General features: G+C 66.1%; 64 protein-coding genes (2 of these 64 cut by a window edge). 25 read left to right on the top strand and 39 right to left on the bottom strand.

Annotated elements, in window-relative coordinates:
- A protein-coding gene (locus GGC64_RS03080; RefSeq protein WP_192720973.1) for an APC family permease crosses the window boundary here: on the bottom strand, positions 1–1,200 show its 5' portion. 237 nt of this gene lie to the left of the window's left edge; the window shows 1,200 of its 1,437 coding nt (coding positions 1–1,200); the start codon lies at positions 1,198–1,200; its stop codon lies beyond the left edge, outside the window.
- A 29-nt stretch (positions 1,201–1,229) separates the two neighbouring features.
- Positions 1,230–2,141, bottom strand: coding sequence for a proline iminopeptidase-family hydrolase (locus tag GGC64_RS03075; RefSeq protein WP_225951147.1), 912 nt, complete (start codon positions 2,139–2,141; stop codon positions 1,230–1,232).
- A 65-nt stretch (positions 2,142–2,206) separates the two neighbouring features.
- Between GGC64_RS03075 and GGC64_RS03070 the strand changes: the two genes are divergently transcribed.
- From GGC64_RS03070 to GGC64_RS03055, 4 genes are read left to right on the top strand one after another with little or no spacing between them, the layout of a single operon-like run.
- Complete coding sequence (locus GGC64_RS03070) at positions 2,207–2,986, top strand: FadR/GntR family transcriptional regulator (RefSeq protein ID WP_192720971.1); 780 nt, start codon at positions 2,207–2,209, stop codon at positions 2,984–2,986.
- Positions 2,987–3,021: 35 nt separating this feature from the next.
- The gene (gene thyX / locus GGC64_RS03065) at positions 3,022–3,774 is read left to right on the top strand and encodes an FAD-dependent thymidylate synthase (protein WP_192720970.1); all 753 of its coding nucleotides are present in this window, start codon (positions 3,022–3,024) and stop codon (positions 3,772–3,774) included.
- A 57-nt stretch (positions 3,775–3,831) separates the two neighbouring features.
- The gene (dapA, locus tag GGC64_RS03060; protein WP_192720969.1) at positions 3,832–4,734 is read left to right on the top strand and encodes a 4-hydroxy-tetrahydrodipicolinate synthase; all 903 of its coding nucleotides are present in this window, start codon (positions 3,832–3,834) and stop codon (positions 4,732–4,734) included.
- Complete coding sequence (locus GGC64_RS03055; protein WP_192720968.1) at positions 4,734–6,410, top strand: ribonuclease J; 1,677 nt, start codon at positions 4,734–4,736, stop codon at positions 6,408–6,410. Before dapA ends, GGC64_RS03055 begins: the two co-directional genes overlap by 1 nt.
- Before the next feature lie 19 nt (positions 6,411–6,429).
- Here the strand turns inward: GGC64_RS03055 and GGC64_RS03050 are convergent, their stop codons facing one another.
- Positions 6,430–6,651: a hypothetical protein gene (locus GGC64_RS03050; protein WP_192720967.1), complete on the bottom strand. Its 222-nt coding sequence runs from the start codon at positions 6,649–6,651 to the stop codon at positions 6,430–6,432.
- 195 nt (positions 6,652–6,846) lie between these two features.
- Here GGC64_RS03050 and GGC64_RS03045 point away from each other — a divergent pair, with 195 nt between their 5' ends.
- A complete protein-coding gene (locus GGC64_RS03045) occupies positions 6,847–7,233 on the top strand; it encodes a hypothetical protein (protein WP_192720966.1) in 387 nt (128 codons plus the stop codon).
- Positions 7,234–7,241: 8 nt separating this feature from the next.
- Here GGC64_RS03045 and GGC64_RS03040 read toward each other — a convergent pair whose 3' ends face one another.
- The 4 genes from GGC64_RS03040 to GGC64_RS03025 form a co-directional block, all read right to left on the bottom strand.
- Positions 7,242–8,114: an SAM-dependent methyltransferase gene (locus tag GGC64_RS03040; protein ID WP_192720965.1), complete on the bottom strand. Its 873-nt coding sequence runs from the start codon at positions 8,112–8,114 to the stop codon at positions 7,242–7,244.
- A gap of 2 nt (positions 8,115–8,116) precedes the next feature.
- Positions 8,117–8,935, bottom strand: coding sequence for a mycofactocin-coupled SDR family oxidoreductase (locus tag GGC64_RS03035; protein WP_192720964.1), 819 nt, complete (start codon positions 8,933–8,935; stop codon positions 8,117–8,119).
- Positions 8,935–9,249: a putative quinol monooxygenase gene (locus GGC64_RS03030; RefSeq protein WP_192720963.1), complete on the bottom strand. Its 315-nt coding sequence runs from the start codon at positions 9,247–9,249 to the stop codon at positions 8,935–8,937. Before GGC64_RS03030 ends, GGC64_RS03035 begins: the two co-directional genes overlap by 1 nt.
- 69 nt (positions 9,250–9,318) lie before the next feature.
- Positions 9,319–9,771, bottom strand: coding sequence for a DUF2834 domain-containing protein (locus GGC64_RS03025; RefSeq protein ID WP_192720962.1), 453 nt, complete (start codon positions 9,769–9,771; stop codon positions 9,319–9,321).
- A 98-nt stretch (positions 9,772–9,869) separates the two neighbouring features.
- Here GGC64_RS03025 and GGC64_RS03020 point away from each other — a divergent pair, with 98 nt between their 5' ends.
- Complete coding sequence (locus GGC64_RS03020) at positions 9,870–12,344, top strand: DNA translocase FtsK (RefSeq protein WP_192720961.1); 2,475 nt, start codon at positions 9,870–9,872, stop codon at positions 12,342–12,344.
- Here the strand turns inward: GGC64_RS03020 and GGC64_RS03015 are convergent.
- Positions 12,341–12,589: a hypothetical protein gene (locus GGC64_RS03015; RefSeq protein WP_192720960.1), complete on the bottom strand. Its 249-nt coding sequence runs from the start codon at positions 12,587–12,589 to the stop codon at positions 12,341–12,343. The genes GGC64_RS03020 and GGC64_RS03015 overlap by 4 nt on opposite strands.
- Before the next feature lie 17 nt (positions 12,590–12,606).
- Positions 12,607–13,116 (bottom strand): amino-acid N-acetyltransferase, encoded by a 510-nt coding sequence (locus tag GGC64_RS03010; RefSeq protein ID WP_192720959.1) that lies wholly within the window; start codon positions 13,114–13,116, stop codon positions 12,607–12,609.
- Between the two features lie 42 nt (positions 13,117–13,158).
- On the opposite strand from GGC64_RS03010, the gene pgsA reads away from it, so the two are divergent.
- The 5 genes from pgsA (at position 13,159) to GGC64_RS02985 (ending at position 16,345) form a co-directional block, all read left to right on the top strand.
- Positions 13,159–13,755, top strand: a complete 597-nt coding sequence (pgsA, locus tag GGC64_RS03005; protein ID WP_192720958.1) for a CDP-diacylglycerol--glycerol-3-phosphate 3-phosphatidyltransferase — start codon at positions 13,159–13,161, stop codon at positions 13,753–13,755.
- Complete coding sequence (locus GGC64_RS03000) at positions 13,733–14,221, top strand: nicotinamide-nucleotide amidohydrolase family protein (RefSeq protein WP_192720957.1); 489 nt, start codon at positions 13,733–13,735, stop codon at positions 14,219–14,221. The genes pgsA and GGC64_RS03000 overlap by 23 nt, the downstream gene beginning before the upstream one ends.
- 75 nt (positions 14,222–14,296) lie before the next feature.
- Positions 14,297–14,623, top strand: a complete 327-nt coding sequence (gene clgR, locus GGC64_RS02995) for a transcriptional regulator ClgR (RefSeq protein ID WP_192720956.1) — start codon at positions 14,297–14,299, stop codon at positions 14,621–14,623.
- A 93-nt stretch (positions 14,624–14,716) separates the two neighbouring features.
- Positions 14,717–15,529, top strand: coding sequence for a phage shock protein PspA (pspA, locus tag GGC64_RS02990; protein ID WP_192720955.1), 813 nt, complete (start codon positions 14,717–14,719; stop codon positions 15,527–15,529).
- An 18-nt stretch (positions 15,530–15,547) separates the two neighbouring features.
- Positions 15,548–16,345 carry a hypothetical protein gene (locus GGC64_RS02985; protein ID WP_192720954.1) on the top strand — a complete coding sequence of 266 codons (798 nt, stop codon included), beginning with the start codon at positions 15,548–15,550 and terminating at the stop codon, positions 16,343–16,345.
- Here the strand turns inward: GGC64_RS02985 and GGC64_RS02980 are convergent.
- Entirely contained in the window at positions 16,342–16,758 is a 417-nt protein-coding gene (locus tag GGC64_RS02980; protein WP_192720953.1) for a DUF5313 domain-containing protein, read from the bottom strand. The two genes, GGC64_RS02985 and GGC64_RS02980, sit on opposite strands and share 4 nt — an antisense overlap.
- Positions 16,758–17,201 (bottom strand): limonene-1,2-epoxide hydrolase family protein, encoded by a 444-nt coding sequence (locus tag GGC64_RS02975; protein ID WP_192720952.1) that lies wholly within the window; start codon positions 17,199–17,201, stop codon positions 16,758–16,760. Before GGC64_RS02975 ends, GGC64_RS02980 begins: the two co-directional genes overlap by 1 nt.
- A gap of 42 nt (positions 17,202–17,243) precedes the next feature.
- Between GGC64_RS02975 and GGC64_RS02970 the strand changes: the two genes are divergently transcribed.
- Both GGC64_RS02970 and GGC64_RS02965 read left to right on the top strand, forming a co-directional pair.
- Entirely contained in the window at positions 17,244–18,416 is a 1,173-nt protein-coding gene (locus tag GGC64_RS02970) for a nucleotide disphospho-sugar-binding domain-containing protein (RefSeq protein WP_192720951.1), read from the top strand.
- A 9-nt stretch (positions 18,417–18,425) separates the two neighbouring features.
- Positions 18,426–18,620, top strand: a complete 195-nt coding sequence (locus GGC64_RS02965; RefSeq protein WP_192720950.1) for a DUF3046 domain-containing protein — start codon at positions 18,426–18,428, stop codon at positions 18,618–18,620.
- A gap of 48 nt (positions 18,621–18,668) precedes the next feature.
- On the opposite strand, the gene GGC64_RS02960 is transcribed toward GGC64_RS02965, so the two are convergent.
- Together GGC64_RS02960 and map are read right to left on the bottom strand one after the other, a co-directional pair.
- Positions 18,669–19,106, bottom strand: a complete 438-nt coding sequence (locus tag GGC64_RS02960) for a hypothetical protein (protein WP_192720949.1) — start codon at positions 19,104–19,106, stop codon at positions 18,669–18,671.
- A gap of 39 nt (positions 19,107–19,145) precedes the next feature.
- Positions 19,146–19,958 (bottom strand): type I methionyl aminopeptidase, encoded by an 813-nt coding sequence (gene map, locus GGC64_RS02955; protein ID WP_192720948.1) that lies wholly within the window; start codon positions 19,956–19,958, stop codon positions 19,146–19,148.
- Positions 19,959–20,038: 80 nt separating this feature from the next.
- On the opposite strand from map, the gene GGC64_RS02950 reads away from it, so the two are divergent.
- On the top strand, positions 20,039–20,305 hold the full coding sequence (locus GGC64_RS02950) for a helix-turn-helix transcriptional regulator (protein WP_192720947.1): 267 nt from the start codon (positions 20,039–20,041) through the stop codon (positions 20,303–20,305).
- 9 nt (positions 20,306–20,314) lie between these two features.
- Here the strand turns inward: GGC64_RS02950 and hypD are convergent, their stop codons facing one another.
- The 18 genes from hypD to GGC64_RS02860 all read right to left on the bottom strand — a co-directional run bounded on the left by hypD (position 20,315) and on the right by GGC64_RS02860 (position 36,669).
- Positions 20,315–21,439: a hydrogenase formation protein HypD gene (gene hypD, locus GGC64_RS02945; protein WP_192720946.1), complete on the bottom strand. Its 1,125-nt coding sequence runs from the start codon at positions 21,437–21,439 to the stop codon at positions 20,315–20,317.
- A gap of 12 nt (positions 21,440–21,451) precedes the next feature.
- Positions 21,452–21,724, bottom strand: coding sequence for a HypC/HybG/HupF family hydrogenase formation chaperone (locus GGC64_RS02940; protein ID WP_192720945.1), 273 nt, complete (start codon positions 21,722–21,724; stop codon positions 21,452–21,454).
- 13 nt (positions 21,725–21,737) lie between these two features.
- Positions 21,738–22,823, bottom strand: coding sequence for a hydrogenase expression/formation protein HypE (gene hypE, locus GGC64_RS02935; RefSeq protein ID WP_192720944.1), 1,086 nt, complete (start codon positions 22,821–22,823; stop codon positions 21,738–21,740).
- The gene (locus tag GGC64_RS02930) at positions 22,820–23,500 is read right to left on the bottom strand and encodes an SIS domain-containing protein (protein WP_192720943.1); all 681 of its coding nucleotides are present in this window, start codon (positions 23,498–23,500) and stop codon (positions 22,820–22,822) included. Before GGC64_RS02930 ends, hypE begins: the two co-directional genes overlap by 4 nt.
- Positions 23,497–24,225 (bottom strand): hydrogenase assembly protein HupF, encoded by a 729-nt coding sequence (locus GGC64_RS02925; protein WP_192720942.1) that lies wholly within the window; start codon positions 24,223–24,225, stop codon positions 23,497–23,499. The genes GGC64_RS02930 and GGC64_RS02925 overlap by 4 nt, the downstream gene beginning before the upstream one ends.
- Positions 24,222–24,917, bottom strand: coding sequence for a DUF6390 family protein (locus GGC64_RS02920; protein ID WP_192720941.1), 696 nt, complete (start codon positions 24,915–24,917; stop codon positions 24,222–24,224). The genes GGC64_RS02925 and GGC64_RS02920 overlap by 4 nt, the downstream gene beginning before the upstream one ends.
- Positions 24,914–27,187, bottom strand: coding sequence for a carbamoyltransferase HypF (gene hypF / locus GGC64_RS02915; RefSeq protein WP_192720940.1), 2,274 nt, complete (start codon positions 27,185–27,187; stop codon positions 24,914–24,916). Before hypF ends, GGC64_RS02920 begins: the two co-directional genes overlap by 4 nt.
- Before the next feature lie 5 nt (positions 27,188–27,192).
- Positions 27,193–27,447 (bottom strand): HypC/HybG/HupF family hydrogenase formation chaperone, encoded by a 255-nt coding sequence (locus GGC64_RS02910; protein ID WP_192720939.1) that lies wholly within the window; start codon positions 27,445–27,447, stop codon positions 27,193–27,195.
- A 2-nt stretch (positions 27,448–27,449) separates the two neighbouring features.
- A complete protein-coding gene (locus tag GGC64_RS02905) occupies positions 27,450–27,932 on the bottom strand; it encodes a hydrogenase maturation protease (protein WP_192722376.1) in 483 nt (160 codons plus the stop codon).
- Between the two features lie 131 nt (positions 27,933–28,063).
- Positions 28,064–29,386, bottom strand: coding sequence for a hypothetical protein (locus GGC64_RS02900; protein ID WP_192720938.1), 1,323 nt, complete (start codon positions 29,384–29,386; stop codon positions 28,064–28,066).
- Positions 29,383–30,030 (bottom strand): DUF6084 family protein, encoded by a 648-nt coding sequence (locus GGC64_RS02895; protein WP_192720937.1) that lies wholly within the window; start codon positions 30,028–30,030, stop codon positions 29,383–29,385. The genes GGC64_RS02900 and GGC64_RS02895 overlap by 4 nt, the downstream gene beginning before the upstream one ends.
- Positions 30,027–30,662: a DUF5947 family protein gene (locus GGC64_RS02890; RefSeq protein WP_192720936.1), complete on the bottom strand. Its 636-nt coding sequence runs from the start codon at positions 30,660–30,662 to the stop codon at positions 30,027–30,029. Before GGC64_RS02890 ends, GGC64_RS02895 begins: the two co-directional genes overlap by 4 nt.
- Positions 30,662–31,552: a NifU family protein gene (locus GGC64_RS02885; RefSeq protein ID WP_192720935.1), complete on the bottom strand. Its 891-nt coding sequence runs from the start codon at positions 31,550–31,552 to the stop codon at positions 30,662–30,664. Before GGC64_RS02885 ends, GGC64_RS02890 begins: the two co-directional genes overlap by 1 nt.
- Before the next feature lie 3 nt (positions 31,553–31,555).
- On the bottom strand, positions 31,556–33,352 hold the full coding sequence (locus GGC64_RS02880; protein ID WP_192720934.1) for a nickel-dependent hydrogenase large subunit: 1,797 nt from the start codon (positions 33,350–33,352) through the stop codon (positions 31,556–31,558).
- Positions 33,353–33,441: 89 nt separating this feature from the next.
- Entirely contained in the window at positions 33,442–34,497 is a 1,056-nt protein-coding gene (locus GGC64_RS02875) for a hydrogenase expression protein HypE (protein ID WP_192720933.1), read from the bottom strand.
- A 124-nt stretch (positions 34,498–34,621) separates the two neighbouring features.
- Positions 34,622–35,356, bottom strand: a complete 735-nt coding sequence (gene hypB, locus GGC64_RS02870) for a hydrogenase nickel incorporation protein HypB (protein WP_192720932.1) — start codon at positions 35,354–35,356, stop codon at positions 34,622–34,624.
- Between the two features lie 2 nt (positions 35,357–35,358).
- Positions 35,359–35,688, bottom strand: a complete 330-nt coding sequence (locus GGC64_RS02865; protein ID WP_192722375.1) for a hydrogenase maturation nickel metallochaperone HypA — start codon at positions 35,686–35,688, stop codon at positions 35,359–35,361.
- Positions 35,689–35,787: 99 nt separating this feature from the next.
- Positions 35,788–36,669, bottom strand: a complete 882-nt coding sequence (locus tag GGC64_RS02860) for a L,D-transpeptidase family protein (RefSeq protein ID WP_192720931.1) — start codon at positions 36,667–36,669, stop codon at positions 35,788–35,790.
- Positions 36,670–36,876: 207 nt separating this feature from the next.
- Here GGC64_RS02860 and recA point away from each other — a divergent pair, with 207 nt between their 5' ends.
- A complete protein-coding gene (gene recA, locus GGC64_RS02855) occupies positions 36,877–37,929 on the top strand; it encodes a recombinase RecA (RefSeq protein ID WP_192720930.1) in 1,053 nt (350 codons plus the stop codon).
- The gene (gene recX, locus GGC64_RS02850) at positions 37,895–38,437 is read left to right on the top strand and encodes a recombination regulator RecX (protein ID WP_192720929.1); all 543 of its coding nucleotides are present in this window, start codon (positions 37,895–37,897) and stop codon (positions 38,435–38,437) included. The genes recA and recX overlap by 35 nt, the downstream gene beginning before the upstream one ends.
- Before the next feature lie 31 nt (positions 38,438–38,468).
- Here recX and GGC64_RS02845 read toward each other — a convergent pair whose 3' ends face one another.
- From GGC64_RS02845 to GGC64_RS02830, 4 genes are read right to left on the bottom strand one after another with little or no spacing between them, the layout of a single operon-like run.
- Positions 38,469–39,353: an amino acid ABC transporter permease gene (locus GGC64_RS02845; protein ID WP_192720928.1), complete on the bottom strand. Its 885-nt coding sequence runs from the start codon at positions 39,351–39,353 to the stop codon at positions 38,469–38,471.
- On the bottom strand, positions 39,353–40,033 hold the full coding sequence (locus GGC64_RS02840; RefSeq protein ID WP_192720927.1) for an amino acid ABC transporter permease: 681 nt from the start codon (positions 40,031–40,033) through the stop codon (positions 39,353–39,355). The genes GGC64_RS02845 and GGC64_RS02840 overlap by 1 nt, the downstream gene beginning before the upstream one ends.
- Positions 40,034–40,048: 15 nt before the next feature.
- Complete coding sequence (locus GGC64_RS02835) at positions 40,049–40,861, bottom strand: glutamate ABC transporter substrate-binding protein (protein ID WP_192720926.1); 813 nt, start codon at positions 40,859–40,861, stop codon at positions 40,049–40,051.
- 24 nt (positions 40,862–40,885) lie between these two features.
- A complete protein-coding gene (locus GGC64_RS02830) occupies positions 40,886–41,614 on the bottom strand; it encodes an amino acid ABC transporter ATP-binding protein (RefSeq protein WP_192722374.1) in 729 nt (242 codons plus the stop codon).
- A gap of 124 nt (positions 41,615–41,738) precedes the next feature.
- Here GGC64_RS02830 and miaB point away from each other — a divergent pair, with 124 nt between their 5' ends.
- On the top strand, positions 41,739–43,259 hold the full coding sequence (gene miaB / locus GGC64_RS02825) for a tRNA (N6-isopentenyl adenosine(37)-C2)-methylthiotransferase MiaB (protein WP_192722373.1): 1,521 nt from the start codon (positions 41,739–41,741) through the stop codon (positions 43,257–43,259).
- Complete coding sequence (locus GGC64_RS02820; RefSeq protein WP_370581953.1) at positions 43,256–43,864, top strand: hypothetical protein; 609 nt, start codon at positions 43,256–43,258, stop codon at positions 43,862–43,864. The genes miaB and GGC64_RS02820 overlap by 4 nt, the downstream gene beginning before the upstream one ends.
- A gap of 111 nt (positions 43,865–43,975) precedes the next feature.
- On the opposite strand, the gene GGC64_RS02815 is transcribed toward GGC64_RS02820, so the two are convergent.
- Complete coding sequence (locus tag GGC64_RS02815; RefSeq protein ID WP_192720924.1) at positions 43,976–45,367, bottom strand: DUF349 domain-containing protein; 1,392 nt, start codon at positions 45,365–45,367, stop codon at positions 43,976–43,978.
- Positions 45,368–45,527: 160 nt separating this feature from the next.
- Between GGC64_RS02815 and GGC64_RS02810 the strand changes: the two genes are divergently transcribed.
- The 7 genes from GGC64_RS02810 (at position 45,528) to GGC64_RS02780 (ending at position 53,016) form a co-directional block, all read left to right on the top strand.
- On the top strand, positions 45,528–46,397 hold the full coding sequence (locus GGC64_RS02810) for a DMT family transporter (RefSeq protein ID WP_192720923.1): 870 nt from the start codon (positions 45,528–45,530) through the stop codon (positions 46,395–46,397).
- A gap of 16 nt (positions 46,398–46,413) precedes the next feature.
- A complete protein-coding gene (locus GGC64_RS02805) occupies positions 46,414–47,094 on the top strand; it encodes a hypothetical protein (protein WP_192720922.1) in 681 nt (226 codons plus the stop codon).
- Positions 47,091–47,996, top strand: coding sequence for a tRNA (adenosine(37)-N6)-dimethylallyltransferase MiaA (miaA, locus tag GGC64_RS02800; protein WP_192720921.1), 906 nt, complete (start codon positions 47,091–47,093; stop codon positions 47,994–47,996). Before GGC64_RS02805 ends, miaA begins: the two co-directional genes overlap by 4 nt.
- A gap of 4 nt (positions 47,997–48,000) precedes the next feature.
- Positions 48,001–48,861, top strand: a complete 861-nt coding sequence (gene dapF / locus GGC64_RS02795) for a diaminopimelate epimerase (RefSeq protein ID WP_192720920.1) — start codon at positions 48,001–48,003, stop codon at positions 48,859–48,861.
- A 45-nt stretch (positions 48,862–48,906) separates the two neighbouring features.
- Entirely contained in the window at positions 48,907–50,319 is a 1,413-nt protein-coding gene (hflX, locus tag GGC64_RS02790; protein WP_192720919.1) for a GTPase HflX, read from the top strand.
- Positions 50,320–52,017: an amidase gene (locus GGC64_RS02785; protein WP_192720918.1), complete on the top strand. Its 1,698-nt coding sequence runs from the start codon at positions 50,320–50,322 to the stop codon at positions 52,015–52,017. It begins immediately after the preceding gene.
- 210 nt (positions 52,018–52,227) lie between these two features.
- Positions 52,228–53,016: a GvpL/GvpF family gas vesicle protein gene (locus GGC64_RS02780; protein WP_192720917.1), complete on the top strand. Its 789-nt coding sequence runs from the start codon at positions 52,228–52,230 to the stop codon at positions 53,014–53,016.
- Between the two features lie 70 nt (positions 53,017–53,086).
- Here the strand turns inward: GGC64_RS02780 and GGC64_RS02775 are convergent, their stop codons facing one another.
- The 3 genes from GGC64_RS02775 to GGC64_RS02765 form a co-directional block, all read right to left on the bottom strand.
- Positions 53,087–53,326: a CsbD family protein gene (locus tag GGC64_RS02775; protein WP_192720916.1), complete on the bottom strand. Its 240-nt coding sequence runs from the start codon at positions 53,324–53,326 to the stop codon at positions 53,087–53,089.
- A gap of 120 nt (positions 53,327–53,446) precedes the next feature.
- Positions 53,447–53,950: a hypothetical protein gene (locus tag GGC64_RS02770; protein WP_192720915.1), complete on the bottom strand. Its 504-nt coding sequence runs from the start codon at positions 53,948–53,950 to the stop codon at positions 53,447–53,449.
- Positions 53,947–54,744 carry the end of a molybdopterin guanine dinucleotide-containing S/N-oxide reductase gene (locus GGC64_RS02765; protein ID WP_192720914.1) on the bottom strand. The gene runs 1,491 nt beyond the window's last position, so 798 of the gene's 2,289 nt are visible here — the last part of the coding sequence; its start codon lies off the right edge, out of view — the gene reads right to left on this strand; it ends in the stop codon at positions 53,947–53,949. Before GGC64_RS02765 ends, GGC64_RS02770 begins: the two co-directional genes overlap by 4 nt.

Raw genomic sequence — 54,744 nt, 5'->3', positions numbered from 1 at the left:
GTGCAGCAGGTAGTTCTTCGACTTCTTGCGCCCGATGTAGTACCAGACGACGGACACGTGCAACAGGCAGAAGGCAAACAGCGCACCGAAGTTCACCAGCGACGAGATCAACGCGATCTGCCCGACGAAGAACAGCACGAGCACGACGCTGATCGCGCTCACCACCAGGATCGCGGCCATCGGCACCTGGCGGGAGCTGACCTTCGACAGGAAGCCAGGCAGCTGGCGGTCACGGCTCATCGAGTACAGCAGCCGGCTGGTGGCTGCCTGCGCGGCCATCGCATTGGCGAAACCGACGGCAAGCACGTTGACGACGAAGAACGCATTCATCCAACCGGTGCTCGACGCCGCCTCGACCAGTTTGAAGAACGCGTTGCCCGCCTCGTCATCGCTGAACGATTCCCGTCCGCCCGCCAGCAGGCTGGCCAACCACGTCTGACCGATGAAGAAGAACGCGACGATGAACAGCGCGCCGATCATCGCCTTGCCGGCTGGATTCTTCTCGCCGGTGGACTCCTCGGCGAGTGTCGAAATGCCGTCGAAGCCAAGGAAACTCAACACCGCGATCGACAGCGCCGCGGCGATCAACGGTGCGCTGACAGTTTCGGGGTTCCAGATCGGCGTGGTGCTCCAGTGCACGTTGGGCAGCGAGTCGCCGTTGATGGCGCGCACCGCGATCACCACAAAGATCCCCAGGAAGACCAACTCGAGCGCCAGGAACAGCCGGTTGGCGATTTTCAGCGAGTCGACCCCGAGCAGGTTGATCACGGTGTTGACGGCGACGAACACCAGCGCCCACATCCATCTCGGCGTCCCGGGGAACAAGCCGATCATCGATTCGGCGGCCAACACGTACAGCAGCGTCGGTATCAGCAAGTAGTCCAGCAAGATCGCCCACCCGGCGAAAAAGCCTGCGCCGGGATGGATTCCGCGGCCAACATACGAGAACACCGACCCCGCCAACGGGAACGACTTGGCCATCTGCGCGTACGCCATCGCCGTGAACACCATGGCGATCAGGCCGATGAGGTACACCAACGGCACCATGCCCCCGGCGCTGTTGTAGACGACACCGAAGATCGTCCACGGCGCAATGGGCACCATGAAGATGAGCCCGTAGACGAGTAGGTCGACGGTGGCCACCGAGCGATGCAATTCCTGCTTGTAGCCGAAGGATTCGAGCGTGCGCTGAGCGTCCATGAGCGTCCTATCGGGATGTGAGGGGTGGGCTAGATGCGGGCTACCGCGTCGTGGCTGGCGAGGAAGTCGGCGACCACAGCGCGGAATTCCTCGGGCTTCTCCAGATGTGAGCAGTGACTGGCGTCGCTGAACACGTGGCTTGTCGCGTCGGCGATGTGATCGACGTAGGGCTGCCAGGCCGCGGGTGTCGCCTCGTCGAACTCGCCTGCGATCACCAATGTCGGTGCGGTGATCTTGGCCAGCCGGTCGATGATGCTCCAGCCACGCAGGGTGCCCCAGACGTAGAACTCGTTGGGGCCGTTCATGGTGTGGTAGACCGTCGGCTCGGCCTCCATCTGCGTGATCGTGTCGACCAGGTCCTGCGGCACGGGGTCGACCCGGCACAAGTGGCGACGGTAGAACTCGTTGGTCGCCTCCAGGTACTCCGGATCGGTGACGGTGTCAGCCTGCTCGTGACGGTCCAACGCGGCCTGCGTCTCTGCAGGCAGTTGTGCTCGCAACTCCGCGCAACCGGCCATCCACAGTTCCATCGAAGCCGGGGAGTTGCAGATCGACAGCGACGCAAGCCCGGGCGGTTGCCGCACCGCGATCTCCGCACTGAGCATTCCGCCCCACGACTGGCCGAGCAGGTGGTACTCGTCGATGCCCAGTGCTTCGCGCACGGTGTGGAACTCGTCGACGAACAGGTCGGGCGTCCAGAAGTCGGCGGGGGCGTCAGGCAGGTGCGTGCTGTTGCCGCAGCCGATCTGGTCGTAGTGGATGACGGTGCGGCCCGTCTCGCCTGCGAGTTCGGCGATGTTTCGCACGTAGTTGTGCGCCATTCCCGGGCCGCCGTGCAGGACGAACAAGGGGAGGGCTCCGCTGCGTGCATCGTCGGGCGAGGTGATCTGCACCCAGGTTTCGTAGCCACGGAACGGGACCAGCCTGGTCGTAGAAGCCATGGCGCTCAGCATGAACCCGTAAAGGTCTCATGACAAGACCATTGACCGAGATTTAACATTTGCAGATGGCGCACAACGGAGCACCCGCAGGTGACAGGGAACTGCCGGGGCTGCTCCAACAGCAGCTGGACACCTCGTCCCGGGTCGACGAGGTCACCGACCGGCTGATCACCGCGATTGCGATCGGTGAATACCTGCCCGGTGCCCGGCTGCCGGTCGAACGCGATCTCGCCGCGTCGCTGGGCGCCGGGCGGATGACGGTCCGGGCCGCGCTGGCGCGCCTCGTCGAGCGGGGCCTGTTGGAAACGCGCCGGGGTCGCGGCGGCGGGTCGTATGTGCTCGACCAGTGGCCGGAGTCATCGACCGACGTGGTGGGCCGCACCCTGCGGGCGCGACTCGACGACCTACGTGACCGCTGCGACGCGATCTGCCGACTGCAGGGCACGGTTTGTCGCGCGGCCGCGGAGTCTCGATCTGACGACGATGTGTCTGTGCTGCAAGCCAGATTCGAGGCCTACCGGACGGCCGAGAGCGGTCTGGCGGCGCAGCAGGCCGATAGCCGGTTCCACCTCGCGATCATGGACGCCGCCCACAACGACGTCCTCAAGCAGGTGCTGCTCGACCTCAAGGCCACCGTGAGTATCGGTTCCCCCGCGCATCTGTGGGGTGAGCCATCGACCATGCGCGGCATGGAATTACGGGCGCTGCACGAACACGAGCAGTTGGTGCGGGCCATTGCCGACGGCCGCGGGGACGACGCCGACGAGCTGGCGCGCCATCATGGTGCGATCGACTTCGAGCTCATCACCACGGCGATGCACCGCGCCGGCGTGCTCACCGACTGAATCCACATCGGCGAGCGTCACGTTAGGGTGTGCCCGTGGCCGAGACCGCGCCGCTACGCGTGCAAATGATCGCCAAGACCGAGTTCTTGGCGCCGCCGGACGTGCCGTGGAGCACCGATGCCGACGGCGGCCCTGCGCTGGTGGAGTTCGCCGGGCGAGCCTGCTACCAGAGCTGGTCAAAGCCGAATCCGAAGACCGCGACGAACGCCGCGTACCTGCGCCACATCATCGATGTCGGGCACTTCTCGGTGCTCGAGCACGCCTCGGTGACGTTCTACATCACCGGCATCTCGCGGTCGTGCACCCACGAGCTGATCCGTCACCGGCACTTCTCCTATTCACAGCTCTCGCAGCGATATGTCCCCGAGCACGACGCGCAGGTGGTGGTGCCGCCGGGCATGGAGGACGACGAGGAGTTGCAGGACATCTTCACCGCGGCGGCCGACGCCAGCCGGGCGACCTACACCGAGTTGCTGTCCCGGCTGGAGGCGAAATTCGCCGACCAGCCGAACGCGGTGCTGCGACGCAAGCAGGCGCGGCAGGCGGCCCGCGCAGTGCTGCCGAATGCGACCGAGACGCGCATCGTGGTGACCGGAAACTACCGGGCCTGGCGACATTTCATCGCGATGCGAGCCAGCGAGCACGCCGACGTCGAGATTCGCCGCCTCGCGATCGAGTGTTTGCGCCAGCTCATCGCTGTCGCCCCCCAGGTTTTCTCCGACTTCGAGATATCCACGCTGGCTGACGGGAGCGAAGTGGCCACGTCGCCGCTGGCGACCGAGGCGTGACGCCGCCGGGCGTATATAGCTACGGAACCGTGAGGTCGAGCGGGTAATCTGTGGCGCGTGAGTACCAGCGGATTCGACGTGACCGCCCGTTTGGGCACCGTGCTAACCGCTATGGTCACTCCGTTCAAGCCCGACGGGTCGCTGGACACGGACGCCGCGGCCCGCCTTGCGACCCACCTTGTCGACTCCGGCTGCGACGGCCTGGTGCTAAATGGCACCACGGGAGAGTCGCCGACCACCACCGACGACGAGAAGATCGCGCTGCTGCGGGCAGTGCTGGAGGCGGTCGGTGACCGGGCGCGGATCGTCCTCGGTGCGGGCAGTTACGACACCGCTCACAGTGTGCATCTGGCGAAGGCCTGCGCCGCGGAGGGCGGACACGGCCTGTTGGTCGTGACGCCGTATTACTCGCGCCCGCCGCAGGCGGGGCTGCTCGCGCACTTCACCGCGGTGGCCGACGCCACCGATCTGCCCGTGATTCTGTACGACATCCCGCCGCGGTCGGTCGTCGCGATCGAGTGGGAGACCATGCGCACGCTGGCGCAGCATCCCAATATCGTCGCGGTCAAGGACGCGAAGGGCGATCTGCACGGCGGCGGGCAGATCATCGCCGAGACCGGACTCGCGTACTACTCGGGTGACGACGCGCTGAACCTGCCCTGGCTCGCGATGGGTGCCGTCGGCTTCGTCAGCGTATGGGGCCATCTGGCCGCCGGTCAGCTGCGAGACATGTTGTCCGCGTTCAACTCTGGAGACGTCGCGACGGCCCGCAAGATCAACGTCACGCTCGGGCCCCTAAGTGATGCGCAGGCGCGCCTCGGTGGCGTCACCCTGTCCAAGGCTGGACTGCGCCTGCAGGGTATCGAGGTCGGCGATCCTCGATTGCCTCAGATCCCGGCCACTCCCGACCAAGTCGAAGCGCTGGCCGCCGACATGCGTGCCGCCGCGGTGTTGCGGTAGTGAACGAAGAACTCAAACCGCCGGGGCCCTTGGCCCCAGGGGCGTTGCGGGTTACCGCGCTGGGCGGAGTCAGCGAAATCGGCCGAAACATGACGGTTTTCGAGCACCTCGGCCGGTTGTTGATCGTCGACTGCGGCGTGTTGTTCCCGACGCACGACGAGCCCGGGGTCGACTTGATCCTGCCCGATCTTCGACATGTCGAAGACCGTTTGGACGACATCGAGGCGCTGGTGCTGACGCATGCGCACGAGGACCACATCGGTGCGATTCCGTTCCTGCTCAAGCTGAGAGCCGACATTCCGGTGGTCGGCTCGAAGTTCACCCTCGCGCTGGTGGCCGAGAAGTGCCGCGAACACCGGATCAAGCCGGTGTTCGTGGAGGTAGGTGAGGGGCAGAGCTCCCGGCACGGCGTGTTCGAGTGCGAATACTTCCACGTCAACCACTCGATTCCGGGCTGCTTGGCGATCGCGATACACACCGGCGCGGGCACCGTTTTGCACACGGGGGACATCAAGCTCGACCAGTTGCCGCTGGACGACTTGCCGACCGACCTGCCTGGCATGTCGCGGCTGGGCGACAGCGGAGTGGACTTGTTCCTTTGCGACTCAACGAATTCCGAGATTCCTGGCGTCGGTCCGTCGGAGAGCGAGATCGGGCCGAACATGCACCGACTGATCCGCGGCGCCGAGGGCCGGGTCATCGTCGCGTGCTTCGCCTCCAATGTCGCCCGTGTGCAACAAATCATCGATGCGTCAGTGGCGCTAGGCCGCAAGGTGGCGTTCGTGGGCCGGTCGATGGTGCGCAACATGGGGATTGCGAAGGAACTCGGCTATTTGCGGGTCGCAGACGACGATGTAATCGACATCGGCGCGGCGGAGATGATGGCGCCCGAGCGGGTCACACTGGTCACCACCGGGACGCAGGGTGAGCCGATGGCCGCGTTGTCGCGGATGTCGCGTGGTGAGCACCGCAGCATCACGCTGACGTCTGGTGATCTCATCATCATGTCGTCGTCGCAGATCCCGGGTAACGAAGAGGCGATTTTCGGTGTGCTGGATGCCTTGGCCAAGATCGGCGTTCGTGTCGTCACCAACGCTCAAGCGCGAATCCATGTTTCGGGGCACGCGTACGCCGGCGAGCTGTTGTTTCTCTACAATGCGGTGCGCCCGCGCAACGTGATGCCGGTGCACGGCACGTGGCGGATGCTGCGGGCCAATGCCAGGCTGGCGCAGCGCACTGGCGTGTCGCCGGACGCGATCATGTTGGCGGAGAACGGCGTAAGCGTCGACCTGGTGGCGGGCAGGGCGTCGATCGCGGGTGCGGTGACAACTGGAAAGATGTTCGTCGATGGCTTGATCACGGGTGACGTGGGCGATGCAACCCTGGGTGAGCGCCTCGTCCTCTCGTCGGGATTCATCGCCGTGACGGTCGTGGTGCGCCGCGGCACCGGTAAGCCGGCAGCCCCCGCGCATCTGCACTCGCGAGGTTTCTCCGAGGATCCGAAGGCGTTGGAGCCGGTGGCGGCCAAGGTCGAAGAAGAGCTGGAATTCCTTGCCTCAGAGAACATCACCGAAGTGACGCGGATCGCGCAGGCGGTGCGTCGCGTCGTCGGCAAGTGGGTCGGGGAGACCTACCGCCGCCAGCCGATGATCGTCCCGACCGTCATTGAAATCTGACCGCGGCGATCGCGGGACATCAATTCGCAGGAATCACCAACGGGACGTTGACGTCGCAGTCACTGTCGGCCGCGTGCAGCCATGCGTCCTGGCATGCCGCGGCTTTCAAGACCCGCGGGCGCGCCGACCAACCACATGAGCACGCCGCGTACGAGTGCCCGATGCGCACCCGGTAGACAGTGACGATCCGAGGCGCGCGTGACCGCAACACTGCGGTCGCCGTTTCTTGCTCGGAGTACATGATTGAAATATTGGCGTGCAGTGCTGAACTGGCGAAACGGGATCAGAGCCTAGGTCCGCGGGATGCCGTTAGGGATTTCAGAAGCCGGTCCCGCTAGGGGATTGGGGGCTGCCGGGCAGATGCCAAACGCCATCGCGGGCCGGGAACTATCTTGAAGGTGCCCAGCGCAACATCGTCATCTAAGGGAGGAGCGGCATGACATACATGGGCAAGCCTTACTACCCGGAGTGGCTCGACAATTTGGCCGAGGACGCCACTCTCGAGGCGGCGGCAATGGATGGTGCTGCGCATGGAGCGGCGGATGTCCGGTCGATCGTCGTTGCGGCGAAAGAGCTCTACGACAACCAGCAATTCAACTACGCCGGACCTTGCGGCGACGACGGTTTCCTGGAGATCTACACCACCGACATCCGTGGCGTGCACACCCGTGTCATCGTTCTGGTGAACTTCAACGACGCCGGTCAGACGCAGCAGATCGTCGTCAACCACCGGCCGCGCAGCGCGCTGCTTGCATTCTCTCGCGTGATGCTGGAGAAGTTCAGCGGCACGCCGTTGGCCAGGCATTGGCAAGACACGCCATGAGCGGTCGGCTAGCGCTTCTCCGCGTAGGCCGACCACTCCAGCTGTGAGGCGCCCAGATTCCGTCCGGACGGCCGAATGTAGTGCTGCTGGAAGTACTCCGGCCCGGCCTGCTCGAGGAGGTGCCACCCGTATTCGGCCAGCAACCCCGAAACCTCGTCGGGATCCAATCCGAAGCGCCACACCTGCCGGCGTTGCCGGAACTTCTTGTAGAGGATCGCGGCGTCGTACAGGTTCGTACCCTCGATGAAATCCCTGCGCACATAGGTGAACGCCAGCCGGCTTCCCGCAGGTGCGGCTCGAAGCGCATCCAGTGTGGCCCGCGCCGCGTCCTCCGTCAGATACTGCGTCACACCCTCCCAGATGAAAAACGTGCGCGCGTCTTCACGGTAGCCCCGCGCGCTCAGCGTCTTCATCAGGTCGTCACGCTCAAAATCCAACGGCACCAAGTGAACTGACGCGGGAACCGCGCCAATCGCTCGCTGTACGGTGGACTTCTTGCGCTCGATGTTGATCGGCAGGTCGACCTCGAAGACGGGGACGTCGGACTGTCGCGCTAGCCGGTAAGCCCTGGTGTCCATGCCGGCGCCCAGATCGACGACGGCATCGATGCTCGCGAGCGCCTCGCCGAGCTTGTCGTCGATGAACCGCTTGCGGCACGCGATCAGCGCCCACGACCCTGGCACTGCCCGCTCGCCCGCCGATATCGTCATCCCACGCAACAGCGGCCACCGCATCGCGCGGACCAACGCGCGTTGGCCGGTTGGCAGGAAGGACAGGGCAAGGTCGTCGGTGACCAGACGGCGCGCGGCGGGTTCGTACTGCTCGATGGCCACCTGCACCATCGGGCCGAAGGCGGTCTGCGCAGCGGGATTTCGCGCCATGGTCAGCGTTTGTTGGCGTAACCTGCGTCGACGGGCAACGTGACACCGGTGATGTAGCGGGCCTCGTCAGAGACAAGCCACGCCACCGCGGCCGCGATGTCCTCCGGATCGAGCACCTGCACCGGCATCGCGTTGCCCATGTCCGGTGGCTGCTTCGACTGGGCGAGCATGTTGGACAGCCACTGGCGGGTGTGATCGTTGTCGATCATCGGCGTCAGAACACCGCTGGGGTGAATCGAATTCACGCGGATACTGTGCGGCGCAAGGTGATTGGCATAGGCGCGCATGAGTCCCACCACGCCGTGCTTGGCTGCCGTGTAGCCAAGCGATCCCGGGTCGCCACCGCCGATCCCGACCAGCCCCGCAGCGGAACTGATCAGCACGATCGATCCGCCCTCACCCTGCTCGACCATGCGCGGCATCGCTGCCTCGACCGTGTTGTGCACGCCGGTGAGGTTGACGTCGATGACGTCTCGCCAGCCTTCCGCGCCAGACTCCATCGGCGCGATTCCGGCGTTGGCGACCACGATGTCGAGTCGGCCCAACTCGTTTATCCCGGCCTGCAACGCAGAGGCCAACGACGCCTGGTCGCGAACATCGGCCTCCCGCGCGATGATTCGCGCGCCGGTGTCCTCGACGAGCTTGACCGTGGCGGCCAGGTCGTCGGCAGTGGCCATCGGATAGGGCACCGAAGCGATCTGGTCGCAGATGTCGACGGCGATGATGTCGGCGCCGTCAGCAGCCAACCGGACCGCCTCGGCACGGCCTTGACCGCGGGCAGCGCCGGTGATGAACGCGACTTTGCCTGCGAGAGAAGCCATTAGGGACGCAGCTGGCCCTTGGCGGGATCACCGGCAACGACGGGTTGCAGCATCTTGATGTCCGGTGCGCCGTCGAGCAGTTCGCCGACCGTCCCGAAAAGTGCGCCGACCGCGGGCGCGGTGCTGTGGGTCTTCAGCGCGTCCGCGTCGGCCCACTGTTCGACGAAAACGAAGGTGCCGTCGGCCTCGTGCAGCGAGTAGAGGTCGCAGCCGGGCTCGGAGTGCACCGCTTCGATGGCCTGCTTGCATGCGTCGCGGACCGCGTCCACCGACTCGGGCTTGGCTTTCATGGTGGCGACGACAGTGATGGGCATGGGCAGGGGACTCCTCGCTGAGTACGTGCTGGACGGTTGCCTAGCCTACCTAGCGGGTTTCCGTCTCGGTCAGCCCATGTCGACCCAGATGGTCGAGCCAACCGCGACGACCGCGAGCAGCGCGAGCAGCACGAGGTCGACAGCGCCCAACCGAGTGGTTTGGGACCTCCCGACGCGAAGTTCTCTGGCGATCAGGAACAGGGGGAACGTCACGCTGATTGCGATGGCAAAACCGCCGGCGATGTAGGCCCACACGTACTTCACCCCGTGCTTGCGTGCCTCGATCACCATCAGAATCCCGGCAGAAAGGAAGAACAGCACAATGTCGGCCGACAATGACCGCGACGCGGGCGTGACCTTCGAGTCGTTGAGGAAGTCGAGCAGGAAGCCTCCCGGGTCGTCGAAATAAGCGGCGTTCTGACTCCACGTGGCGATCAGGGCCACCGCCGCGATGACGGCGTAGACAGCGCACAGCACCTTGCTTGACGTGGGAAGGGCCGTTGCCGGCTCTGTTGTGGTCATCTCGGCACCGTAGGGCCTCACAGCCGCCCAATTGATACGTTTCTGTGACCCGTGTGGCAGATGGTGAATATGGGGCCGCTGCGACTAGGCTGGGAGGCATGCCAAGTAAGACCGCCGCCCGCTCCGGTGCCCGTTCGAGCAGGTCAAAGGCCGGCTCGCGGGGTGGGGCCCGCCCGGCAGCCCGTCGCAAGCCAGCACCGCGGCGCAGCCCGTCCGCCGTTTCGTCGGCGGGCGCCACGGTCGGCCGCGGGGTTCGCGCCGGCTGGTTGATGCTGGCGAAGGGAGCCGGTTCGACCGCCCGGTCCGTCGGCCGCGCCCGTGACCTCGAGCCCGGCCATCGCCGCGACGGCATCGCGCTCGCGCTGCTGGGCATCGCCGTGGTGATCGCCGCCAGTTCGTGGTTCGACGCCGCCCGTCCCGTCGGCGGATGGATCGACAGCGTCCTGCGGACGATGATCGGGTCGGCAGTCGTCCTGGTCCCGATCGTGCTCGGCGGGATCGCCGTCGTGTTGATGCGTACCGAGCCCGACCCCGACGCGCGGCCGCGACTCATCCTCGGCGCGACGATGATCACGCTGCCCTTCCTCGGACTGTGGCACCTGTGGGCGGGTTCGCCGATGGGCCCGGCCGAGCGTCAACACGCCGCAGGGTTCCTCGGGTTCGCCATCGGCGGCCCGCTGTCCGATGGGCTCACCGCCTGGATTGCCGCGCCACTGCTGTTCATCGGTGCGCTGTTCGGAGTGCTGCTCGTGACCGGCACGACCATCCGCGAAGTGCCCGCGACACTGCAGCGGATGTTCTCTGCGCGCGCATTCCGCGGTGAGGTCTATGACGAGGACTACGACGAGGGGCCGTACGACGAAGAGCCCGAAGACTTCTCGGACGGCTACTACGACGACCCGGCGTCGTACAAGGAGGACGAGGCGCAGCCGTGGCCGGGCGGCACGCCGATGGAGAACTATCCGATCGACGACGAGGCGCCAACGGTTCCGGAGCCGACGGTCAAGACCCGCAAGAAGAAGCCCGCCAAGAAGCAGGCGATCGTGGTGGACCGGGTGGTCGACGGCCCGTACACGCTGCCGTCGCTGGATCTATTGATCGCAGGCGATCCGCCGTTGCGACGCAGTGCGGGCAACGACCGGATGATCGAGGCCATCACCGAGGTGCTCAATCAGTTCAAGGTCAACGCAGCGGTCACCGGCTGCACCCGCGGACCGACCGTCACCCGTTACGAGGTCGAACTCGGCCCCGGCGTCAAGGTCGAGAAAATCACTGCGCTGCAACGCAATATCGCCTATGCGGTGGCGACCGAGAGCGTGCGTATGCTGGCGCCGATCCCGGGAAAGTCCGCAGTGGGCATCGAGGTCCCCAATGTCGACCGCGAAATGGTGCGACTGGCCGATGTGCTCACCGACCCGGCCACCCGTGGCGATCACCACCCACTGGTGATCGGCCTCGGCAAGGACATTGAGGGCGAGTACATTTCGGCCAACCTTGCGAAGATGCCGCACCTGCTGGTGGCCGGCTCGACGGGTTCGGGCAAGTCCAGTTTCGTCAACTCGATGCTGATCTCACTGCTGGCGCGGGCGACGCCTGAAGAGGTCAGGATGATCCTGATCGACCCGAAGATGGTGGAACTCACGCCGTACGAAGGCATTCCGCACCTGATCACGCCGATCATCACGCAGCCGAAGAAGGCCGCGGCGGCGTTGGCGTGGCTCGTCGAGGAGATGGAGCAGCGCTACCAGGACATGCAGGCGTCGCGCGTGCGTCACATCGACGACTTCAACAAGAAGGTGCGCTCCGGTGAGATCACCGCGCCGCTGGGCAGTCAGCGCGAATACCGGCCGTATCCCTACATCGTCGCGATCGTCGACGAGTTGGCCGACCTGATGATGACCGCGCCCCGCGACGTCGAGGACGCCATCGTGCGGATCACGCAGAAGGCGCGCGCCGCGGGCATCCATCTGGTGCTGGCCACGCAGCGACCGTCGGTCGATGTCGTCACGGGTCTGATCAAGACGAACGTGCCGTCCCGGTTGGCGTTCGCGACGTCGTCGCTGACCGACAGCCGCGTCATCCTCGATCAGCAGGGCGCCGAGAAGCTGATCGGCATGGGCGACGGGCTGTTCCTGCCGATGGGCGCGAACAAGCCGCTGCGACTGCAGGGCGCCTACATCACCGACGACGAGATCCACCACGTCGTGCAGGCGTGCAAGGACCAGGCCGAGCCCGAGTACACCGAGGGCGTCACCAAGGCCAAGCCCAACAGCGAGCGCACCGACGTCGACCCCGATATCGGCGACGACATGGACGTGTTCCTGCAGGCCGTGGAGTTGGTGGTGTCCAGCCAGTTCGGCTCGACGTCGATGCTGCAGCGCAAGCTGCGGGTGGGCTTCGCCAAGGCGGGCAGGCTGATGGACCTGATGGAGACCCGCAACATCGTCGGCCCCAGTGAAGGCTCCAAGGCACGCGAGGTGTTGGTCAAGCCCGACGAACTGGCCGGGACGCTGGCGTTGATCCGTGGCGGCTCGGATGCCAACGGCGGGGACGACGACGAAGACGGCGACTAAGCCCCGACGCCGATGCCGCCTTCGAGGCCGACCCTGACGTCCGGCGGCGGCGGGAGCAGCGGCGGCTGGACCCCGACGCATTGATTGTCGATCACCGCGGTGCAGTCGCCAGGCCCCGTGCAGCCGGCCATGACGATCGGGCCGTCGCCGCATTGCGGTGGGCCGGCCTGTGCGGGTGCGGACGCGAGCAACCCCGCCGCAGCCATCGAGGCCGCCGCGACACAGAACGCTATTCGACGCCGCACACCTGAAACGGTACGCCTCAGAGCGTCAACAGCATTCGGGTATTTCCGAGGATGTTGGGCTTCACATAGGACAGGTCGAGGAACTCTGCCACGCCGGTGTCGTAGGAGCGGCACATCTCCTCATAGACCTCCGCGGTGACCGGCGTGCCCTCGATCTCCTCGAAGCCGTGCCGGGAGAAGAATTCGACCTCGAAGGTGAGCACGAAGATCCGCGACAGATGGAGTTCCCTGGCGACGTCCAGTAGTCGGTCGACAATCGCGTGGCCGACGCCTTGGCCCCGCACCTTCGGGTGCACCGCGATGGTGCGGATCTCGCCGAGGTCCGACCACAACACGTGCAGCGCGCCGCAGCCGATCAGTTCGCCGTCGAGTTCGGCGATCCAGAATTCCTGGACCGCTTCGTAGAGCGTCACGAGGTTTTTCTCGAGCAAGATCTTGCCGGAGTAGATGTCGACGAGTGCTTTCATGGCCGGGACGTCGGACGTGCGGGCACGCCGGACGACAACCCGCGCAGGCGCTCCAGTCACACGTGCGAGGGTAACTGTCGCGGCAACCGATATTCTGTTGCGGTGTCGGGCCAGCCAGATATCGATCCGGTGGTTCCGCGCGCCCGTGTTGCGAACATCGCCAACATGCTCACCGGCGTGCGAATGGCTTTGGTCCCCGTCTTCCTTGTCTTGTTGTTCGTCGGCGACGGGCATGAAACATTTTGGCGGATAGCCGCATTCATCGTCTTCGCGGTCGCGGTGATCACCGACCGATTAGACGGCGCGCTGGCCCGCAGCTACGGGATGGTGACAGAGTTCGGCAAGCTGGCCGACCCGATCGCCGACAAGGCGCTCATCGGAGCGGCGCTGATCGGGCTGTCGATGCTCGGCGACGTGCCGTGGTGGGTGACCGCGGTGATCATGGTCCGTGAGATCGGCATCACCGCCCTGCGATTCGCGGTGCTGCGCCACGGCGTCATTCCGGCCAGCCGCGGCGGCAAGCTGAAAACGCTCGTCCAGGGCGTCGCCATCGGTCTGTTCGTGCTTCCGCTCTCCGGGCCCTGGCTGACCGGCGCATGGGTGGTGATGTGGGCCGCAGTGGCGCTCACGGTGCTCACGGGCGCGGACTACGTCGTGTCGGCGGTCAAGGATTCGCGTGGACGACCCGCTGGTCACTGAGGACGCTCGCGCGCTGATCGCCGACCTGACCGGCCGCAGACAGAGCGTCGCGACCGCCGAATCGCTGACCGCGGGCCTGCTTGCCGCCACCCTGGCGGGGGTCGCGGGCGCCAGCGTGGTGTTGCGCGGGGGCCTGATCACCTACATCGAGGACACCAAGATCGCGTTGGCGGGGGTGGCGCCGCAGCTGTTGGACGCGGTCGGGCCTGTCGCGGCTCCGACGGCGCGCGCGATGGCGGTGGGAGCCAGGCAGCGCTGCGTGGCCACCTGGGGCGTCGGGCTGACCGGGGTGGCGGGCCCCGAGCCGCACGGCGGCCATCCCGTTGGCGCGGTGTTCCTCGGCCTGGCCGGGCCGGTCGACACCGAGGTCGTCGAGCTGGCGCTGTCGGGTTCACGCTGGGAAATAAGGGTTGCCGCGGTGAATGAGGCGATTGCGAGGCTGCGCTCGCTCGTCGAATCTCAGTGATCTGAGCCGTCCGGGAACCAACACGGTGCCGGGCAGCGTTGCCGTAATAATCAACGCCCAGTGAGGGAGGACATGATGACGGCATTGCTGCGCGAGGTGATCGGCGACGTGCTTCGTCGTGCCCGCACCGACCAGGGCCGCACCCTGCGTGAAGTCTCGGATACCGCCCGGGTCAGCCTGGGCTACCTGTCGGAAGTGGAGCGTGGCCGCAAGGAGGCGTCGAGCGAACTGCTCAGCGCCATCTGTGGCGCTCTGGACATCCCGTTGTCGCGGGTGCTGTCCGACGCGGGCGAGGAGATGGCCCGCGAAGAGCTCGCGGCCCTCCCGCGCGCCGGAACCGCCAATATCGACGCCACGACGAAGGTCGTCATCCCGCAGGTCGTGTCGATGGCTGTGGCCTGACCGGCAAAACGGCCGCACAGGGTGTAGCGATCTGCGCGGAACCGATAAGTTGGCAGACAGCACACACAACGACACGAAGGCGGAAGTGATCTGATGGCCAATCCGTTCGTCAAGGCGTGGAAGTACTTGATGGCGCTGTTCAGCTCCAAGGTCGACGAGTACGCCGACCCGAAGGTGCAGATTCAGCAGGCCATCGAGGAGGCTCAGCGCCAGCACCAAGCGTTGTCCACGCAGGCGGCGCAGGTCATCGGCAATCAACGCCAGCTGGAGATGCGGCTCAACCGTCAGTTGGCCGACATCGAGAAGCTTCAGGTGAACGTCCGTCAGGCGCTCACGCTGGCCGATCAGGCCACCTCTGCAGGTGACGCCGCCAAGGCCACCGAGTACAACAACGCCGCCGAGGCATTCGCCGCGCAACTCGTGACGGCCGAGCAGAGCGTCGAAGACCTCAAGACGTTGCACGATCAGGCGCTGCAGGCGGCCGGACAGGCCAAGAAGGCCGTCGAGCAGAACGCGATGGTGTTGCAGCAGAAGATCGCCGAGCGCACGAAGCTGCTCTCGCAGCTGGAGCAGGCCAAGATGCAGGAGCAGGTCAGCGCGTCACTGCGGTCGATGAGCGAGATCGCCGCGCCGGGCACGACGCCCAGCCTGGACGAGGTGCGCGACAAGATCGAGCGGCGCTACGCAAACGCCATGGGCTCAGCGGAGTTGGCGCAGAACTCAGTGCAGGGCCGCATGCTCGAGGTGCAGCAGGCCAGCGTTCAGATGGCCGGGCATTCCCGGTTGGAACAGATTCGGGCGTCGATGCGCGGGGAACAGCTGCCGGCCGGTGGCGCTCCTGCGGCGGCACCCGCAACACCAGTGACGGATACCCAAGCGACACCGGAAAACCCGCTGTCGCAATAACTTTCGTAGGACGGGGCAGTGAACACACGCGCGGGTCGACCAGAAGCATGGCGCACACTTGTGCAACGCGGGGTCGACACCGCCGCGGATTGGTCGGATGTCCTGGCTCAAAAGCTCAATGCGGCAGCGGATCCGCGGGCCAAATTGATGCGCAAGCGGCGCTGGGCGCTGCGGCTCGCGATTTTTCTCACGGTCTCGAGCGTGTTCTGGGTGGGGGTGACGGCGCTGCTGGCGTCGTGGAGCACGCCTGCGTGGGCGTTGTTCATCCCGGCGCCGATCGCGGTCGGCGCGGCGTTCCTCGCGACGCTGGCCTTCCTGCGCTATCGCTGGCTGCGAGGCGAACCGCTGCCGCCACCACGACGTGAGGGCAGGCGGCTTCCGCCGTGGGGGTCTGCGGCCCGACAGCCGATGGCCGCCTTGGCCGCCTCCGAACGCGGGTTTTTCTCACTGCTCGGCGTGATGGAGCGCGGCCGGATGCTGCCCGCCGACGAACTGCGCGAGCTCACCGCGGCGGCCAACCAAACCGCGGCCACCATGGCGGCGACCGCCAACGAAGTGGTTTCGATGGAGCGCGCGATCAGTTCTGCGCCGCAGTCGCGATCACACCTCACCCCGACGATCGCCGCGTTCAGCGCCCAGCTCGATTCCGGTGCCCGGCAGTACAACGAGATGGTCACCGCCGCAGCGCAATTGGTGTCGACAGCCAGCTCTCCGATGTCGCAGCAGCGCTACCGCGACGAGTTGGTCAACGCCACCGACCGGCTGATGGGCTGGGCGCAGGCCTTCGACGAACTAGGCCACCTGCGCGGCGCCTAGACGTCGTGCGAACTGGACGGGCCTGTCCGGGGACCGTACTTCGCGATGTAGGCGTCGTGGATGTGCGCGTCCTTCTTGCGCTTGAGCTCGTCGGCGAGGGCAGGGTCCAGGCCGTGCTGACGGAGCCGATGGCGGCGGTACACCTTGTTCAGCGCATGGGAGAACAGCACGAACGGGATAAAGATCGGCAGCGTCGTGCTCAGATGGAGATACAGCGACATCGGGATGAACCAGAACGGCGAAAGCACAATGAGCGCGGGTATCGCCGCGCGCACCATCGTCCTGACGGTCGCGCCCTTGCCCGCGAGGTCCTCGCGTACCCAGTCCCGCATCGAATCCGGCAGGCGGCGGCCGTAGCAGTAGCCGATGTACTGCCACAGGTTCGGCTTGGTGCGGGAAGGGCTTTCGGCCACTAGAACGACGGCTTCAATGACGGCACCACCAATCCCGCGATCGCTCGCAGTGGCGCCTTGACGAAGATGTCGAACATATCGAAGTAGTCGCGCCACAGCGTGATTCGGCCGCCGTGCACTTCGAAGGTTCCGCAGACCCAGAACTGGAGCCGGACCGGCCCGACGATCAACGCGTCCGTGCGCTCAGTCAGCACGACGTTTCCCTGTGCTGCGATGCGGTGGATCGTCACCTCGAAGCCGAGTCGGCCTTGTCCCTGGCGCATGAGCTTCACGATCCGCTGACGGCCCCGCAAGGTCGGCAGACCGACGTTCTGCCACACGATGTGGTCGGCAAGCAGGGAATCGGCTGTATCGAAGTCTTCGTCCTGGACGGCGTAGAGAAAATTCTCGACGGTACGGGCGTTGTCGACGTCCGAGCCAACCGCGGAAACCTGGTCAGTCATGGCCGCCAGAGTAGTCGTCGGGGGTTGTGGCAGGGTAGGCCAGTGCGGGTCGCCGTGGTTGCCGGGCCGGATCCCGGGCACGCCCTTCCGGCCATTGCGTTGTGTCTTCGGTTTCTCGCTGCAGGGGACACCCCGACGCTGCTGACCGGAACCCGATGGCTCGACACCGCGCGGCAGGCCGGGCTGGGCGCTGTCGAGCTCGCCGGACTCGACCCCACCGCCGCCGACGACGACGCCGACGCCGGTGCGAAGATCCATCAACGCGCAGCGCGCATGGCGGTGCTCAACGTGCCGCGACTGCGCGGGCTGGAGCCGGACCTCGTGGTCTCCGATGTGATCACCGCCTGCGGCGGGTTGGCGGCCGAGTTGATGGGACTGCCGTGGGTCGAGCTCAGCCCTTCCCCGTTGTACCGGCCGTCGAAAGGATTGCCGCCGCTTGGCAGCGGGCTGGCGCCGGGTGTCGGGCTGCGGGGCCGGCTGCGTGACTCTGCATTGCGGGCGCTGTCGGGTCGGTCATGGCGGCAGGGTCTGCGCGAGCGGTCGGCGGCCAGAGTCGAAATCGGTTTACCCGCAAGCGATCCCGGGCCGCGACGGCGTCTCATCGCGACGCTGCCCGCTCTCGAAGTGCCGCGCCCCGACTGGCCGCAGGAGGCGGTGGTCGTCGGTCCGCTGCACTTCGAACCGACAGAGACGGTGCTGGAGATACCGCCCGGGTCGGGGCCGGTCGTGGTCGTCGCACCGTCGACGGCAGTGACCGGCGCGGTCGGCATGGCGGAGTTGGCGCTCGAGGCGCTACGGCCGGGGGAGACGCTGCCCGACGGCGCCCGCGTGGTGGTCTCCCGGCTTGGCGGGGCCGACATCTCGGTGCCGCCGTGGGCCGTGGTCGGCCTCGGCCGACAGGACGAACTGCTGACCCATGCAGATCTGGTGATTTGCGGCGGAGGGCACGGGCTGGTGGCCAAGGCGCTGCTCGCCGGTGTGCCGATGGTGGTGGTGCCCGGCGGAGGGGATCAGTGGGAGATCGCGAATCGCCTTGTGCGACAAGGCAGTGCACAGCTGGTGCGACCGTTGACTTCGGAAACTCTGGCGGCTGCCGTCGGCGAGGTGTTGTCGAAGCCGAGCTATCGCCAGGCAGCCCGAGCCGCCGGTGCCAGCGCCGCGGATGTCGCAGATCCGGTACGGGTGTGCCATGAAGCGCTCGCGAGCTCAGCGTAAGTTGGGTGCGTGCGGCTGACCGAATTCCAGGAACTCGTCGCCGGCCAGTTCGGCTCGGTGCGCGGCGCCTCCTTGCTTGTCGACCACGTGCTCAGTGGGCTCGGCGGACGGACCGCCGCGCAGGCTATCGAGGACGGCGTTGACCCCCGCGACGTCTGGCGGGCGCTGTGCGCCGACTTCGACGTCCCGCGTGATCAGTGGTGACTTGTGCACGAAAATCCGCGCTGAGCGCCGACTTTCGTGCACTAATCGCTAACGCTTGTTCTCGGCGCGCCCGGTCCCCGGCGTATGTGCAGGCGCATCGGCACCGTCGTCGCTGCGACCTGTCTCGGGGGCCTGCGACGCCGGCTGTTCCTGCGCGGGTGAGGTGGTTCCGCCGCTGGCCGAAGAGTCCTTCGAGCTGGCCTCGCTCGTCGGTTTCACCGCACCGCCGGTGCGTGCGTCGCCCACATCACCCTGACCGCTGTCCGGCTTGGCCGTCGTCTGACGACCCTCGTAAGGCGGCACCTCGGGTTTCACGTCGCGCGGTGGTTCTGTCGTGAAGCCCGTTTCGAAGTCGGGCTTCTCGGCTTCGCCATGTTCGGGAACGGACTCGTCGCCCTTGTACGCCCCGGACGGCCGGTCAGCGGGCCCGCCTGAGGGCAAATCCGATCCGGTGTCGCGTGAGCCTCGTTCGTCTGGCTTGGTCATGGCAACTCCTCACAGCCCGCCGCACGCGCTGCGACGAAGCTAGTTGCTGGCTACCCGCGGCGGCCCCGACACAACCCTGTCAACCCCGGACTGGGTGAGGATCCGCGGGCCGGCTTCGGTGATCGCGATGGTGTGCTCGGAATGCGCAGTCCTCGACCCGTCGGCCGAGCGCAGCGTCCAGCCGTCGGCGTCCATCACCAGACGATCGCTGCCGCGTGCCCACCACGGCTCGAGCGCGAACGTCATGCCCGGCCGGAGAAGCAACCCGCGGCCGTGCCGTCCGCGATTGGGGATGTGCGGATCCTCGTGCATGGTGCGACCCAGCCCGTGCCCGCCGAATTCGGTATTGACGCGATAGCCGGCTTCGGTGGCGACTTCGCCGATGGCGGCCGAGATGTCGCCGAGTCGCCCACCGGGCACCGCGGCAGCGATACCCGCGGCGAGCGCTCGTTGCGTCGAGTCGATCAGCGCTTCGTCAGCGGGGTCGGCGGCCCGACCGACGATGACCGTCACAGCAGAATCGGCTACCCATCCGTCGATCGACACCGCGAAGTCCAGACTCAACACGTCGCCGTCGCGGAGCACGTAGTCGCGCGGCATGCCATGCAGCACAGCATCATTGACCGACAGGCAGATGACATTGCGAAATGGACCGCGACCGAACGACGGCGCGTAATCCCAATAGCACGACGCCGCCCCGCGAGCGTCGATCAGCTCACGGGCATGGTGCTCGAGCTGCATCAAATTCACGCCTGGCTGCGCCTCGATCGACAACGTCGCCAACGTTTCCGCCACGAATTCACCCGTGACCGCCATCTTGTCGATCTCGCCGGCAGTCTTGAGTTCGATCATCTTCCACACCCATCGAATATCGGTATTTTTATACCGACCCTACCAGCATCGGTATTTGAATACCGGCTATGCTGAGCGTCATGGTGCGCGTACCGCTGAGTCCGGAACAGGTGAAAGCAGGCCAACGGCTCGGCGCGCTGATCAGGACGACTCGTGCAGGTCGCGATCCCGAGTTGGTCGCGCGTGAGGCCGGCATCTCACCCGAGACGCTGCGCAAACTCGAGGTCGGAAGGATGCCGAGTCCGAGCTTCGGCACCGTCATAGGACTCTGCAATGCGCTCGGCCTGCCTCTGCAGGATGCCGTCGACGCGTGGCACGGGACAGCCAACCAACGCGTGGCCATCTAAACCCGCTGACTAGCGCTGGCCCAACAACTGTGCGGTCTCGCGGTGCAGCCTGCCGAAGTTGTAGTACGCCGCACAGGCGCCTTCCGGTGACACCATGCACGTGCCGATCGGCGTCTCGGGGGTGCATGCGGTCCCGAACACCTTGCACTCCCACGGCTTGATCACGCCCTTGAGCACCTCGCCGCATTGGCATGCCTTCGGATCGGCAACCCGTACGCCCGGCATGTCGAACTTGCGCTCGGCGTCGAACTCGGCGTAGTCGGGATGCACCTTCAACGCGCTCTGCGAGATGAATCCCAAACCGCGCCACTCGAAGTGCGGCCGCAGCTCGAAGGTCTCGGACATCAGCTTCAGCGCTTGGGTGTTTCCTTCTGGGCGCACCACCCGGGTGTACTGATTCTCGATCTCGCACCGACCCTCGCGGATCTGCTGCAGCAGCATGTGCACCGACGCGAGGATGTCCAGCGGCTCGAAACCCGCGACCACCATGGGCTTTCCGTAAACCTCCGAAACGAACCGGTAGGGCCGTATCCCGACCACCGTGGAGACGTGGCCGGGGCCGAGGAACCCTGACAGCCGCAGATCCGGTGACTCGAGGATGGCCTTGATGGGCGGCACGATCGTGACGTGGTTGCAGAACACGCTGAAGTTCTGCACGCCGAGGGAGCGTGCCCGCACCAGCGTGACCGCGGTGGAGGGCGCGGTGGTCTCGAAGCCGACCGCGAAGAACACCACGTGGCGGTCGGGATTGTCGATCGCGACTTTGAGCGCGTCGAGTGGGGAGTACACGAAGCGCACGTCGGCGCCTCTGGCCTTCGCCTCGATCAGATTGCCCTTGGAACCCGGCACCCGCATCATGTCGCCGAACGTCGTGAAGATGACGCCTGGCTGCTCGGCCAGCCACATCGCGTCGTCCACTCGGCCCATCGGTATCACGCACACCGGACAGCCCGGCCCGTGCACCAACTCGACGGACTCCGGCAGCAGGTGCTCGATGCCGTGCCGGTAGATGGTGTGCGTGTGACCGCCGCAGACCTCCATGAATTTGAAATGGTCGGTACCCGCCAACTCGGTGATGGACTTGACCAGCGCGCGTGCGGCAGCCGGGTCACGGAATTCGTCTACGAACTTCATTTGTCTGGCCTCTCAGGCGATTTCGGACGCGTTGAATGCTTCGATCTCATTGACGTAATCGGCGCCCATCTTCTCGACCTGGCTCAGCGTCATGGCGGCCTCGCGCTCGTCGATCTTGGCCATCGCGAAGCCGACGTGCACGAGCACCCAGTCACCGACTTGCAGGTTGTCGTCGGCCAGCAGCCGCACGCTGATGTTCCTGCGAACACCGTTGACGTCGACCTTGGCCAGCGACTGTTCGGCGTCGACGATCTCGACGACTTGGCCCGGTATCCCTAGACACATGGTCGGTCTCCTCTCAGCAGATCCGCGGCAGCGGGTCACCGACGAGCATGTCGACAATCCGGCTGCCGCCGAATGACGTTCGTAGCGCCACGATTCCGTGCGGTTCGGGAACGATCTCACCGACAACGGCGGCATCGGCGCCTTGTGGATGCTCGTGCAGGGCCGCGACGGCCGCATCGGCTTCGTCGGCTGCGACGATGGCGACGAACTTGCCCTCGTTCGCCACATACAGCGGGTCGATGCCCAGCATGTCGCAGGCGCCGAGCACCTGCGGCTGCACCGGCAGCCGCGCCTCGTCGAGGATCAGCGCGAACGGCGCGTCCTTCACGAGTTCGTTGGCGATGGTGCCGACGCCGCCGCGGGTGGCATCGCGCATCCAGCGCGTCGACGGCGCTGCGGCAAGCAGGATTTCGACCAGTTCGTGCACGGGTGCCGTGTCCGACTCGATGTCCGCATCGATGGCCAGGTCGCCGCGGGCCAGCATGACGGCCATGCCGTGCTCGCCGATGGTGCCGGACAACAGCACCTTGTCGCCGGGCTGGACGAGGTCGCGGGACAGCCGCCTGCCCTCGGGGATCACACCGACGCCTGCGGTCGAGATGTAGACGCCGTCGGCGGCGCCCTTGCCAACCACCTTCGTGTCCCCGGTGACGATCTGTACGCCGGCGTTGGCGGCGGCTTCGCTCATGTCGGCGACGATTTCGCGGAGTTCGGCGATACCGAACCCCTCTTCGATGACGAATGCCGCCGACAACCACTGCGGGCGGGCGCCTGACACGGCAAGGTCGTTGATGGTCCCGTGCACTGCGACGTGGCCGATCGATCCGCCCGGAAAGCGGCGCGGCGATACGACATACGAGTCGGTCGAGAACGCGAGCCGTTCACCGGATGCGGTGCGCAGTACGGCGGCATCGCCGAGTTGCTCGAGTTCGTCATTGCGGAACGCCTCGAGGAACACCGCGTCGACGAGCGCCGCCGAAGACTTGCCGCCCGCTCCGTGCGCGAGCGTCACCACGTCGTCGAGCAGTCGCGGCCTGCGCTGCCGGAACTTGTCGATGCGTTCCAGCACCCGGTCTTCGTGGTCGGCGGTGGTGCTCATGCTCGGGCCTGAGACATCGGCCGTGCCATGTGTTCCTGCGTCACCGACCACAATCGGTATCCGAGCATCGCGTGGCTCTCCTGGATGCGGTGGATGCTCTGCGAGTGCACAGTGAAGCAGAAGTCGAGATCCTCCGCGGCGGCCATCCTGCCCCCGTCATGCCCTGAGAATCCGACGGTGAGCAGACCCCGCTGCTTGGCTTCGGTGATCGCCGACATCAGGTCTTCGGAGTTGCCCGATGTCGACAACGCGATCGCGACGTCGCGATCCCTTGCGTGAGCGATGATCTGGCGTTTGAAGATCAGGTCGAACCCGACGTCGTTGCCGAGTGCGGTCACCACCGCCTCGTCGGCGGCCAGCGACCACGCCGCCACCGGCCTTCCCCGCGCGGGCCGACTGAACAGCGTCGCCAGTGTGGCGGCGTCGGTCGAGCTGCCACCGTTGCCGAGCGTGTAGAGCCTGCCTCCGCGCAGGAACCGTTCGGCCATCTGGGTTCCGGCCGCCGTCACGGCGGGCGCGTACTCGTCGAGCGATTCTTGTTGCAGCCGTGCGCTTTCGGTCGCCTTACCGCGCGCCGAGGCGGCCAGATCATCGAGGAGACTGGTGGCGTCCGTCTCCTCGGATTCGATGAACGGGTAGAGGAAGCCGGTGCTTTCGGGTTCGTGCCGGGTTGTCATGACATCGCCTCCAGACGTGTGATCGCCGCTCCAGCGTGCACCAGAACCAAGTCGTTGACGCCGACGTCGTCGAGGATTGTGGTGTCCACCCATTCCTCGCCCCTGGCCGTTCGCACGAGCGCCTGACCGTCTGCCGGCTCGAGCACGACCTCAGCGAGGCGGCCCTCGTCACTACACGTCACGCACACGTCCTCGGCGCATTCCTCGGCGGGCGGCTTGAGCAGTCCGGGGTGTTCGAAGCAGACGTGGGTGAGTTCCCACAGCAGGTGATACATCAGCACGAACGTTCCGGTGGCTGGCACCATCGGGTCGTCGGAGTCGATCCACAGGATGTGGTTGGCCGCACCGGCAGGCGGCCGCGGCCCGGAACCGATCCACAGCGTCAGCACCCCCCAGGCGGGCGCGCGTCGCATGGCTTCGACGACGGCGGGCTCGTCGGCGGACGCGACGGCGATCAGCAGATCACCGGGCTGACTGGCAACCCGCGCCTGTGCGACGGGATCCGGTTCGACGAGCGCCACCGACGGCAGCGCCCGTTTCCCCATCACCACCGGATGGACGAACTCAACGGCGACGTGGTGGGCGTGCGGCTCCCACTGCGGGGAGATCACCCACAGCGTGGCGCCGTCGTGGAATCTGCGGGCCAGGTCCAGCGCGGCGGCAGCCAGATCGGCGGACAACTCCACGTCGATGTAGGAGCCCCCGAGTTGCGCGGTGGTCGTCATTGTCGACCTCCCCTCAAGGTATTGACCATATCGAGCGTTGACTGTGTGGCGGCTTCGAGTGCCGTGCGTTGATCGGCTTCCAACTGCTCGCACACCCAGTTCCAGTGCACCGCAACGATGGAACCGGGGCTCGGGGCGGGCGCCAGCGAGAGTTCGCCCTTCTTCCACTGCACCCGCTCGGGCCGGGGGTCGCCGAGTATCAGCTCGCCACCGGCGAGTCCCAGCGGGGGTGACGTGATCACGGCGTGCTCGCCGTCGATCGATTCGACGGTGCCCCAGCGGATCCGGCAGTCCTGCATGACGCCAAGCGCCGTCGCCGCATCGCGGTCGAGGAAGCGGACCCAGGGGTAGACGACGAAGACGTGGAAACTGTGGTGGGCCAAAACGTCCGGGCCCGGGACAACCGCGTCGAGCAGTCCGGTGACCTGGCCGGTGAAGGATGTGCGCAGCCGGGTCAGTAGCGCGGCCGGATCGACCTTGGCCAGCGCGGGCCCGCCCACCCAGTAGCTGCTGACGACCTCCTCGTCCAGCGGATCCGAGGCGCCGAGCGCCTCGGCGATGGCTGCCAGATATGGCCATGCGCCGTCGAACTCCTTGGCGTGGGCGGCAAGTCCGAACGCGCCCCCGCCATCGGTCGGCCCGCAATAGCCGAGCTCGTTGGGCGGATAGGCGTACTGATCGAACAGGGTCATCCGCAGTTACCCACCATCAGCTGACCCAACGCGACACCACCGTCGTTCGGCGGCACCGCGCGATGCGTGATCGCCGGTATTCCTTTGGCGCGCAGACCTTTCAGCGTCAGACGCAGCAGCAGCGCATTCTGGAAGACGCCGCCCGAGAGCGCGACGAGCTGGGCTGCGTCGCGATTCCGATCCGCAATGTCGACGATCAGATCGGCGACTGCCTGGTGGAACCGTGCGCCGATCGTGCCTGGGGGCACGCCACCGCGCTGGTCTCGGACCACGCTGTCTATCACCGGAGTTGGATCGATCAGTACGTCCTGCACCCCGAAGGCATAGGCGGAATCGCCGCAGTGGGCGTCGCGTGCCAGCCCCTCCAACTCGATGGCGGCCTGCGCCTCGTAAGCCACCACGTGGCGGACACCGGCGAGCGCGGACACCGCATCGAAAAGCCGGCCCATGCTGGACGTGGGCACACAGCCGATCCCGGTTTCGAGTTGCTGCCGCAACACCCGTTGTTCGTCGACCGGGCACGCCGCCACGGGCGGCAGATCCGGCTCCCATGCGATGCCGGCCGCCCACAGGTGCGCCAGCGCCATCCGGTACGGCCGAAGCACGCTGATGTCACCGCCTGCGAGCGGCACGTAGGACAGTTGCGCGAGGCGTTGGTAGCCCTTGTAGTTCGCGAGCAGCACTTCGCCACCCCAGATCGCCTCGTCGGATCCGTAACCGGTCCCGTCGAACGCGAAACCGAGCACCTGCTGAGACCCGTCCAGGCCATGCTCGGCCATCACCGCAGCGATGTGTGCGTGGTGGTGCTGCACGGTTCGGACGGGCCGCCCACGGGCATTGCGATGCGCCCACGCCGTCGACCGGTACAGCGGATGTGCGTTGGCCACGAGTACTTCGGGCGCTACGGCGGTCAACTCGCACAGGTGTTGTTGGGCGGCGTCGAAGGCCGACAGCGTTGCGAGGTCGTCCATGTCGCCGATGTGCTGGCTCAGCCAGGCGTACTTCCCGTCCGCCACCGCCATCGTGTTCTTCAGGTCGGCGCCGACCGCCATCGTCGGCGGTATCGAGACCGGCAGAGCGATCGGCAGCGGCGCGTAACCCCGTGACCGCCGGATCGGTAGTTCAACGTCGTCCACCACCCGTACGACCGAGTCGTCACACGGCACCAGAATCTCGCGATCATGCATCAGCCAGCCGTCGGCAAGGTGCGAAAGTCGTTGTAGTGCTTCGTCATCGGTGAAGCAGATGGGTTCACCGCCGAGGTTGCCGGACGTCATCACCAGCACCTGCGGGCCCGCCGAATCGCCAGGCAGGCCGAACAGCAGAGCATGCAACGGCGCGTAAGCCAGCATGATGCCGAGATCGGGGTTGCGCGGCGCCACCGCGTCGGCGATCCGCGCATCGCGCCCGCGAGGCACCAGCACGATCGGCCGCTGCGGACCGGTCAGCAGCCGGGCCGATGCGTCGTCGACGTCGGCGATTGCGCACGCCGTTGCCAGGTCCGGCACCATGACCGCGAACGGTTTGTCTCCCCGCCGCTTTCGTTCTCGCAGTTCGGTGACGGCCCGCTGATCGGAGGCGTCGCACGCCAGGTGGTAGCCGCCGATGCCCTTGACCGCCAGGATGCCGCCGTCGCGCAGCAACCGCCTGGCGCGGGACAGCGCATCCTCGCCGGCGATGACGCCGACGTCGTCGTGATACCGAAGCGTCGGACCGCAGTTGGGGCAGCACACGGGTTGGGCGTGGAAGCGCCGGTCTGCGGGGTCGGCGTATTCGTGGGCGCACTCGGCGCACATCGGGAACGCCGCCATCGTGGTCGAGGCGCGGTCGTAGGGAACGCCGGAGATGATCGTGAACCGCGGCCCGCAGTTGGTGCAGTTGACGAACGCGTGGCGGTAGCGTCTGTTGGACGGATCGCGTTGTTCTGCCGCACATTCCGCGCACATCGCGACGTCGGGGGAGACCAGCGTGCGGCCGCCGTCGGACCGCGAGGTATCGGCGATGACGAAGCCGGTGCCACCGACAACCGGGAGATCGTGCGTGTCAATCGATTCGATGACGGCAAGGGGCGGCGGCTGATAGCGCAACCGCGCCAGAAAGCAGTCGAGGTCCGACGGATCGCCCTCCACCTCGATGACGGCACCCGCGCTGTCGTTGCGTACTGCCCCGGACAGTCCGAAGGTGGCCGCGCATGCGTAGACGAACGGGCGAAAGCCCACGCCCTGGACCACACCGTGCACGCAGACGCGCAGTCTGCGCCGTGTCGTCATGGCTGTCATGGTGAGGCCTCGGTGTCGCGTCCCCGGCCCATCAGCTCGAGGCCTTCCATCGCCGCGTCGGCGCCGGCCTTGTCGGTCTTCTCCACGACGAAGCCCATGTGGATGATGACCCAGTCGCCGGGCGAAAAGGTCTCCTCGGGCAGCATCCCGACGTTCACCTTGCGCTGTTCGCCCGCGACGTCGACGAGCGCGAGCTGATCGCCGTAGCCCTGCAGCATGTGGATGACTTGCCCCGGGATGCCAAGACACATGGTCAGCCTCCCTTCACCGGTTGGAGCAGCCGGGCGACGACGTCCTCGAGCGCGCGAACCGCCTCGGGTATCGCGGCGGCGACCGCAGGCGAGAGCCCTATGCCTTCGTCGACGTCGGCGGCCTCACAGCCGATGACCACCGTGTAGGGCGGGGTGCCGCCGAGGGCGTTCAGGCTGGCGAACACCGCTGTCGGGTCCATCGCATGGGCATCCAGACCGGTTGCAGCGGTCAAGCTTTCATGGTCGGCCTCGAAGACGTGAACCGCGCCCGGTGACCCGCGGCTGGGGATGGCGTCGATCAGGACCAGCGCCTCGCAGCCGTCCAGCAGGTCGTAGGCCAGATGCATGCCCCGGATGCCGTAGTCCACCAGTCGAACTCGTGGATCGGTGACTCGCTGCGGGGCGTGGCGAATCACCTCGGGGCCGAAGCCGTCGTCACCGAGGAAGATATTGCCGATCCCGGCTACCAGGATTGTTGACGTGATCGCACCCGCTACATCCGTCGAATCTTCATGTACCGCATGGCATCAGGCACCGACCTGACCCCCAGCGCAACCGCCACGAGGGCGACCAATGCTGCGATGACCACGGCAATCCAACCCACTATCTCCATCTTCTAACCCCTTTCGATGAGTGGTTCGACCTCGTCGGGTGCGAAATACAAATAGCGGCCGTACCAGTCGTGCAGGTCGGCCGCCGGATCATCCTCGAGGACGACGCCGACGTGCTGGTCGCCGTCGACGTCTTCGTGCACCGACGTGACGCGCGCGACCATGTCGGTGTAGAAGAGGTCCTGCGCGTCGGCCCGGCGCGACGGGTGCAGGCGGACCCGAGTGCCGCGCGCCACGCGGGTGCCGTTGACGAGGATTGCGTCGACGTCAGGCCGCACTGCGGTGTCTGCAGTCGGATCCCACCAGTCGACGTCGGCGGGGACTTCCGGTATCAACCCCGGATCTGCCGTCGGCGCATGCGGATTGCGCAGCACACCGTGCAGATCGAGCATGGCCTCGGGCGACATCGTGTCGCAGCGGTCGATGATCTGGGCGGCCAACGGGTCGGTGGCGCGGGCCTGCGCCTTCTCCTCGTCGGTCATCGTCATGATCCGTAGCGTGAGGATTTCGTCTATCTCGGTGGAGTCGTAGAGCGCGCCCTTGCTCTGTTCTGCGATCTCGGGATGGTCGTAGAGGATGATCGGTGACACCAGCACCAGATCATTGACCCCGGGAGGGCCGGCGAGCACCGGGAAGCAGCGGTGGTGCGAGCACCGGTCGACCGCTGCCGCCGCGACGTCCGGCGGCTCCAGAAGCGAAACGAATTCGCCGTCGGTGACCTCGATCAACAGATGTGTGCCGATCAGGGAGGTGGCAATCGCCTCGTCCTTGTCCGCGGCGGGCGGGGCGACATTGCGTACCTCGAACGACACTCGTAAGTGGTCACCGTCGCGTTCGGCGGAGATGTCGAGTCGACCGTGCAGGCCGCGCCGCGTGCGCACCAGCCGGCCGCCGTCCAGCATCTCGATGTCGCTGCCCGCCGGCACCGAGATGTCAAGCGTGCGTGGCAAACTCGTGACAGCGAACCGTTCTATCGCGATCTCGCACTCGACGGCCTCGTCCCACGTGAGCCAGCTGGCGGAGCCGGTGGACAGTTCTTCGGTCGGCTGAAAACGACCGCCGACGTCCCGCTCGGCCGCGCGGTGTTGCAATTGCAGAAAACGCACCACGCCGGACAGCGAGGGAACCGTATTCGAGTCAACCAGCACCTGCGCGGACAGCGTGTCCTGCTCACCGATGCCCGCGTCAGCCGCGCCCTGGGGACCCAACACTCCGAACTGCCAGCGTGACTGGTTCTTTCCCGAGGTGGCGCGATACGGGTAGAGCAGATAGCCCTCGTAGAGCACCGCGTCGGCGACGGCACGGGCGTGGTCCCAGGGGGCGGTCATGAGCTTTCCCGCGTCGCCGAGTTCTCCGCCAGCAGTGCGGTGATTGCCTGGTCGAATCCGAGTAGGCCGCGCGCGGAGCGGTACGCCGCCAGCGCGTCGATGGTTTCGCGGTCCAGTCGCACCCAGCCGGTGTTAGGGAAGTGCTGCTGGATCAGGTCACGCCACACCGAAACCGGCATGTCGTAACGCTCCTCGCGGTCCCATGGCACCTGTTGGACGGTAAAGCCGTTCGAACCGCGGCCGAAAACTGTTCCGCTGAACAGAAACTGCAGGGGAATGGTGCCGTCGCCGAGCGCCTGCAGGTACTTCGCGGCCGCGACCTCGAAGTCATAGGTGCACTCCAAGGGCATGTGCACCTGCGTGGTCCCGGTGAATCCCGGCACCATGGCGGTCGCGTGCTGCCACAGGAATGAGTGTTGTGTCGCCGCCCAGCGTTCCCGCGGCCCGAACAGATCGACGAGTGCGGCGGCTTCGTCATCGGAATACTGACGTCGCGAGGGCTCGATACGCACCTGACAACGCAGTGCGACGGCGTGCACCGGTTCCTCGGCGACCGACGCGATGCCTACCCGCGCCATCAGAATCGGTGTCACCGCATACGGTTCCGGTGCCACATCGAGGACGGCGAACGTGATGTCGGTCATGCGCGGTCAACCAGTCTGCTCCGGTTGTCGAGCTGATCGAAGAAGTTCTCGATGTAAGTGCGGGCGTCCTGGCCGCCGTCGAATCCGCGCCACATCATGCGCAGCCGGCCGACGAACTCGTAGCAGGCGTCGATCGGAACCAAATATGCTCGGGTAGAAGCTGTTTCGTCGTCGGGCACCCGAACCAGCAGCGCCTCGGTGTCCGCGGCGACGGTGTCAACGCGTGGATCGGCGGTGCGGATGTCGTTCCACGCCACGAGGTCCAGTTCGGATTCGGTGGCGCCGGCCGGCCCGGGATAAAAGGCCACGGTGCGGTCGAGGCTCGAGTTGTGGAAGAAGAACGCCAGTCCGACCGGAATCTGCAGCCCCTCCCATGCACGGCGATCCAACGCGAAGTCATTGAAGACGAGGTAGCGGTCCGGAACGGCGCGGTAGCGTAACTGGGCATCGGTGTCGGTGAACAGCAGATAGCACCCGCGGCAGACACACATCAGTTGTCGGCCTTCGAGATTCACCACGTGCTGGTGCTCATCGGCAATGGCCTCCGCGCACATCTCGCAGCGCTCGCCAGCCGGCTGTGGCGCGCCGCGATTGGCACGTATGCGCGCCAGCACGTCGAAAGCACCCTCCACTATGCCACCTCCTCAGGGACTGCCATCGACAGCACGCCGTCGCGCACCAGAACCGGTAGCGGCTCCAGGTGGCTGTCGCCGCCCACGCCCGCACCGGCGTGGACGGCGTCGAAACCGGCGCCGCACGCCGGACACTGCAGCACTGTGCCGCGCAACCCTGCACCCGCCAAGGTGCCAAGACAACTGGGGCATCTGTCGCGGTACGCGTAGAGTTCGCCGCTCACTCGGCAGACCAGCGCGGTGACGCCTTCGACGCGGAACCCGCCGACTTCACCGTCGGCCAATTCGGCGAGCTCCGGCACCGGCTGCCAGTGGTGGCCGTTGGTGTGCACGCGACGCATCAGTGACTCGGCGGGAATGACACTCGGCGTCGAGACATTCTCCGCCGCAACCACTTCGATCGATTCGATCTCCGGCGCCGCGGCCCGCACCGCATCCTCGACCGCCAACTCCAACGTCACCGACGACGACGGACAGCTCTTACAGCTGCCCTGGAACTGCAGTCGCACCACACCGTCGACGACGCCGAGCAGCGACACGTCTCCGCCGTGCGAGCCGAGGTAGGGCCGCACGCTGTCCAGTGCGTCCGAAACCCGTCGCTCGACGCCGTGCGGATGCAACCCGTGCACCAGCAGGAGGCTGGCGACGAGGTCGTCGGCCGCGAACCGGTTGGCGAGACCCGGATCCGCGGCCAACGCTATCTGCATCATCCGCATCAGCGCCGCTCCGTAGAGGTCGGTCACCTCACGGACGAGTAGTTCGGCGCGTTCCCTCGCGACGGCGCCACCCGATGACGACGCGTCGAGCAGGTTCTGTATTCGCTCGCCCGCCGTGCGCCACTGCGCGTCGTCCTGGGAATCCGGAAGGCCTGGCAGTGTCGGCGGGGCCATACGCTATTCCCCGGTGAGCGATTGGGTGGGGGAGTGCAGCAGATCCAATGACTTGCCCTTGCCGAGGTACATGTGCACCCCGCAGGGCAGACACGGATCGAAGCTGCGCACCGTGCGCATGACGTCGATGCCCTTGAAGTGCTCCCTGTCGTTCTCCTCGAAGATCGGTTGGCCCTGTACCGCATCCTCGTACGGACCAGGCGTGCCGTAGCTGTCGCGCGGATTGGCGTTCCACGGCGTCGGCGGATATGGGTGATAGTTCGCGATCTTGCCGTCGCGAATCACCATGTGGTGAGACAGGACTCCGCGCACCGCCTCGGTGAACCCACAGCCGATGCCTTCGTCGGGCACCTCGAACTTCTCCCATGTCTTGGTGCGGCCAGCGCGGATCTCCACCAGCGCCTTCTCGGCGAAGTGCAGCGCGCATGCCGCCGCGTAGGCCTGGAAGTAGGTCCTGGCGCGATTGCGTTCGAGCGTGTTGCTGCCGTAGTGCGGCACTTTCCACTCGAACGACACCGGACCCTTGAGGGCTGTCTTGGGCAGGTTGATCTGCACGCTGGTGCCGGTGGCCTTCACGTAGCCGATGTCGACGAGGCCGGCGAGCGCGGTCGACCACAGCCGGGCCAGCGGACCGCCGCCGGTGTCCAGCGCCAAGTGGTCGGTGCCGTCGAACCACCGCGGCGCCATCACCCAGCTGTAATTGCCCTCGAAGTCACGCTTCTGCGGCCGCGGGTTGGTGTGCTGATTCCACGGATGCCTGCGGTCGACCGGGTTGCCGAGCGGATCGGTCTTGACGAACATCTCCTGGTCGGTCCAGTCATCATAGTAGCTGTGGCCCAACAGGATTCGGATGCCGAGGTTGATGTCGACCAGCGAATGGGTGTGCAGCTTGCCGTCGATCACGACGCCGGGCGTGACGAACATGGCGTCGCCCCAGCGCTCCATGTCCTTGTATTCGAAGTTGCACACCTCGGGATCCTGGAAAGAACCCCAGCAGCCCAGCAGCGTACGTCGCAACCCCACCTGGTCGTAGCCGGGCAGCGCCTCGTAGAAGAAGTCGAAGAGGTCGTCGTGCATGGGCACGACGGACTTCATGAACTCCACGTAGCGCATCAGCCGGGTCATGTAGTCCGTCATCAGCTGCACGGTGGCGGTGGTGCCGATGCCGCCCGGGTACAGCGTGGACGGGTGCACATGGCGGCCTTCCATGAGGCAGAACATCTCTCGCGTCCACCGGCTGACCTGTAGCGCCTCCCGGTAGAACTCACCGGTGAACGGGTTGAGCGCCCGCATGATGTCGGCGATCGTCCGGTAGCCGTGCATGTCGGCGTGCGGCGCCTGGGTGTTCTCGGCCTTGGCCAGCACACTCGGATTGGTTTCCGACACCATCTTCTCGCAGTAATCCACGCCGACCAGATTCTCTTGGAAGATGTTGTGGTCGAACATGTATTCCGCGGCCTCACCAAGGTTGATGAGCCACTCTCCGAGATGCGGCGGCTTCACCCCGTAGGCCATGTTCTGGCAGTAGCACGAACAGGTGGCGTGGTTGTCGCCGCAGATGCCGCAGATGCGGCTGGTGATAAAGTGGGCGTCGCGAGGATCCTTGCCCTTCATGAAGATCGAATAGCCACGGAAGATCGACGAGGTGCTGTGGCACTCGACGACCTCTCTGTTCTCAAAGTCGATCTTCGTGTAGATACCGAGGCTGCCGACGATGCGGGTGATGGGATCCCACGCCATCTCCACCAGTTGACCGGGATCTCGCTTCACATGTGACGGCTCGGGGATGATCGTTGTCATCGAACTCTTCTCTTTCGTCTAGTGGGCAGCGCCACAAGGGATTTCGGCGATCGCGAAATGCACGTGCAGCAGCGCCGAAGAGCCCGCACCTACCAGGTGCGGGTAGCTCCGGTTTCGAGTTTCGTGCCGGGATGCCGCCACTTCGGTTCTTTGTCCACCGTGCGCCCAGTGACGTGGCGAAGGCTGCGGATGACCGAGCCGTACAGGCCTGAGGCCGTCGTCGAGACCTTGCCGCCGGGCGGTTCGTCCATGAACGGCATGAACTTGTCGGGGAAGCCGGGCATCGTGCAGCCGATGCAGATGCCGCCGACGTTCGGGCAGCCGCCGATGCCGTTGATCCAGCCCCGCTTGGGGACGTTGCATTTCACAACTGGGCCCCAACAGCCAAGCTTCACAATGCATTTCGGTGAGCCGTATTCGGTAGCGAAGTCGCCCTGCTCGTAATACCCGGCGCGATCGCAGCCTTCGTGCACCGTCGCGCCGAACAGCCACTTGGGCCGCAACGCGTCATCAAGCGGAATCATCGGCGCCTGGTCGGTCGCCATGTAGAGCAGATATGTCAGTGTCTCGGCAAGATTGTCCGGATGGATAGGACAGCCGGGCACACAAACAATCGGGATGCCCGCCTTGCTCTTCCAGTCCCAGCCGAGGTAGTCGGGCACGCCCATCGCGCCGGTCGGGTTGCCTGCCATCGCATGGATTCCGCCGTAGGTGGCGCATGTTCCGACCGCGACGACCGCGGTGGCTTTCGGGGTGAGCCGGTCCAGCCATTCACTCGTGGTCATCGGCTGCCCGGTCGCGGGGTTGTTGCCGAACCCGCACCAATAGCCCTCATCCTTGAGCTGCTCGTTTGGAATGGACCCCTCGACAACGAGGACGAACGGCTCCAATTCCCCACGTTCGGCCTTGAAGAACCACTCCAGGAAATCGTCTGCGCCCCCGTTGGGTCCGCACTCGAAATCTATTAGGGGCCAGTGGACGGCGATTTTCGGCAGCCCGGGAAGCGCGCCAAGCGCGATCTCCTCGATGCTGGGTTGGGTAGCGGCAGTCAACGCCACCGAATCGCCGTCACAACTTAATCCCGCATTGATCCAAAGAACATGGATCAACGCCTCTTCCGCTTTGACTGCTGCTTCGCTTGGCATGCGTAACAGCTCTCTGGGGCCGGGCTCGCAGCCCCTCTCGCAGGAATATGCTTGCGCCCGCTTCTTAAGCGCTGGTTCTCGGTTTACTCCGGGCGATATGTCTTGTCAACGAGTCTTAGCGACATTAGGCGGAGTTTGCCGGTATGCCGATTTCGGCGCGGATCCAGTCGTACCATGCTTCAAGTCCATCGCCACGCGTCGCCGAGATCGGCAGGATGTGAACGCCGGGGTTCACCGACCGCGCGTAGCCGAAACATGTTTCAAGATCAAAGTTTACGTACGGAACAAGATCGATCTTGTTGATCAGCACCAGCCCTGCTGCCGCGAACATGTGCGGGTACTTCAGGGGCTTGTCCTGACCCTCAGTCACCGAGATCACCACCACCTTGGTGTGCTCACCCAGATCGAACAGCGCCGGGCACACAAGGTTGCCGACGTTTTCGATGAACAGCACGGACTTGGGCTCCGGATCCAAGGCGTGAAGAGCGCGATGCACCATATCCGCGTCTAGATGGCAGCCGGCGCCGGTGTTCACCTGCACCGCGCGGGCCCCAGCCGCCTGGATTCGCTTGGCGTCGAGCAGTGTTTCCTGGTCGCCCTCGATGACTGCGACAGGCAGGTCGTCGCCGAGCTCGCGGATTGTGCGCTCGAGCAACGTCGTCTTCCCGGCTCCCGGCGAACTCGTCACATTGAGAGCCAGGATGCCGCGCTCGACCAACGACTGGCGGTTGTGCTCGGCGATCTGATCGTTTTTCGCGAGCACCTTCTGTTCGAGCGTGATGGTTTTCGAGTGGGGATGGTCGTCACCGGCGACCGTGATCGTCGTTGTGTTGTCGCCGCATCCACAGGTCGCGCACATCGCTAGCTCACTTCCATCGACAGGATCCGAAGATCCCGTCCGGTCAGCACTTCGACATCCGCGCTTCCGCACGGGCATAACAGGATCAGGTCGAGCAGTTCGAAGTTCTTGCCGCAGCCGCGGCAGCGCGCCGAACCGGGCTGCACGTTCAGATCGAGGCGAGCGCCGTCAGCGAGCGTGCCCTCGGTGGCGAGCTCGAAACAGAACTGCATGGCGTCGGGTACGACGGCGCACAGCGCACCGACCTCCACCTTGACGCTCTGCACGTGGCGGCCCGCGGCGTGTTCGCACACCGCGTCGACAACGCTCTGCGTGATCGCCATCTCGTGCATGTCGGTCCGTTCCTGCCGGATGGATCCCACGATAGGTCGGCGTCGCATGCGATGGCCAAGAAGAGGCAGATCGGCACTCGCCGTTTCTGGCGATTGTGGTCAGAGCTGCCAGTCGTTGGAGCCGTCGTGCCGGGAGTAGGTGCCGCCGCTGGAGTTCTTCACCACGATCGGATCACCGGCATTGAAGTTGTCGAAGAACCATTTCGCATTGCTCGGGCTGATATTGATGCAACCGTGACTGACGTCGCGCTTGCCCTGGTCGTCCACCGACCACGGAGCGCTGTGGACGAAGTCACCGCTGTCGTCGAAGCGGACGGCTAGTTCCACCGTCGTCCGATATCCGTACGGCGAGTTGACCGGGACACCGTAGGTCGAGGAATCCATCACCACCGAGGGCATCTTCTCTTGGACGTAGTAAGTGCCGTTGGGGGTTTGGTGACCGCCGGCGGTCATACCCATCGACATCGGAATGGTCTTCTCCACGTTGCCATTTCGCGTGACGGTCAACTGATGTGTGGCGTCGTCGGCCGTGGCAACCAAGGCATCACCGGTCTGGAAGCTGGACACCGTGCCACCGGCATCGATGGTCACCGTCGTGTGCGCGGGCCAGAAGCTCAGCGGACGCCAGCGCAGCTGCGTGGGCGTCATCCAATAGAACTTGCCTGCAACCGGCGGGACCGAAGAAACGTGCACGGCGCTCTCGGCCGCAGCAGAGTCATCGACGAGGCCGGGGAAGTTGATGATGATCGGCTGGGCCACACCGACCGTCGCACCATTGGCAGGAAAGAACCTCGGCGGCCCGAACGGCGCTGTGCCGATGAACGGTGTCGGGTCCTGGCCGGCATCGGGGCCCGCGACGATCCCGGGATCGCCGGGGGCCGGGTCGGCCAGTGCGGGGCCTGCGCCCGTCATCAACACCCAGCCCGCTACCGATGCCACTGCCGCCGCCCGTAGCCGGCTTCCCCTGGTGGCGCCTGACATCACGTACCTCCCTGTCGCTCGGTCAAAACAGTCTTGCAGTCGCGCGCAGAGTGGCGCGGAAAAGGTGCGCGGAAGAATCGCACGGCGTGTCTACTTGAATCGAACAGGTGTTCGTCTACTGTGGGCGACACGACTTGTCAGACCCTCTGGCTAGCGTCACGGCCAACCGATCGAAAACCGATCACCCACCAGGACGGAGACCACCCCATGAGTCAGGCACCCGACCGCGACAAGGCCCTTGAGCTGGCGCTCGCACAGATCGACAAGAACTTCGGCAAAGGCTCGGTGATGCGGCTCGGCGAAGAGGTGCGCCAGCCGATCTCCGTCATCCCCACGGGCTCGATCGCCCTGGACGTGGCGCTCGGCATCGGCGGACTGCCGCGCGGCCGGGTCGTCGAGATCTACGGTCCGGAATCCTCCGGTAAGACCACCGTCGCGTTGCACGCGGTCGCCAATGCTCAGGCCGCAGGCGGCATCGCGGCGTTCATCGACGCCGAGCACGCGCTGGATCCGGACTACGCCCAGAAGCTCGGTGTGGACACCGATTCGCTGCTGGTGTCCCAGCCCGACACCGGTGAGCAGGCGCTGGAGATCGCCGACATGCTGATCCGCTCCGGCGCGCTGGACATTCTGGTCATCGACTCGGTGGCCGCACTGGTGCCGCGCGCCGAGATCGAAGGCGAGATGGGGGACAGCCACGTCGGCCTGCAGGCCCGGCTGATGAGCCAGGCGCTGCGGAAGATGACTGGCGCACTGAACAATTCGGGCACCACCGCGATCTTCATCAACCAGCTCCGCGAGAAGATCGGCGTGATGTTCGGCTCGCCCGAAACCACAACGGGCGGAAAGGCATTGAAGTTCTACGCCTCGGTTCGCTTGGACGTCAGGCGAATCGAGACGCTCAAGGACGGCACCGACGCGGTCGGCAACCGGACCCGCGTCAAGGTCGTCAAGAACAAGGTGTCGCCGCCGTTCAAGCAGGCCGAGTTCGACATCCTCTACGGCAAGGGCATCAGCAAGGAAGGCTCGCTCATCGACATGGGTGTCGAGCAGGGCTTCATCCGCAAGTCCGGTTCCTGGTTCACCTACGAAGGTGAACAACTGGGGCAGGGCAAGGAGAACGCCCGCAACTTCCTGCTGGAAAACGCCGACGTGGCCAATGAGATCGAGAAGAAGATCAAGGAGAAGCTCGGCATCGGTGCCGTGGTGACTGCTGAGGTGGCCAATGACGAAGTCCTGCCCGCCCCCGTCGACTTCTGAGTCCTCTCCGGCGGCTGAACCCAAACGCGAGGAGCAGGCGCGGGATCTGTGCCTGCGTCTGCTCACCGTAAGGGCCAGGACCCGCGCCGAACTCGAAGGCCAGCTGACCAAGCGGGGATATCCCGACGACGTCAGCGGCCGCGTGCTCGACCGGTTGGCTCAGGTTGGTTTGATCGACGACGTCGACTTCGCCGAGCAGTGGGTGCAGTCTCGTCGGGCGAACGCCGGAAAAGGCAAGCGCGCCTTGGCCGCTGAGCTTCGGAACAAGGGCGTCGACAACGACGTGATCACCACGGTGCTCGCAGACATCGACGTCGCGGCCGAGCGGCGGCGCGCCGAGGAGTTGGTCCGCGACAAGCTACGACGCGAAAAGTTCGTCGACGACGACGACACCAAAGTCGCACGCCGGCTCGTCGGGATGCTGGCCCGCAGGGGCTACAGCCAGTCAATGGCGTTCGACGTCGTCAAGAATGAACTGGCCGGCGAGCGGGAACGTCGACGGGTCTAGTTCGGCGCCACCACTTCTCGGCCTTCATCGGTTAGATCGAGCCGCCGGCACCCGCGCCGAACGAACCCTGGGTGACGGGTTGAATGTGCATGGGCTCGGGACCACGGCTGGAACGACGCATGCGCCCCTCCAGCCACGTCGCGAACCAGGACAGCGTGAAGTTCACACTGATCATCAACACCGCGATGACGATCAGAGCGGGCACATAGTTGCCGTACGACGCGCCGACCTGGGTGCCCTGGCGCACCATCTCCAGGAAGGTGATCTGGTAGCCGATCGCGGTGTCCTTCAGAACGACCACCATCTGCGAGACCAGCACCGGCAACATCGACGTGACGGCCTGCGGCAGCAGGATCGACCGCATGGTCTGGCCCCACCGCAGACCGAGCGCTGACGCCGCTTCCGATTGTCCGCGGGGCAGCGCAAGAACGCCTGCGCGGACGATCTCGGCGATGACAGCACCGTTGTACAGAGTCAAGGCGGTGATGACGCCCGCCAGCGCCAGGTGCTTGGACGGGAAGACGTCGTACAGCGCGTACAAGAAGTACGCGAAGATCATCATGATCAGCACCGGCACCGCGCGGAAGAACTCGACGAACACCGCGGACGGCCAGCGGATCGCGGGGTGGGTGGAAAGCCTGCCGACGCCGAGAAGGAAACCCAGCGCCAGCGCCAGCACGATCGATACCGCAGCGGCGGTCAGCGTGCCCTGCACACCGGGCAGGATGTACGTCTTCCACAGGTTGGCCGTGAGGAACGGTTCCCACTTCGCGGCGGTCAACTGACCCTTCGCGTTCAGCTGCGCGTACACCACCCAGGCCACCAGCGCGATGACGAGTGCCGTGACGACGTTGAAGATGCGGTTGCGCACCAGTGCCCGCGGTCCCGGCGCGTCGAACAGAACCGAACCCGCCATTACCGCGCCACCGCCAGCCGCTTGCCGAGCCACCCGAAGAACAGCCCCATCGGCAGCGTCAAGATGACGAACCCGGCCATGAAGATGGCGCCGATGTAGATCAGCGCTGCCTCGTTTTCGGTCATCGTCTTCATCAACAGCGCCGCTTCCGACACACCGATCGCCGACGCGATCGTGGTGTTCTTGGTCAACGCGATCAACACCGAACCCAGCGGATTGATCACAGCGCGAAATGCCTGGGGCAGCAGGACGATGCGCAGGTTTTGGGCGAACGTCAGGCCAAGGGAGCGTGCCGCCTCCGCCTGGCCCAGCGGCACCGTGTTGACGCCTGACCGCACTGTCTCGCACACGAACGCCGCCGTATAGACGGTGAACCCGAGTATCGCCAGCCGGAAGTTGCTGTCGTCGATCGAGGTCGACGACTTCGAATCCACCAGCGTGATGCCGAGCGTCTGCGCCAGTCCGAACGAGCAGAACAGGATGATCAGTGTCAACGGGGTGTTGCGCACCACGTTGACGTAGGTCGTCCCGATCCAGTTCAGCATCGGCACCGGCGAGAGTCGCATCGCGGCCAGCAGCGTGCCCAGGATGAGTGCGCCGACGGCCGAGAGCGCAGTCAGCTGAATAGTGGTCCAGAACGCCCCGAGGACGTCGTAGGCCCTATCGCCAAAGTGCAGCACGTCGGCGCGACTCGGTTACTTGTCGACCGGTGGCGGCGCCGGTGCCGCAATGCCCGCGGGGCCAAGGTTCTTGTCCCACGCGGCCTTCCACGCGCCGTCCTGCTCCATCTTGGTGATCGCGTCGTTGATCTTGGTCCGCAGGTCGGTGTCGCCCTTCTTCAGGCCGATGCCGTAACGCTCTTCGGAGAACGGCTTGCCAACGATCTTGAACGCACCGGGGGACTGGGCGGCGTAACCGGCCAGGATCACCTCATCGGTGGTCACCGCGTCGATGGCACCGTTCTTCAGCGCCTCGACGCAGGCCGAATAGGTGTCGTACTGCTGCAACTGGACGCCGGGATACTTGTCCTTGATGCGCTGCGCCGGCGTCGAGCCTGACACCGAGCACAACTTCTTGTTGTTCTGCAGCGACTCGGGGCCGGTGATGTCGGTGTTGTCCGCCTTGACCAGCAGGCTTTGTCCGGTGATCAGATACGGCCCGGCGAAGTCGACCTTCTGCTTGCGGGTGTCGGTGATCGAATACGTCGCGGCGATGAACTTCACCTGGTCGTTTTGGATCAGCGTCTCACGCTGGCCGGACGGCGATTCCTTCCATTCGATCTTGTCCTCGGCGTAACCGAGTTGCTTGGCGACATACTTTGCGACGTCGACGTCAAAGCCGCTCATGGTCCCGTCGGGATTCTTCAGGCCGAGGCCCGGCTGATCGAACTTCGTTCCGATGACGATGGTGTCGCCACCCCCGCCTCCGCCGCCGCAGGCGGTCGCCGCGAACGGCAGCGCGATGGCGAGCGCGATGGCACCTACGACACGCACTTTCATGGACGACATTGGTCGTTTCCTTTCGCCGGAGCGTTAGTGACGGAGAATCTTGCCGAGGAAGTCTTTGGCGCGGTCGGACTGCGGGTTGTCGAAGAATTGAAGGGGTTCGGCGTCCTCGACGATCGCGCCGTCGGCCATGAACACGACGCGGTTCGCCGCACCCCTCGCGAAACCCATTTCGTGGGTGACCACCACCATGGTCATCCCGTCCTTCGCGAGCCCGGTCATGACGTTCAGCACCTCGCTGATCATCTCCGGGTCCAGCGCGCTGGTCGGTTCGTCGAACAACATCACCTTGGGGTCCATCGCAAGCGACCGGGCGATCGCCACGCGTTGCTGTTGGCCACCAGACAGCTGCGCCGGATATTTGTCGGCCTGGTTGGCCACGCCGACCCGCTCGAGTAGCTCCATCGCCCTTGCGCGGGCCTTGTCCTTGGACACCTTGCGCACCGTCGTCGGGGCGAGCATGACGTTCTGCAGAATTGTCTTGTGCGCGAACAGATTGAACGACTGGAACACCATCCCGACATCTGAGCGCAACTGTGCGAGCTTGCGTCCCTCGGACGGGAGCACCACCCCGTCGATCGAAATCGTCCCCGAATCGATGGTCTCGAGTCGATTGATGGTGCGGCATAACGTCGACTTGCCCGAACCCGACGGACCGAGCACCACGATCACCTGCCCGCGGTCCACCTTCAGGTTGATGTCCTTGAGTACGTGCAGGGCGCCGAAGTGTTTGTTGACCGCCTCCATTGAAATCATCGGCGCACCACCGGGCGTCCCCATGGGTGCAGACCTTACCCAGGGAATGCTCAGCTTGCCCGGAACTTGGGAATCCGTTCGAGTGGCGCAATTGGTGCGTCCGTACCATGGGGCCGTGACTTCGATGGTGACGCGGGAGGCGGCAGCGGCTGACGCTGTTCGCCAGCAGGCGCGCACGTATCAGGTCCGCACCTACGGCTGCCAGATGAATGTGCATGACTCCGAACGGCTGGCCGGGTTGCTGGAAGCCGCAGGTTACGAGCGCGCGGCCGACGGAACTGATGCCGACGTCGTGGTGTTCAACACTTGCGCGGTTCGCGAAAACGCCGACAACAAGCTGTACGGCAACCTCAGTCACCTCGCACCGCGCAAGCAGGCCGACCCCGACATGCAGATCGCCGTCGGCGGCTGCCTGGCGCAGAAGGACCGCGACAGCGTCCTTTCCAAGGCGCCATGGGTGGACGTGGTGTTCGGCACCCACAACATCGGGTCGCTGCCGACGCTGCTCGAACGCGCCAGGCACAACCGCACGGCGCAGGTCGAAATCGTCGAAGCGCTCGAAGAATTCCCATCAGCATTGCCTGCTGCGCGCGAATCCGCTTACGCCGCATGGGTTTCGGTTTCGGTCGGCTGCAACAACACCTGCACGTTCTGCATCGTGCCCGCACTGCGCGGCAAGGAGGTCGACCGCAGGCCAGACGACGTGCTCGCCGAAGTGCAGACGCTGGTCGACCAGGGTGTACTCGAGGTGACGCTGCTGGGCCAGAACGTCAACGCCTACGGCGTCTCCTTCGCCGACCCGGATCAACCGCGCGACCGCGGTGCCTTCGCCAAACTGCTGCGCGCCTGCGGACGCATCGAGGGTCTCGAGCGGGTCCGCTTCACCTCACCGCACCCCGCTGAGTTCACCGACGACGTGATCGAGGCGATGGCCGACACCCCGAATGTGTGCCCGACGCTGCACATGCCGCTGCAGTCGGGCTCCGACCGGATCCTGCGGGCCATGCGACGGTCGTACCGGTCCGACAGATACCTCGGCATCATCGACCGCGTCCGCGCCGCCATCCCGCACGCCGCGATCACCACCGACCTGATCGTCGGGTTCCCCGGTGAAACCGAAGAGGACTTCCAGGCCACCCTCGATGTCGTAGCGCAGGCACGGTTCTCGAGCGCGTTCACCTTCCAGTACTCCAAACGCCCCGGCACCCCGGCCGCCGAACTGGCCGATCAGCTGCCGAAAGCCGTTGTCCAAGAGCGCTATCAGCGGCTGATCGACCTGCAGGAACGCATCTCGCTGGAGGAGAACACCGCGCAGATCGGCCGCACTGTCGAATTGCTGGTGGCAACGGGTGAGGGGCGAAAGGATGCGAGCACCGCACGCATGTCCGGCCGGGCCCGCGACGGCAGGCTGGTGCACTTCGACCCCGCCGGCCTCGAGATCCGGCCCGGCGACATCGTCACCACCACCGTGACCGGCGCCGCGCCGCACCATCTGATCGCCGACGGTGCCCCACGCACTCACCGCCGCACCAAAGCCGGTGACGCCCATGCCGCGGGTCGCAAGCCCACCACTGGCGTGGGCCTTGGCATGCCCGGCATCGGTGCTCCGGCGCCGGCGCCCACCTCGTCCGGGTGTGCCCGGTGAGCGCGGGCGATCAGAACAACGGCAGGTTCGACGAGTTCAAGGGTGACCTCGAGGCTGCCGAGCGCAAGGTCGCGCGTGAAATCGACCCCGGCGCACGCGCTTTGGTGATCGCCATCGCGGTGTTCGTGCTTTTGCTGAGTTTTGTGTTGCCGCACACCGGTGACACCAAGGGCTGGGACGTGTTGGTCGGCGACGACGCCGCGATCCGCAACGGCATTGCGTTGCCGTCGCGGGTGTTCTGCTGGCTGGCGCTGGTATTCAGCGTGGGCTTCTCGATGTTGGCGCTGTTGACCCGCCGCTGGGGTCTCGCGTGGATCGCGCTGGCCGGATCGACGGTGGCGTCGTTCACGGGTCTGCTGGCGGTGTGGTCGCGGCAGACCGCGCCTGCACACCATCCAGGGCCCGGCATCGGACTGATCCTCGCTTGGCTCGCGGTGATCGTGCTCGCCTTCAACTGGGCCCGCGCGGTCTGGGCGCGCACCGCGCTGCAACTCGCGGCCGAGGAAGACCGCCGCAGACAGGTCGCCGAACGTCAGAACAAGGGCTTACTCGACACGCTGAACGACGACACCGACGACGGCGAAAACGGGCAGACGAAGACCTAGCGCATTGACCCTGTGTGTCGTCGCACGATCAATATTGCACTGAGGGTCGTCAGAGCGCGGGCTGCCACAGCCCTCACTGCAATTTCGATGCGGCCTTTAGACCGGCAACGGCTAGCTGCCCTTCAGCGCCTGGGCCGCCGCGTCGGCCCACTGCCGCCACTGTTCGGCGCTGGCGCGCGCCTCCTCGGCGTCCTTCGTCCGTCCGGCTGCCTCGGCCTTCTCCGCCTGACGCTCGAATTGCTCTGCGCGAGAACGGAATTGATCCGCCCTGGCTTTCGCTTCTGGATCGACACCTCCGGTGGGAGCGTCACGCACCTTCTTCTCGATGGCCCGCAGCCTGCGTTCCAGCTCGGCGCCCCGCTCGCGCGGCACCTTGCCGATCGCGTCCCATTTTTCGCCGATCGCCCGTAGTGCCGCTCGCGCCGCCTCCAGGTCGGAGGTGTCGACCCTCTCGGCCTCGGCGAGCAGCGCCTCCTTGGCTTCGGCGTTCGCGCGGAACTCGGCATCGCGTTCGGAGCTGGCAGCGTTGCGGGCAGAGAAGAAGACGTCCTGCGCTGCCTTGAACCGCTGCCACAGCGAGTCGTCGACGTCCTTGGCGGCGCGGCCCGCCGCCTTCCACTCCGTCAACAGGTCGCGGAACGCTGCGCTCGTCGGGCCCCAGTCCGTCGAGCCCGACAACTCCTCGGCCCGCTCGCACAGCGCTTCCTTGGCCTGCCGCGCACCTGCACGTTCGCGGTCGAGTTCGGCGAAGTGCGATCCACGGCGACGGTTGAACGTTTCGCGGGCCGTCGAGTAGCGCTTCCACAGCGCATCGTCGGTCTTGCGGTCCAGCCCGCTGATCGTCCGCCACTCCTCGAGGATTTCGCGTAGCCGGTCGCCTGCGACCTTCCACTGCGTCGAGTTCGCCGCGATCTCTTCGGCCTCGGCGGCCAGTGCTTCCTTGCGCGCGGTCTGCGCTGCGCGGAACTCGTCGCGCTTGGCCCGCTCCGCCTGCGCGGCTTCGTCGGCATGCTCGGCGATCGCGGTCAACCGGGCGGCCAGCGCGTCGACGTCACCGAGCACGTGCGCCTCCGGCAGCGTCTCGGCGAGCGCCGCTGCGGCGGACTTGATCTTGCGCGCGTCGCCCGTCCCGGACTCCAGCCGGTGCTCCATCAACGCGACCTCGGTGTGCAGGTCGTCGAAGCGCCTGCCGAAGTGCTCGAACGCCGCCTCGGTGTCGCCGGCCTGCCACGAGCCGATGACGCGCTCGCCCGATGAGGTGATCAGCCAGACGGTGCCGTCGGGGTCGACGCGGCCGAACCGGTGCGGATCGCTCGAAGCCGGGATGGCGACCGTCGGCGTCGGATGAGGACCTGGGCGGGGCGCTGGCCGCGGCGGACCTGGCCGGGGAACGGGTTTGGGAACGGCGGGCTGAACCGATTCCCCGGTCGTCCCCGTAGCCTCCGGGTCGGCGGTGTCCCCGACGCTCCTCGCCGCCGGTCCGCCATGCTCGCTGGTCGTCATCTCCGTTACCTCGCACCCTCCGCGCGGGAACCCGCGCACCTGCCGCGCGACGCGGCGCCTGCTAGCTCGAACGCTATTCAAACAGGTCGCCGCTGCCCATGCCCACGCCTTTCGCGATGCAAATGCCTACGCTCTTTCCCAACACAACGGGAGGCCGCGGATGGACAAGGCGGATGTCGCCGCCCTGCTTGCCCTCGGCGCGGCGTTTTTCATCGCAATCGGCGATGTGATCCACCAGCGCACAGCGCATGAGGTGACCGACGAACCGGTCAGCCACGTCCAGTTGTTCCTGCGTCTGCTGCGCGACGGTCAGTGGTGGCTGGGCAGTGTGGTCGCCGCGGTCGGGTTCGCGCTGCAGGCGGCGGCGCTCGGATTTGGCTCGGTGCTGTTGGTGCAGGCTCTGCTGGTGACGTCGCTGCTGTTCGCGTTGCCGATCAGTGCGCGGTTGTCGCATCGGCGCGTGTCGCGCTGGGAGTGGACCTGGGCCGCTCTGCTGGCGGCCGCCGTCGCGGTCATCGTGACGGTCGGCAATCCGACCGCGGGGCATTCCCGAGCGTCGCTGGAAACGTGGACGGCCGTGATCGCCGTGCTGGGGCCTGCCCTGGTGCTGTGCGTGGTGGGTGCCCGCATCTGGTCAGGACCCGTCAGCGCGGTGCTGCTGGCGGTGGTGTCTGGCGCGTTGTGGGGGTTGTTCGCGGTGCTGACCAAGGGCGTGGTCGATCGCATCGATGACGGTGTGTGGGCGCTGCTGCGCACGCCCGAGTTATACGTCTGGGTGCTGGTCGCGATTGCGGGCACGTCGTGGCAGCAGTCGTCGTTCCGCGCAGGCGCGCTGACGGCGACGCTGCCGACCATGACCGTCACCGAACCGGTGGTCGGTTCGGTGCTCGGCGTCGTCGTGCTCGGCGAAACCCTGCGGCCGGGGGATGCCGGCTGGCTGACGCTGATCGTCGCGGTAGCGGTGATGGTGGTCGCGACGGTCGCGTTGGCCCGCGGCGAGGCGGCCGGTGCCAGCACCCAACCCGCGTGAGCACTAACTTGGTGGCGTGCTGAGCGCCGTCGCGATCATCCCTTCGCCACCTGTGATGGTCCCGGAGTTGGCGGGCGATGCTGCCGGCGAACTGAGCGACCTGCGCGACGCCGTTTTCACGGCTGCGGCATCGCTGCCGACCAGGTGGATCGCCGTCGGCATCGGCTCGGCGGACGCAGTCCTGAGCCCCGGCGCCGTCGGCACCTTCGCGGGGTACGGCGTCGACCTGCGCGTCACGCTGTCGCCCGACGCCGCGGGCGCGCCAACCGAACTGCCGCTCTGCGCGTTGATCGCGGGCTGGGTCCGCGGCCGGGCCACGCCCGACGCACGCGTCGAGGCCCGGGTGTACGCGGCGGACCTCGCCGCCGATGCCGCGGTCGATTGCGGTCGCCGGTTACGCGCCGAGCTCGACGAGGCCGCCGACCCGGTCGGTGTCCTCGTCGTCGCCGACGGCGCGCACACTCTGACCCCGCCGGCGCCCGGCGGCTACGACCCTGACTCGATACCCACACAGGCCGCGCTCGACGCCGCGCTCGCCGCCGGTGATGCCAATGCGCTGACCCGGCTGCCCGACGGCATCGTCGGCCGCGTCGCCTACCAGGTGCTTGCCGGGTTAGGCGAGCCGCGGTCGGCCAAGGAGCTGTATCGCGGAGCGCCGTACGGCGTCGGGTATTTCGCAGGCGTCTGGAACCCATGAGACCGCTTGCGATCATCGGCCCGACCGGCACGGGCAAGTCGGCGCTCGCGCTGGCCGTGGCCGAACGCGTCGGCGGGGAGATCGTGAACGCCGACGCGATGCAGCTGTATCGCGGCATGGACATCGGCACCGCCAAGCTGCCGGTTGCCGAGCGTCGCGGGATCCCACACCACCAGCTCGACGTCCTCGAGGTCACCGAGACCGCCACCGTCGCCCGCTATCAGCAGGCCGCGGTCGCGGGTATCGAGGCGATCGCGGCCAGGGGCGCCGTTCCGATCGTCGTCGGCGGATCGATGCTCTACATCCAGTCGCTGCTCGACGAATGGGCGTTTCCCGCCACCGACGCCGCGGTGCGAGCGAAATGGGAGGCCCGGCTGGCCGAGATCGGCGTGGGCGCATTGCACCAGGAGCTGGCCCGGGTCGACCCCGACGCCGCTGCCTCGATCCTGGCCACCGACGGCCGCCGCATCGTGCGGGCACTCGAGGTGGTCGAGCTCACCGGACAACCCTTCGCCGCGTCGGCCCCCGTCATCGGCACGCCTCGCTGGGACACAGCGATCGTCGGATTGGATTGGGACACAGCCCTTCTCGACGATCGGTTGGTGCAACGAACGGACAAGATGTTCGTCGACGGCCTGGTCGACGAGGTCCGCACGTTATTGGGGCAGGGGTTACGCGACGGCGTCACCGCGTCCAGGGCGCTGGGCTATGCCCAGGTGATCGCGGACATCGACGAGGGCGGCGACGGTTCGGGCGCCCGCGAGCCGACGTTCTTCGGCACCCGCCGCTATGTCCGCCGCCAGCGGTCGTGGTTCCGCCGCGACCACCGCATCTCCTGGCTCGACGGCAGCGCACCCGACAACGTCGAGCACACGCTGCGGATATGGCGACACGTATCCTGAACACGTGGAATTCGCCAAAGGCCACGGCACGCTGAATGACTTCGTGCTGTTGCCCGACCCCGCAGGCCGGCTGTCGTTGACGCCTGCCGCGGTGGCTGCGCTGTGCGACCGGCGCCGGGGCCTTGGCGCCGACGGGGTGCTGCGGGTGACGAAGGCCGGTGCCGCCGGCCTCGACCGGCTGCCCGAGGGCGTGGCGGCCGGCGACTGGTACATGGACTACCGCAACGCCGACGGATCCATCGCGCAGATGTGCGGCAACGGCGTTCGGGTCTTTGCGCACTACTTGCGGGTCAGCGGGCTGGAGAGCCGCGACGAGTTCGTCGTCGGCTCGCTGGCCGGGCCGCGCCCGGTGGTGCTGCACCAGTGGGACGACACCACCGCGGACGTCACGGTCGAGATGGGCAAGGTCAACCAACTCGGCACAGGCGAGGCGATCGTCGGCGGACGGCCGTTCGCGGGATTGGCCATCGACGTGGGCAACCCACATCTGGCATGCGTCGATGCCGACCTGACCATCGACGAGCTCGCGGCCCTCGACGTCGGCGCGCCGGTTTCGTTCGACCGCACGCAGTTCCCCGAGGGCGTCAACGTCGAGGTTCTCACTGCCCCGCATGATGGAGCCGTATCGATGCGGGTACACGAAAGAGGTGTCGGAGAGACGCGATCGTGTGGCACCGGGACCGTCGCCGCGGCGGTGGCGGCACTGGCGTTCGAGGGGGCGACCACCGGCACGCTGCATGTGCGCGTTCCCGGTGGCGACGTCACTGTCACAGTCACGGATGCCAGCAGTTTCCTGCGCGGGCCGTCGGTGCTCGTGGCGCAGGGGGAGTTGTCGGAGGAATGGTGGCGCGTTGCGCAGCGTTAATTGGGGTGCACGCGTGCAGGTAGCCGTGCAAATCTGTAATCACTTATGACGTATCCCGATTTTCGCCCCGGCACCCCAAGCGCGGGTGAGCTCGCCCTCGAAGACCGCACGGCGTTGCGCCGCGTGGCCGGTCTTTCGACCGAGCTGGCCGACGTCTCCGAGGTCGAGTACCGCCAGCTGCGACTGGAACGCGTTGTGCTGGTTGGTGTTTGGACCGAAGGCAGCGCCGCCGACGCCGACGCGAGCATGGCCGAATTGGCTGCGCTCGCCGAGACGGCGGGCTCCGAAGTGCTCGAAGGCCTCGTCCAGCGTCGCGACAAGCCGGACCCGTCGACATACATCGGCTCCGGCAAGGCCCAGGAGCTTCGCGAGGTCGTCCTCGCCACCGGCGCCGACACCGTGATCTGCGACGGCGAACTGAGTCCTGCCCAGCTGACAGCGCTGGAGAAGGCCGTCAAGGTCAAGGTCATCGACCGAACCGCGCTGATTCTCGACATCTTCGCCCAGCACGCCACCAGCCGAGAAGGCAAAGCGCAGGTGGCGTACGCACAGATGGAGTACATGCTGCCCAGGCTGCGCGGCTGGGGCGAGTCGATGTCGCGGCAGGCAGGCGGCCGTGCGGGCGGCAGCGGTGGCGGCGTGGGCCTGCGTGGTCCCGGTGAGACGAAGATCGAGACCGACCGTCGCCGCATCCGTGAACGGATGTCCAAGCTGCGACGCGAGATCAAGGACATGAAGAAGGTCCGCGACACGCAGCGCAGCAAGCGGCTGACCAGTGACGTGCCGTCCATCGCGATCGTCGGCTACACGAACGCCGGCAAGTCCAGCCTGCTCAACGCGCTGACCGGCGCGGGTGTGCTGGTCGAGAACGCGTTGTTCGCGACGCTCGAACCGACCACGCGACGTGGCGAATTCGCGGATGGCAGGCCGTTCGTGCTGACCGACACGGTCGGCTTCGTGCGGCATCTGCCGACGCAGCTGGTCGAGGCGTTCCGGTCCACGCTGGAGGAGGTCGTCGACGCCACCCTGCTGGTGCACGTGGTCGACGGCTCCGATGTGAACCCGCTGGCGCAGATCAACGCGGTGCGGCAGGTGGTCAACGAAGTGATCGCCGAGCATGACGGTAAGCCGGCGCCAGAGTTGTTGGTGGTCAACAAGATCGACGCGGCCGATGGCCTGACGCTGGCGCAGCTGCGCAGTGCATTGCCCGACGCTGTGTTCGTATCGGCACGCACCGGCGACGGGCTGGACCGTCTGCAGCAACGGATGGCCGCGATGATCGAGTCAACCGACACCATGGTCGACGTGACCATTCCGTACGACCGCGGCGACCTGGTCAACAAGGTGCACGCCGACGGCCGCGTCGATGCCACCGAGCACACCGCCGACGGCACCAGAATCAAGGCGCGCGTGCCGGTCCCGTTGGCGGCCAGCCTGCAAGAGTTCGCGTCGTTCTAAGTGTCGTTCGACGTCGTCGAAGCGTCGGTCGCGCAGTTACGCGCCGCGCTCGACTCCGGTCAGGTGACCGCGGTCGAGCTGCTGGAAAGATATCTGCGGCGAATCGCCGTCTATGACCACGCCGGTATCCGCCTCAATGCTGTGGTGGTGCTCAACCCGCACGCCCGCGCTGACGCGCAGGCATCGGACGTGCGCCGCGCGAGCGGGCGGACCCGCGGGCCGTTGGACGGCATCCCGTACACCGCCAAGGACAGTTACCGGGCTCGCGGGCTCACGGTTGCCGCGGGCAGCCCCGCGTTCGCCGATCTGGTGGCCCAGAGGGACTCCTTTGTGATCGAGCGGCTGCGCGAGGCAGGGGCGGTGCTGATCGGGCTGACGAACATGCCGCCGATGGCCAACGGCGGGATGCAGCGGGGCCTGTACGGTCGCGCGGAAAGCCCTTACAACGCCGACTATCTCACGGCCGCATTCGGATCCGGATCGTCGAACGGATCGGGCACCGCGACCGCTGCGTCGTTGTGCGCCTTCGGCATTGGCGAGGAGACGTGGTCATCCGGCCGGGCGCCCGCATCGAACAATGCGCTGTGCGCATACACACCGTCGCGCGGCGTGATCTCCGTGCGGGGTGGCTGGCCGCTGGTGCCGACGATGGATGTCGTTGTGCCGCACACCAGGACGATGGCCGACCTGCTCGAGGTGCTCGACGTGATCGTCGCCGACGACGCAAATGCGCGCGGCGATTTCTGGCGCAGCCAGCCCTGGATCACGCTGCCTCGCCCCAGCGAGCACCGGCCGGCGGCATACCGGCAGTTGCCGCCCGCACGCCTCGCCGGCGCACGCTTCGGCGTTCCCCGCATGTACATCAACGCCGACCCCGACGCAGGCACCGCCGAAAGACCGGGTATCGGCGGCCCGACGGGTCGACGCATCGACACACGGCCGTCGGTGCTGGCCTTGTTCGCCTCGGCACGGCGAGACCTCGAGGCCGCAGGCGCCGAAGTCGTTGAGGTCGACTTCCCCGTGGTCAGCAACTACGAAGGCGATCGGCCGGGCACACCAACGGTTTTCAGCCGCGGGTTGGTCAGTCCGCAGTACCTGGCCCGCGAGCTGCTCGACCTCAGCGCGTGGGCATGGGACGACTTTCTCGACGACAACGGCGACCCCGCGCTGAACGGGTTGGCGGATGTGGACGGCTCACGCATCTTCCCGCATCCGCCGGGTGCGCTACCAGACCGGTACACCGGGTTCGACGACGACATCGCAAGCTATCCGGCGCTCGTGAGGAACCACCCGAGGAAGTCGTTTCTCGAGATCCCGCATCTGGAGGAGGGGCTGCGCGGTCTCGAGGAGACCCGTCGCATCGACCTCGAGCAGTGGATGGACAGTCTCGGCTTGGACGCGGTCGTCTTCCCTGCCGTCGCGGATGTCGGCCCCGCCGACATGGATGTCAACGAGGCGTCGGCCGACCTCGGGTGGCGCAACGGCGTGTGGGTTGCCAACGGGAATCTGGCGATTCGGCACCTCGGAATCCCCACCGTGACCGTGCCGATGGGCACCATGGCCGACATCGGCATGCCGGTGGGGCTGACATTCGCCGGTCGCGCCCATGACGACGTCGCCCTGCTGAGAATCGCCGTCGCATTCGAGGCGACCGGGACACGACGGACGCCGCCACCGCGGACCCCGGCTGTCGGCTGACTCGAGTAGCGCAGCGAAACCCGGCCGCGAGGCAGCGCCAGAAAATAGACGTTTCTGTAAGTAATCAGCTATCGGCCCAGGTTTGCACCGTTTACGGCTGCGAAAAAACATGTGTCTACCTGGACAGTTGTGGTTGACGCGGGCGTTAAGCGGGTAGTGCTGATGGATGGGCGAAGCGCCCGATGGTTGAACAAGCAAAGGTTGTGACGGATGGCCGATGAGGACCTCGGGGTCTGGGTGTACGCGATCACGCGGGCGGTCTGCGCTGAGAAGCACACGGCCGACCTGCGCGGGGTCGCCGACGAACCCGTGCGCGCCGTCCTCGGCGGTGGTCTGGCGGCAGTGGTCGGCACCGTCGGGCTCGACGAGTTCAGGGGGGAGGGCCTGGCACGCAACTTCAACGATGCCGATTGGTTCGCGGCCAATGCCCGCGCGCATAACGCGGTGGTCAGCGCGGTGCGCGGCGGCGGCCCTGTGCTTCCAGTGCGCCCGGCCACGATCTACCGCGACGACCGGCGAGTCTGCCAGCTTCTACTGAACGAGCACGAGGACATTGACATGGCACTGCGCCGGATGTCGGGCCGAGACGAACTCGGTGTGAAAGCGTATGCAGACCCCAAAAGCCTGGCAATTCAAGGCGATTTGATTCATTCAGCGTCCACGGCGGGTCTGTCGCCTGCTGCACACCTATTGCGTCGACGACGGCAGCTCGCCGCCCAGCACGAGGGATACCAACTAGCGGCGGCGGAGGCCGACCGGATACACGTGGTTCTGTTGCGCTGTGCCGTCGACGGTAAGCGGAAATCGCCGGTCGATGACAACCCGTCGGGCAAGGGTCCCTGGACGGTGCTCGACGGGTCCTATCTGGTGGACGGTGATGTGGTGGGCCTGTTCATGGAAACCATCACCGCGCTCGAAAAGTCAACTGCCAGAATAACAATCGAAGTGACCGGACCGTGGCCGCCCTACTCGTTTGCTGAAGATCTGATCGCGATCTGACGCAACAAATACGAACAGACGCAAGGTTCCCCTCGGGTTCCCTTGCGTCTGTGCGTATTCCGTTAAGGTGTTACCGCTGCTCGGCTTCCTGGCGCTTCTCAGCGGTCTTGGCTGCGGCCCGAGCGCTTTCGGCTTCGGCCTCTTTCTGCGCGGCATTGCGCTGGGCGTCGGCCTTGTCCTGCTGTGCCTGGCCTTCGCGATAAAGGTCATCGCGGCCCGCGACGGCGCCGACTACCTCTTTGGCCTTGCCCTTAACGCCCTCGACGACGCCCTTGATTGCTTCCTCGGGCCCACTGTTCTTGTCTGACATTGACTTCACCCTCCTGATCGGGACGATCACGTGTGATCGGGCGATCACGTGCCCCCGGAATCCCCAAAACCGCGGGTCGGCAAACATATGGCGGGTAGATAGTGGGCCAGCTCACGTCCATCAGGCGGTGTCGAACAGGTCCTCGCCTCTTGCACTCATCACCCGTTGAGCCAGTTGGGCCTTCAACTCGTCGAGCCGTCGCTCCTGTACATCGGTGCGGTTTTCGGTGCGTGCCAGATCAATGAATTCATCGGTGACGAATCCTTGGCGCAGCAGCAGCGTGGCGGAGCCGTCGCCGATGCCGACGATGAACACGAAATCCTCGAGTAGCCGACCGCGGTCCGTCCTGACCAGCGTGCGGTCGACGGTGTAGCGGCCGTCGGACACCGCCCGCGTCACGACTTCGAAGCCGTCGCGCGCCCCGGGACCCCGAAAAGCCGTGCGTATGTGGATTGTTCGACGTTCAGGAGCACGGTCGGGGGATAGCGCTGCGAATGCACGCTGCATGGCCTTGAACGCTATTGCGACTCCGGCGGGGGAGTGCGGACCGTGATAGCGCATCATGTCCTCGAACGTGAATGTGATTGTCCGGCCGCGCTCTTCGACCGTCAGCGCCTCGGTCATCGGTCCACGATCGCCGGTGGCTCATGTGCCCGCACCGGTGGCAGCGGGTCGGTGAACTTCTCCACCTCGACCAGCACGTGTGCGCCCGTGCAGCCCTGCGCCAACGACGACGTGCCGGTGTCATCGGTGAGCACATTCGGATTCCCATGCACACACATGGTGTTCGGGTCGGTGGGATCGGCCGGGTCGAACCACGCACCGGTCGACAATTGCACCACATCGCGGCGAAGGCGGTCGTCGATCACGACCCCGGCCAGGCAGGCGCCGCGGTCGTTGAACACCCGCACCACGTCGCCGTCGGCCAGTCCGCGCGCCCCGGCGTCGGCGGGATGCATCCGGATGGGTTCACGCCCTTGTACTTTGGAAGCCTGGCTGACCGCGCCGATGTCCAACTGACTGTGCAGCCGCGTGGCGGGTTGGTTCGCCAGCAGGTGCAGCGGGTAAGCGGCAGCGCGAGCGCCGCCGAGCCATTCGGAGGGCTCGAACCACGTCGGGTGGCCGGCGCAGTCGTCGTAGCCGAAGCCGTCGATGTCGGCGGAGAAGATCTCGATGCGCCCGCTCGGCGTGTTCAACCGGTGCGTCACCGGATCCGCGCGGAAGTCCGCCAGCAGCGTCAGCCCGTGCTCGGTGGGCAACCGAAGCTGTCCCGTCGCCCAGAACTCCTCGAAGGCCGGCGCCGCGAAATCCAGTTCTGCCGCCCACTTCTCGTATAGGTGCACCAACCACTGCTGCGCGGTGCGGCCCTCGGTGAATTGACTGCCGAACCCGAGGGCCTCGGCCAGGGCTGCGAATGT

The sequence above is a fragment of the Mycobacterium sp. OAS707 genome, from assembly GCF_014873705.1.
GTDB lineage: Bacteria > Actinomycetota > Actinomycetes > Mycobacteriales > Mycobacteriaceae > Mycobacterium.
Note: the sequence above shows the minus strand (reverse complement) of the source record. Positions and strands in the feature narration are given on the sequence as shown.

Bases quoted from the DNA above. Each gene is read 5' to 3' on its own strand.
- GGC64_RS03075 (WP_225951147.1), bottom strand. From the start codon at position 2,141: ATGGCTTCTACGACCAGGCTGGTCCCGTTCCGTGGCTACGAAACCTGG.
- GGC64_RS03070 (WP_192720971.1), top strand. From the start codon at position 2,207: ATGGCGCACAACGGAGCACCCGCAGGTGACAGGGAACTGCCGGGGCTG.
- GGC64_RS03050 (WP_192720967.1), bottom strand. From the start codon at position 6,651: ATGTACTCCGAGCAAGAAACGGCGACCGCAGTGTTGCGGTCACGCGCG.
- GGC64_RS03045 (WP_192720966.1), top strand. From the start codon at position 6,847: ATGACATACATGGGCAAGCCTTACTACCCGGAGTGGCTCGACAATTTG.
- GGC64_RS03040 (WP_192720965.1), bottom strand. From the start codon at position 8,114: ATGGCGCGAAATCCCGCTGCGCAGACCGCCTTCGGCCCGATGGTGCAG.
- GGC64_RS03035 (WP_192720964.1), bottom strand. From the start codon at position 8,935: ATGGCTTCTCTCGCAGGCAAAGTCGCGTTCATCACCGGCGCTGCCCGC.
- GGC64_RS03030 (WP_192720963.1), bottom strand. From the start codon at position 9,249: ATGCCCATCACTGTCGTCGCCACCATGAAAGCCAAGCCCGAGTCGGTG.
- GGC64_RS03025 (WP_192720962.1), bottom strand. From the start codon at position 9,771: ATGACCACAACAGAGCCGGCAACGGCCCTTCCCACGTCAAGCAAGGTG.
- GGC64_RS03020 (WP_192720961.1), top strand. From the start codon at position 9,870: ATGCCAAGTAAGACCGCCGCCCGCTCCGGTGCCCGTTCGAGCAGGTCA.
- clgR (WP_192720956.1), top strand. From the start codon at position 14,297: ATGACGGCATTGCTGCGCGAGGTGATCGGCGACGTGCTTCGTCGTGCC.
- pspA (WP_192720955.1), top strand. From the start codon at position 14,717: ATGGCCAATCCGTTCGTCAAGGCGTGGAAGTACTTGATGGCGCTGTTC.
- GGC64_RS02975 (WP_192720952.1), bottom strand. From the start codon at position 17,201: ATGACTGACCAGGTTTCCGCGGTTGGCTCGGACGTCGACAACGCCCGT.
- GGC64_RS02960 (WP_192720949.1), bottom strand. From the start codon at position 19,106: ATGACCAAGCCAGACGAACGAGGCTCACGCGACACCGGATCGGATTTG.
- map (WP_192720948.1), bottom strand. From the start codon at position 19,958: ATGATCGAACTCAAGACTGCCGGCGAGATCGACAAGATGGCGGTCACG.
- GGC64_RS02950 (WP_192720947.1), top strand. From the start codon at position 20,039: ATGGTGCGCGTACCGCTGAGTCCGGAACAGGTGAAAGCAGGCCAACGG.
- hypD (WP_192720946.1), bottom strand. From the start codon at position 21,439: ATGAAGTTCGTAGACGAATTCCGTGACCCGGCTGCCGCACGCGCGCTG.
- GGC64_RS02940 (WP_192720945.1), bottom strand. From the start codon at position 21,724: ATGTGTCTAGGGATACCGGGCCAAGTCGTCGAGATCGTCGACGCCGAA.
- hypE (WP_192720944.1), bottom strand. From the start codon at position 22,823: ATGAGCACCACCGCCGACCACGAAGACCGGGTGCTGGAACGCATCGAC.
- GGC64_RS02930 (WP_192720943.1), bottom strand. From the start codon at position 23,500: ATGACAACCCGGCACGAACCCGAAAGCACCGGCTTCCTCTACCCGTTC.
- GGC64_RS02925 (WP_192720942.1), bottom strand. From the start codon at position 24,225: ATGACGACCACCGCGCAACTCGGGGGCTCCTACATCGACGTGGAGTTG.
- GGC64_RS02920 (WP_192720941.1), bottom strand. From the start codon at position 24,917: ATGACCCTGTTCGATCAGTACGCCTATCCGCCCAACGAGCTCGGCTAT.
- hypF (WP_192720940.1), bottom strand. From the start codon at position 27,187: ATGACGACACGGCGCAGACTGCGCGTCTGCGTGCACGGTGTGGTCCAG.
- GGC64_RS02910 (WP_192720939.1), bottom strand. From the start codon at position 27,447: ATGTGTCTTGGCATCCCGGGGCAAGTCATCCACATGCTGCAGGGCTAC.
- GGC64_RS02900 (WP_192720938.1), bottom strand. From the start codon at position 29,386: ATGACCGCCCCCTGGGACCACGCCCGTGCCGTCGCCGACGCGGTGCTC.
- GGC64_RS02895 (WP_192720937.1), bottom strand. From the start codon at position 30,030: ATGACCGACATCACGTTCGCCGTCCTCGATGTGGCACCGGAACCGTAT.
- GGC64_RS02885 (WP_192720935.1), bottom strand. From the start codon at position 31,552: ATGGCCCCGCCGACACTGCCAGGCCTTCCGGATTCCCAGGACGACGCG.
- GGC64_RS02880 (WP_192720934.1), bottom strand. From the start codon at position 33,352: ATGACAACGATCATCCCCGAGCCGTCACATGTGAAGCGAGATCCCGGT.
- GGC64_RS02875 (WP_192720933.1), bottom strand. From the start codon at position 34,497: ATGCCAAGCGAAGCAGCAGTCAAAGCGGAAGAGGCGTTGATCCATGTT.
- hypB (WP_192720932.1), bottom strand. From the start codon at position 35,356: ATGTGCGCGACCTGTGGATGCGGCGACAACACAACGACGATCACGGTC.
- GGC64_RS02865 (WP_192722375.1), bottom strand. From the start codon at position 35,688: ATGCACGAGATGGCGATCACGCAGAGCGTTGTCGACGCGGTGTGCGAA.
- GGC64_RS02860 (WP_192720931.1), bottom strand. From the start codon at position 36,669: ATGTCAGGCGCCACCAGGGGAAGCCGGCTACGGGCGGCGGCAGTGGCA.
- recA (WP_192720930.1), top strand. From the start codon at position 36,877: ATGAGTCAGGCACCCGACCGCGACAAGGCCCTTGAGCTGGCGCTCGCA.
- recX (WP_192720929.1), top strand. From the start codon at position 37,895: ATGACGAAGTCCTGCCCGCCCCCGTCGACTTCTGAGTCCTCTCCGGCG.
- GGC64_RS02845 (WP_192720928.1), bottom strand. From the start codon at position 39,353: ATGGCGGGTTCGGTTCTGTTCGACGCGCCGGGACCGCGGGCACTGGTG.
- GGC64_RS02835 (WP_192720926.1), bottom strand. From the start codon at position 40,861: ATGTCGTCCATGAAAGTGCGTGTCGTAGGTGCCATCGCGCTCGCCATC.
- GGC64_RS02830 (WP_192722374.1), bottom strand. From the start codon at position 41,614: ATGATTTCAATGGAGGCGGTCAACAAACACTTCGGCGCCCTGCACGTA.
- miaB (WP_192722373.1), top strand. From the start codon at position 41,739: ATGGTGACGCGGGAGGCGGCAGCGGCTGACGCTGTTCGCCAGCAGGCG.
- GGC64_RS02815 (WP_192720924.1), bottom strand. From the start codon at position 45,367: ATGACGACCAGCGAGCATGGCGGACCGGCGGCGAGGAGCGTCGGGGAC.
- GGC64_RS02810 (WP_192720923.1), top strand. From the start codon at position 45,528: ATGGACAAGGCGGATGTCGCCGCCCTGCTTGCCCTCGGCGCGGCGTTT.
- miaA (WP_192720921.1), top strand. From the start codon at position 47,091: ATGAGACCGCTTGCGATCATCGGCCCGACCGGCACGGGCAAGTCGGCG.
- hflX (WP_192720919.1), top strand. From the start codon at position 48,907: ATGACGTATCCCGATTTTCGCCCCGGCACCCCAAGCGCGGGTGAGCTC.
- GGC64_RS02780 (WP_192720917.1), top strand. From the start codon at position 52,228: ATGGCCGATGAGGACCTCGGGGTCTGGGTGTACGCGATCACGCGGGCG.
- GGC64_RS02775 (WP_192720916.1), bottom strand. From the start codon at position 53,326: ATGTCAGACAAGAACAGTGGGCCCGAGGAAGCAATCAAGGGCGTCGTC.
- GGC64_RS02770 (WP_192720915.1), bottom strand. From the start codon at position 53,950: ATGACCGAGGCGCTGACGGTCGAAGAGCGCGGCCGGACAATCACATTC.